The 57200-nt window shown below is 60.0% G+C and carries 53 protein-coding genes and 1 pseudogene (2 of these 54 cut by a window edge); 21 read left to right on the top strand and 33 right to left on the bottom strand.

From position 1 onward, the window contains the following. From HKK53_RS15405 to HKK53_RS15390, 4 genes are all read left to right on the top strand, one after another. Positions 1-748, top strand: the end of a protein-coding gene (locus HKK53_RS15405; protein WP_169371529.1) for an efflux transporter outer membrane subunit. Its footprint begins 752 nt before the window's first position; 748 of the gene's 1500 nt are visible here — the last part of the coding sequence; its start codon lies beyond the left edge, outside the window; the stop codon is at positions 746-748. A 121-nt stretch (positions 749-869) separates the two neighbouring features. Further along, positions 870-3050 (top strand): FUSC family protein, encoded by a 2181-nt coding sequence (locus tag HKK53_RS15400; protein WP_169371528.1) that lies wholly within the window; start codon positions 870-872, stop codon positions 3048-3050. Next, the gene (locus HKK53_RS15395; protein WP_007896379.1) at positions 3040-3240 is read left to right on the top strand and encodes a DUF1656 domain-containing protein; all 201 of its coding nucleotides are present in this window, start codon (positions 3040-3042) and stop codon (positions 3238-3240) included. Before HKK53_RS15400 ends, HKK53_RS15395 begins: the two co-directional genes overlap by 11 nt. A 10-nt stretch (positions 3241-3250) precedes the next feature. Next, on the top strand, positions 3251-4102 hold the full coding sequence (locus HKK53_RS15390) for an efflux RND transporter periplasmic adaptor subunit (RefSeq protein ID WP_169371527.1): 852 nt from the start codon (positions 3251-3253) through the stop codon (positions 4100-4102). 115 nt (positions 4103-4217) lie between these two features. Here HKK53_RS15390 and HKK53_RS15385 read toward each other — a convergent pair whose 3' ends face one another. Further along, the gene (locus tag HKK53_RS15385; RefSeq protein WP_169371526.1) at positions 4218-4616 is read right to left on the bottom strand and encodes a DUF4440 domain-containing protein; all 399 of its coding nucleotides are present in this window, start codon (positions 4614-4616) and stop codon (positions 4218-4220) included. Further along, positions 4613-5983, bottom strand: a complete 1371-nt coding sequence (locus tag HKK53_RS15380; RefSeq protein ID WP_169371525.1) for an MFS transporter — start codon at positions 5981-5983, stop codon at positions 4613-4615. Before HKK53_RS15380 ends, HKK53_RS15385 begins: the two co-directional genes overlap by 4 nt. A gap of 109 nt (positions 5984-6092) precedes the next feature. On the opposite strand from HKK53_RS15380, the gene HKK53_RS15375 reads away from it, so the two are divergent. Next, positions 6093-6998: a LysR family transcriptional regulator gene (locus tag HKK53_RS15375; RefSeq protein WP_169371524.1), complete on the top strand. Its 906-nt coding sequence runs from the start codon at positions 6093-6095 to the stop codon at positions 6996-6998. Between the two features lie 6 nt (positions 6999-7004). On the opposite strand, the gene HKK53_RS15370 is transcribed toward HKK53_RS15375, so the two are convergent. From HKK53_RS15370 to yaaA, 17 genes are all read right to left on the bottom strand, one after another. Next, on the bottom strand, positions 7005-8000 hold the full coding sequence (locus HKK53_RS15370) for a hypothetical protein (RefSeq protein ID WP_178117455.1): 996 nt from the start codon (positions 7998-8000) through the stop codon (positions 7005-7007). A 78-nt stretch (positions 8001-8078) separates the two neighbouring features. Continuing rightward, complete coding sequence (locus tag HKK53_RS15365) at positions 8079-9101, bottom strand: sel1 repeat family protein (protein ID WP_169371523.1); 1023 nt, start codon at positions 9099-9101, stop codon at positions 8079-8081. Between the two features lie 302 nt (positions 9102-9403). Next, on the bottom strand, positions 9404-10228 hold the full coding sequence (locus HKK53_RS15360; protein WP_169371522.1) for an SDR family oxidoreductase: 825 nt from the start codon (positions 10226-10228) through the stop codon (positions 9404-9406). A 32-nt stretch (positions 10229-10260) separates the two neighbouring features. Then, positions 10261-10725 carry a multidrug transporter gene (locus HKK53_RS15355; RefSeq protein ID WP_169371521.1) on the bottom strand — a complete coding sequence of 155 codons (465 nt, stop codon included), beginning with the start codon at positions 10723-10725 and terminating at the stop codon, positions 10261-10263. 263 nt (positions 10726-10988) lie between these two features. Further along, complete coding sequence (locus HKK53_RS15350) at positions 10989-12440, bottom strand: mannose-1-phosphate guanylyltransferase/mannose-6-phosphate isomerase (RefSeq protein WP_169371520.1); 1452 nt, start codon at positions 12438-12440, stop codon at positions 10989-10991. 251 nt (positions 12441-12691) lie between these two features. Beyond that, positions 12692-13345, bottom strand: coding sequence for an alginate O-acetyltransferase AlgF (locus HKK53_RS15345; protein ID WP_169371519.1), 654 nt, complete (start codon positions 13343-13345; stop codon positions 12692-12694). A 17-nt stretch (positions 13346-13362) separates the two neighbouring features. Next, positions 13363-14538 (bottom strand): alginate O-acetyltransferase, encoded by a 1176-nt coding sequence (locus tag HKK53_RS15340; RefSeq protein ID WP_169371518.1) that lies wholly within the window; start codon positions 14536-14538, stop codon positions 13363-13365. Positions 14539-14549: 11 nt separating this feature from the next. Next, positions 14550-16115: an MBOAT family O-acyltransferase gene (locus tag HKK53_RS15335; RefSeq protein ID WP_169371517.1), complete on the bottom strand. Its 1566-nt coding sequence runs from the start codon at positions 16113-16115 to the stop codon at positions 14550-14552. 194 nt (positions 16116-16309) lie between these two features. Beyond that, entirely contained in the window at positions 16310-17434 is a 1125-nt protein-coding gene (locus tag HKK53_RS15330) for a mannuronate-specific alginate lyase (RefSeq protein ID WP_169371516.1), read from the bottom strand. Positions 17435-17441: 7 nt separating this feature from the next. Next, positions 17442-18899: an alginate O-acetyltransferase gene (locus HKK53_RS15325; RefSeq protein ID WP_169371515.1), complete on the bottom strand. Its 1458-nt coding sequence runs from the start codon at positions 18897-18899 to the stop codon at positions 17442-17444. A gap of 10 nt (positions 18900-18909) precedes the next feature. Further along, a complete protein-coding gene (gene algG / locus HKK53_RS15320) occupies positions 18910-20496 on the bottom strand; it encodes a mannuronan 5-epimerase AlgG (protein WP_169371514.1) in 1587 nt (528 codons plus the stop codon). A 26-nt stretch (positions 20497-20522) separates the two neighbouring features. Further along, positions 20523-22007, bottom strand: a complete 1485-nt coding sequence (locus tag HKK53_RS15315) for an alginate export family protein (RefSeq protein ID WP_169371513.1) — start codon at positions 22005-22007, stop codon at positions 20523-20525. Continuing rightward, positions 22004-23410: an alginate biosynthesis TPR repeat lipoprotein AlgK gene (gene algK / locus HKK53_RS15310; protein WP_169371512.1), complete on the bottom strand. Its 1407-nt coding sequence runs from the start codon at positions 23408-23410 to the stop codon at positions 22004-22006. The genes HKK53_RS15315 and algK overlap by 4 nt, the downstream gene beginning before the upstream one ends. Positions 23411-23419: 9 nt before the next feature. Next, complete coding sequence (locus HKK53_RS15305; protein ID WP_169371511.1) at positions 23420-24589, bottom strand: alginate biosynthesis protein Alg44; 1170 nt, start codon at positions 24587-24589, stop codon at positions 23420-23422. Positions 24590-24625: 36 nt separating this feature from the next. After that, positions 24626-26107: a mannuronan synthase gene (alg8, locus tag HKK53_RS15300; RefSeq protein WP_429513745.1), complete on the bottom strand. Its 1482-nt coding sequence runs from the start codon at positions 26105-26107 to the stop codon at positions 24626-24628. Positions 26108-26213: 106 nt separating this feature from the next. Then, entirely contained in the window at positions 26214-27530 is a 1317-nt protein-coding gene (locus HKK53_RS15295) for a nucleotide sugar dehydrogenase (RefSeq protein WP_169371509.1), read from the bottom strand. Positions 27531-28334: 804 nt separating this feature from the next. Beyond that, positions 28335-29114, bottom strand: a complete 780-nt coding sequence (gene yaaA / locus HKK53_RS15290; RefSeq protein ID WP_169371508.1) for a peroxide stress protein YaaA — start codon at positions 29112-29114, stop codon at positions 28335-28337. Between the two features lie 259 nt (positions 29115-29373). Here yaaA and HKK53_RS15280 point away from each other — a divergent pair, with 259 nt between their 5' ends. The 6 genes from HKK53_RS15280 to HKK53_RS15255 all read left to right on the top strand — a co-directional run bounded on the left by HKK53_RS15280 (position 29374) and on the right by HKK53_RS15255 (position 34614). After that, positions 29374-30498 carry a polysaccharide deacetylase family protein gene (locus tag HKK53_RS15280; protein ID WP_169371506.1) on the top strand — a complete coding sequence of 375 codons (1125 nt, stop codon included), beginning with the start codon at positions 29374-29376 and terminating at the stop codon, positions 30496-30498. 347 nt (positions 30499-30845) lie between these two features. Then, a complete protein-coding gene (locus HKK53_RS15275) occupies positions 30846-32240 on the top strand; it encodes a PhoH family protein (RefSeq protein WP_054049712.1) in 1395 nt (464 codons plus the stop codon). 157 nt (positions 32241-32397) lie between these two features. After that, complete coding sequence (gene moaC, locus HKK53_RS15270; RefSeq protein ID WP_169371505.1) at positions 32398-32871, top strand: cyclic pyranopterin monophosphate synthase MoaC; 474 nt, start codon at positions 32398-32400, stop codon at positions 32869-32871. Next, complete coding sequence (locus tag HKK53_RS15265) at positions 32868-33110, top strand: MoaD/ThiS family protein (RefSeq protein ID WP_169371504.1); 243 nt, start codon at positions 32868-32870, stop codon at positions 33108-33110. Before moaC ends, HKK53_RS15265 begins: the two co-directional genes overlap by 4 nt. 2 nt (positions 33111-33112) lie before the next feature. Beyond that, positions 33113-33565: a molybdopterin synthase catalytic subunit MoaE gene (gene moaE, locus HKK53_RS15260; RefSeq protein ID WP_169371503.1), complete on the top strand. Its 453-nt coding sequence runs from the start codon at positions 33113-33115 to the stop codon at positions 33563-33565. Between the two features lie 272 nt (positions 33566-33837). Further along, positions 33838-34614 carry an ABC transporter substrate-binding protein gene (locus tag HKK53_RS15255; protein ID WP_169371502.1) on the top strand — a complete coding sequence of 259 codons (777 nt, stop codon included), beginning with the start codon at positions 33838-33840 and terminating at the stop codon, positions 34612-34614. Between the two features lie 123 nt (positions 34615-34737). Here HKK53_RS15255 and HKK53_RS15250 read toward each other — a convergent pair whose 3' ends face one another. From HKK53_RS15250 to HKK53_RS15230, 5 genes are all read right to left on the bottom strand, one after another. Continuing rightward, entirely contained in the window at positions 34738-35364 is a 627-nt protein-coding gene (locus tag HKK53_RS15250; RefSeq protein ID WP_169371501.1) for a helix-turn-helix transcriptional regulator, read from the bottom strand. Between the two features lie 90 nt (positions 35365-35454). Beyond that, positions 35455-36582: an NAD(P)/FAD-dependent oxidoreductase gene (locus HKK53_RS15245; protein WP_169371500.1), complete on the bottom strand. Its 1128-nt coding sequence runs from the start codon at positions 36580-36582 to the stop codon at positions 35455-35457. A gap of 45 nt (positions 36583-36627) precedes the next feature. Beyond that, on the bottom strand, positions 36628-37575 hold the full coding sequence (locus HKK53_RS15240) for an ornithine cyclodeaminase family protein (RefSeq protein WP_169371499.1): 948 nt from the start codon (positions 37573-37575) through the stop codon (positions 36628-36630). Positions 37576-37712: 137 nt separating this feature from the next. After that, complete coding sequence (rhlB, locus tag HKK53_RS15235; RefSeq protein ID WP_169371498.1) at positions 37713-39200, bottom strand: ATP-dependent RNA helicase RhlB; 1488 nt, start codon at positions 39198-39200, stop codon at positions 37713-37715. 108 nt (positions 39201-39308) lie between these two features. Further along, on the bottom strand, positions 39309-39965 hold the full coding sequence (locus HKK53_RS15230; protein WP_169371497.1) for an alpha/beta hydrolase: 657 nt from the start codon (positions 39963-39965) through the stop codon (positions 39309-39311). Between the two features lie 469 nt (positions 39966-40434). Here HKK53_RS15230 and HKK53_RS15225 point away from each other — a divergent pair, with 469 nt between their 5' ends. From HKK53_RS15225 to HKK53_RS15210, 4 genes are all read left to right on the top strand, one after another. Next, positions 40435-41466 carry an amino acid ABC transporter substrate-binding protein gene (locus HKK53_RS15225; RefSeq protein WP_133837133.1) on the top strand — a complete coding sequence of 344 codons (1032 nt, stop codon included), beginning with the start codon at positions 40435-40437 and terminating at the stop codon, positions 41464-41466. 65 nt (positions 41467-41531) lie between these two features. Next, on the top strand, positions 41532-42713 hold the full coding sequence (locus HKK53_RS15220) for an amino acid ABC transporter permease (protein WP_149657482.1): 1182 nt from the start codon (positions 41532-41534) through the stop codon (positions 42711-42713). 10 nt (positions 42714-42723) lie between these two features. Further along, entirely contained in the window at positions 42724-43821 is a 1098-nt protein-coding gene (locus HKK53_RS15215) for an amino acid ABC transporter permease (RefSeq protein ID WP_169371496.1), read from the top strand. A gap of 10 nt (positions 43822-43831) precedes the next feature. Further along, a complete protein-coding gene (locus HKK53_RS15210; protein ID WP_003178331.1) occupies positions 43832-44596 on the top strand; it encodes an amino acid ABC transporter ATP-binding protein in 765 nt (254 codons plus the stop codon). Positions 44597-44659: 63 nt separating this feature from the next. On the opposite strand, the gene HKK53_RS15205 is transcribed toward HKK53_RS15210, so the two are convergent. Together HKK53_RS15205 and HKK53_RS32655 are read right to left on the bottom strand one after the other, a co-directional pair. Continuing rightward, a complete protein-coding gene (locus HKK53_RS15205) occupies positions 44660-45148 on the bottom strand; it encodes a type II toxin-antitoxin system MqsA family antitoxin (protein WP_169371495.1) in 489 nt (162 codons plus the stop codon). Next, a pseudogene (locus HKK53_RS32655) lies at positions 45145-45252 on the bottom strand (type II toxin-antitoxin system MqsR family toxin); the annotation flags it as partial. The gene HKK53_RS15205 and the pseudogene HKK53_RS32655, both read right to left, overlap by 4 nt. A 178-nt stretch (positions 45253-45430) precedes the next feature. Between HKK53_RS32655 and HKK53_RS15200 the strand changes: the two are divergent. The 5 genes from HKK53_RS15200 (at position 45431) to HKK53_RS15180 (ending at position 49326) form a co-directional block, all read left to right on the top strand. Then, entirely contained in the window at positions 45431-46090 is a 660-nt protein-coding gene (locus tag HKK53_RS15200) for a FadR/GntR family transcriptional regulator (protein WP_169371494.1), read from the top strand. After that, positions 46080-47387: a CynX/NimT family MFS transporter gene (locus HKK53_RS15195; protein ID WP_169371493.1), complete on the top strand. Its 1308-nt coding sequence runs from the start codon at positions 46080-46082 to the stop codon at positions 47385-47387. Before HKK53_RS15200 ends, HKK53_RS15195 begins: the two co-directional genes overlap by 11 nt. 99 nt (positions 47388-47486) lie before the next feature. Next, entirely contained in the window at positions 47487-47957 is a 471-nt protein-coding gene (locus HKK53_RS15190) for a nuclear transport factor 2 family protein (protein WP_169371492.1), read from the top strand. A gap of 40 nt (positions 47958-47997) precedes the next feature. After that, positions 47998-48306 carry a GIY-YIG nuclease family protein gene (locus HKK53_RS15185; RefSeq protein WP_169371491.1) on the top strand — a complete coding sequence of 103 codons (309 nt, stop codon included), beginning with the start codon at positions 47998-48000 and terminating at the stop codon, positions 48304-48306. An 84-nt stretch (positions 48307-48390) separates the two neighbouring features. Continuing rightward, positions 48391-49326 carry a glutathione S-transferase family protein gene (locus tag HKK53_RS15180; protein WP_169371490.1) on the top strand — a complete coding sequence of 312 codons (936 nt, stop codon included), beginning with the start codon at positions 48391-48393 and terminating at the stop codon, positions 49324-49326. A 99-nt stretch (positions 49327-49425) separates the two neighbouring features. Here the strand turns inward: HKK53_RS15180 and HKK53_RS15175 are convergent, their stop codons facing one another. Further along, positions 49426-49776, bottom strand: coding sequence for a glutaredoxin family protein (locus tag HKK53_RS15175; protein WP_123507851.1), 351 nt, complete (start codon positions 49774-49776; stop codon positions 49426-49428). Continuing rightward, positions 49776-50780: a nucleoid-associated protein YejK gene (gene yejK, locus HKK53_RS15170; RefSeq protein WP_169371489.1), complete on the bottom strand. Its 1005-nt coding sequence runs from the start codon at positions 50778-50780 to the stop codon at positions 49776-49778. The genes HKK53_RS15175 and yejK overlap by 1 nt, the downstream gene beginning before the upstream one ends. A gap of 395 nt (positions 50781-51175) precedes the next feature. Between yejK and HKK53_RS15165 the strand changes: the two genes are divergently transcribed. Beyond that, positions 51176-51457: an HU family DNA-binding protein gene (locus HKK53_RS15165; RefSeq protein WP_007905514.1), complete on the top strand. Its 282-nt coding sequence runs from the start codon at positions 51176-51178 to the stop codon at positions 51455-51457. A gap of 98 nt (positions 51458-51555) precedes the next feature. On the opposite strand, the gene rlmF is transcribed toward HKK53_RS15165, so the two are convergent. From rlmF to HKK53_RS15140, 5 genes are all read right to left on the bottom strand, one after another. After that, the gene (gene rlmF / locus HKK53_RS15160; protein ID WP_133837144.1) at positions 51556-52575 is read right to left on the bottom strand and encodes a 23S rRNA (adenine(1618)-N(6))-methyltransferase RlmF; all 1020 of its coding nucleotides are present in this window, start codon (positions 52573-52575) and stop codon (positions 51556-51558) included. Positions 52576-52806: 231 nt separating this feature from the next. Then, positions 52807-55653 (bottom strand): valine--tRNA ligase, encoded by a 2847-nt coding sequence (locus HKK53_RS15155; RefSeq protein ID WP_169371488.1) that lies wholly within the window; start codon positions 55651-55653, stop codon positions 52807-52809. Between the two features lie 224 nt (positions 55654-55877). Then, positions 55878-56255: a DNA polymerase III subunit chi gene (locus tag HKK53_RS15150; RefSeq protein ID WP_169371487.1), complete on the bottom strand. Its 378-nt coding sequence runs from the start codon at positions 56253-56255 to the stop codon at positions 55878-55880. A gap of 8 nt (positions 56256-56263) precedes the next feature. Continuing rightward, positions 56264-56692 carry a DNA polymerase III subunit chi gene (locus HKK53_RS15145; RefSeq protein ID WP_169371486.1) on the bottom strand — a complete coding sequence of 143 codons (429 nt, stop codon included), beginning with the start codon at positions 56690-56692 and terminating at the stop codon, positions 56264-56266. A 60-nt stretch (positions 56693-56752) separates the two neighbouring features. Next, positions 56753-57200: the 3' end of a leucyl aminopeptidase gene (locus tag HKK53_RS15140; protein ID WP_169371485.1), read on the bottom strand. The gene runs 1043 nt beyond the window's last position; the window shows 448 of its 1491 coding nt (coding positions 1044-1491); the start codon falls outside the window, past its right edge; it ends in the stop codon at positions 56753-56755.

The following is a 57200-nucleotide window of genomic DNA, read 5'->3' as shown; positions in this document are numbered from 1 at the left end:
CGCCCTGAGCCGCAACCAACTCGCCGCTTTGGCAGGCAAAGGTCCAGGGGAGGGCGCGCAGTTGCAGCGACCGACTCTGTCGCTGGGTGCCGCACTGAAACTGCCATCGTCGCTGCCCGCGCAATTGCTCGGTCAGCGCCCGGACGTGGTCGCCGCCCGTTGGCAAGTCGCAGCCCAGGCCCGCGGCATTGATGTTGCCCATGCTGGTTTCTACCCCAACGTCGACCTGGTCGGCAGCCTCGGCTACATGGCCACGGGCGGCGGGGCGCTGGAGTTCCTGACCGGCAAGAAACTCAACTACAGCGTCGGCCCGGCGATCTCGCTGCCGATTTTCGATGGCGGCCGCTTGCGCTCGGAATTGGGTGAAGCGTCTGCCGGGTACGACATCGCCGTGGCCAAGTACAACCAGACGCTGGTGAATGCGCTGAAAAATATCTCCGATCAACTGATCCGCCGCGAGTCCATGGATAAGCAGCAAGTGTTCGCCGCCGAGTCGGTGGCCACGGCGCAGAAGACCTACGACATCGCGATGATCGCCTACCAGCGCGGGCTCACGGATTACCTCAATGTGCTGAATGCCCAGACCTTGTTGTTCAAGCAGCAGCAAGTGCAGCAGCAGGTTCAGGCGGCGCGGTTGAGTGCGCATGCGGAGTTGGTAACGGCGCTGGGTGGTGGGCTCGGTGCCGGTAGCGATGTGCCGACAGACAGCCAGACGGCCGCACCGAAAACCCCGGCGCTTCTTAAGTGAAAACCACACCTGTAGGAGCAAAGCTTGCTCGCGATGGCGCCCATGAAATCGCCGTCGCGGGCAAGCCATGCTCCTACAGGCAGGTTTCGAGCCTCGACCGAATTTCATTGAGCAGGATCTGATGACTCCCTTGCCCGCACCTCTGCGCTGGCTCTACTCCCTCGAATGGCGCCGGGGTTTCTACGACTGGGCACGCAGTGACGGCGTGACCTGGGTCTACATTTTCAAAGTGCTGCTCGCCGCGTTCCTGACCCTGTGGCTGGCCATGCGCCTGGAGCTGCCGCAACCGCGCACGGCGATGATCACCGTGTTCATCGTCATGCAGCCGCAAAGCGGTCATGTGCTGGCGAAGAGTTTCTATCGCTTCCTCGGCACGCTCGCCGGGTCGGCGGTGATGGTGTTGCTGATCGCCTTGTTCGCGCAAAACACCGAACTGTTCCTCGGCTCGCTGGCGATCTGGGTCGGCCTGTGCACCGCTGGCGCCGCGCGCTATCGCAACTTCCGCGCCTACGGTTTTGTCCTCGCCGGCTACACCGCAGCGATGGTCGGCTTGCCGGCATTGGCTCACCCCGATGGCGCGTTCATGGCGGCAGTCTGGCGGGTGCTGGAAATCTCCCTGGGAATAATCTGCTCGACCGTGATCAGCGCCGCGATCCTGCCGCAAACCGCCAGCGCCGCGATGCGCAACGCCTTGTATCAGCGCTTCGGCGTGTTCGCCTTGTTCGTCACCGACGGCTTGCGCGGTCGCAGCAAACGCGAGGCTTTTGAAGCCAGCAACGTGCGCTTCATCGCCGAAGCCGTGGGCCTGGAAGGCTTGCGCAGCGTCACGGTGTTCGAAGACCCGCACATGCGTCGGCGCAATGGTCGGCTCAGCCGCTTGAACAGCGAGTTCATGAGCATCACCACCCGCTTCAACGCCTTGCACCAATTGCTCGAACGCTTGCGCAGCAGCGAGGCGGATCACGTGGTGGCGGCAATCAAACCCGGTTTGCAGGACCTCGCCGAATTGCTCGACGGCTTCAGTGGCCGAGCGCTGACCAATGCCGATGCCGCACGCCTGGTCACGGCGTTGACCGCGTACAAGGAAGGCTTGCCGGCGCGGGTGCGCAGCCTGCGGGCGATCTTCCAGGAGAGCGAGCCGAGCGACGCCGAGCAACTGGATTTCCACACCGCGTATGAATTGCTCTATCGCTTCGTCGACGATTTGCACAGTTATGCACAGACCCACGCGTCCCTGGCCGATCACAGCCACGCCCGCGAGCAGTGGGATGAACCGTTCACCCCGCAAACCAACTGGTTGGCGTCGGCAGCGTCGGGCATTCGCGCGGCGTTTATCCTGGTGGTGCTCGGCAGCTATTGGGTCGCGACCGCGTGGCCGAGCGGGGCGACGATGACGTTGATTGCGGCCGCCACCGTGGGCCTTTCGGCGGCGACGCCGAACCCGAAACGCATGGCGTTCCAGATGGCTTGCGGCACCTTGCTCGGCGCATTGATCGGCTTCGTCGAGATGTTTTTTATCTTCCCCTGGATCGACGGTTTTCCGTTGCTGTGCGTGATGCTCGCGCCGGTGATCGTGCTCGGCTCGTTCCTCACTTCACGCCCGCAATACGCCGGGGTCGGACTCGGGTTGCTGATCTTCTTCAGCACCGGTTCGGTGCCGGACAACCTCACGGTCTACAACCCCTACACCTTCATCAACGACTACATCGCCATGGTCCTCGGCATGTTGGTGTGCGCCGCTGCCGGGGCGATCATCCTGCCGCCGAACAGCCGCTGGTTGTGGCGGCGACTGGAGCAGGATTTGCGCGAGCAAGTGGTGTATGCGATCAGCGGCAAGCTCAAGGGCTTGGGTTCGAGTTTTGAAAGCCGCACCCGGGATCTGCTGCACCAGGCTTACGGCTTGGCGGTCGGTTCACCGCAAGTGCAACGGGACTTGCTGCGCTGGATGTTCGTGGTGCTGGAAGTCGGTCACGCGATCATCGAGTTGCGCAAGGAACAGGCGATTCTGCCGGTGCATCCGGCCTATGCCGAATCCCAGCCGTGGCGCCAGGCGATCCGGGTGATGGGGCGTTCGCTGGTGCGGCTGTTCCTGCAACCGAGCCAGAGCAACCTCGAACGCGGGTTGATCGCCGTGGACCATGCGATCAGTCGTGTGCAAGCCACCGACGAACCGTTCGCCCCGCACTTCGACACCTCGGCGCTGCGTCGGGTGAAGAGCTACCTGCACTTTATCCGCACGTCATTGCTGGACCCGCAATCACCGCTCACTGCTTATGCCAAAGGACTTCAACATGCCGCGTGAAATCGCCTTCCACGGCGTGTACATGCCGACCATGACGCTGATGTTTTTCATCGCCGCGGCACTGGCCTGGGCGCTGGACCGGTTCCTGTCCGGGTTCGATTTGTACCGCTTCTTCTGGCACCCGGCGTTGCTGCGCCTGAGTTTGTTTACCTGTCTGTTCGGCGCCCTGGCGCTGACTGTCTACCGTTGAGTACGCATTGATGAAAAAGCTGTTCAGCCTGCTCGCCACCCTGTTGGTGCTGGCCCTCGCCATATGGATCGGCCGGACCCTGTGGGTGCATTACATGGACACCCCATGGACCCGCGACGGCCGGGTGCGCGCCGACATCATCAACGTCGCCGCCGACGTCACCGGCGAAGTGGTGGACGTGCCGGTGCGCGACAACCAACTGGTGAAAAAGGGCGACCTGCTGATGCAGATCGACCCCGAGCACTACCGCATCGCGGTAAAACAGGCGCAGTCATTGGTGGCGTCACGCAAGGCCACCTGGGAGATGCGCAAGGTCAACGCCCACCGCCGCGCCGACATGGACGCGCTGGTAATCTCCAAGGAAAACCGCGACGACGCGAGCAACATCGCCGACTCGGCCCTGGCCGATTACCAACACGCCCAGGCGCAACTGGAAGCCGCCGAACTGAACCTCAAGCGCACCGCCGTGCGCGCGGCAGTGGACGGCTACGTCACCAACCTCAACGTCCATCGCGGCGACTACGCGCGCATCGGCGAAGCGAAAATGGCCGTGGTCGATATGAACTCGTTCTGGGTCTACGGCTTCTTCGAAGAAACCAAATTGCCCCACGTGCGGGTGGGCGATAAGGCCGACATGCAACTGATGAGCGGCGAAGTGCTCAAGGGGCATGTGGAGAGTATTTCCCGCGGGATTTATGACCGGGATAACCCGGAGAGTCGCGAGCTGATTGCGGACGTGAACCCGACGTTCAACTGGGTGCGATTGGCGCAGCGGGTGCCGGTGCGGATTCACATTGATGAAGTGCCAGAGGGGGTGCTGTTGGCGGCGGGGATTACCTGCACGGTAGTAGTGAATCAATGAAGATCATTCCCACGCTCTGCGTGGGAATGCATCCAGTGACGCTCCGCGTCACAGATTGGGACGCAGAGCGTCCCGGGCATCGCGCTACCACGCGGAGCGTGGGAGAGATCGGGGCTCACGCGCTACAAAACGTCTCCTGCAAATGCCGCCAAACTATCCGCCCCGATGGTCCTTTTTCAAACACCACCGTAGACCGCCGATCCGAATGCAACCCCGTCGCATCGGTCTGCTGCTCGCGATAGCTCACCGTCGCGCCATGTTCGTGTAGCGCAATCCCACGCAGCTCGCTGAGCTCAATCCTGAACCCGCTCTTCTTCCCGCCCGCCATCCGAAACAGCGCACTCAACGCCTCCAGGTCCAGCACCCGACCCAACGGTGAGACCATGGAAAACTGTGGCGAAAACCGCCCCAGCAATCGGGCTAGCGCGGCGTCGTTTTCCTCCACGGCAAACCACTGTTCAATCGCCACGTGGGCCTGGATCACTTCGTCAAAATAGTCGGTGTAGTCAGTCATGCGGATTTTTCCTGAAGGGGAGGTGAGGTTAGCAGGGTCAGCACGTTCGTCGAGTCGAAGCGCAGCACGGCGGCCATCGGCACTACGGTCAGCAGTGCGGCGGCGAGGAAGCAATAGTTGAAACCTTGGGAGCCTAATGCGCCGAGCAATGAACTCAAGAGCGCCGCGCCGAGGCAGAAACCGAGTTGGCGATTGATGTTCCACAGGGCACTGGCGTGGCCCATTTTTTCCGGCGTTATGCCGACAAAGGCCAAGGTCTGCGCAGTGACGCTGCACAGGCTGCCACCCAGGCCCATCATGGCGTAGGCAACGATCAGCAGTGGGCCGGCGGGTTGTTCGATGCGCATCAGCAGCACAATGCCAAGGCATTGCAACAGCATGCCGCTGATCAGCAACGGCTTGGGGCCGATGCGATTGAAACTGCGTTTGCCCATCATGATCGCCACCCCCGAGCCTGCCGCCCACGGCAACATCAGCGCACCGATTTGCGCCGCGCCGAAACCGAGCTCGTGCAGGTACAACACGGCAATCAGGTTAGTACCGGTGAATATGCCGGGGACACACAGGTAGATCAGCATCGCCAGGCGCAGTGATGGATTTTTGATCAGTTGCAGGTCGAGGATTGCCGCGGGTTTGCGCCAGCCGTCGCGCAGGTACAACGCCGCCATAGCGGCGCTGAGGATCAGCCCGAGCAGGCCGAAAATGCGCGTGTCGGGCTCGCTCAACAGGCTCACGGCAATCAACAACAGACTCAGGGCCGCGACGGCGAGCAGCAGGCCACGAACGTCCAGTGTCGGGCGTTCGGTAGAGGCTTTTTCGGGTTTCAACCAGAGCAGGCCGAGCCCGAAGGCGAGCAACGCCACCGGCAAATTCAGGTAGAAAATCCAGCGCCAGGACAACGCCTGAACGATCAACCCACCGGCCGCCGGCGACAGTGCCGGCACCATCAACGCCACCAGCAACACCACGCCGGTGAAATGCGCACGCTGGGCCGGGGGAAACTGTCGATAGGCCAACGCCTGGCCGACCGGGAGCAACAACCCGCCACCGAGCCCTTGCAGCAATCGCCAGCCGATCAGGCTTTCAATCGACCCGGCTTGGGCCACCAACCCCGAGGCGATGCCGAACAACAGCAAGGATGCGAGGATCAGCCGCCGCTCACCGACCCGCGCCGCCAGCCACACACTCATCGGAATGATCAGCGTCAGCCCGAGCATGTAGGCGTTGCCGATCCACGCCAGTTCGGTGACGGAGGCGTGCAGTTCCCGGGCGATGTCGGGGTAGGCGATGGTGGCGACGAACATGTTCAGCAGGTCAAGGGCGAACCCCAGCAAATACACCAGCGCGACTTTCGAGCGATAGGCCATGGCAGCTTCCTTGTAATAGACGTGCAGGGTAGGGCGCTGGCGGGGTTAGGAAAACGCTGGTTTGACTGCTAGTTTGTCAAAATTATTTTGACAAAGGAGTGGCGCGCACATGGTTAGCCTGGACCGTTTCGACACCTTCAAAGCCGTGGTCGAGGCCGGGTCGTTGACGGCTGCCGCCGAGACCCTGGGCCAGACCCGCGCCGTGGTGAGCTTCAATCTCAAGCGGCTGGAAGAGGAACTGGGCGTCACGTTGCTGACCCGCAGCACCCGTCAATTGGCCCTGACCGACGCCGGCGAACGGTTTTATCGGCGCTGCCTGCGCACCCTGGACGAAGCGCGACTGGCGATCGAAGAGGCCCGTTCGGAGCACTCGCAACTCAAGGGCACCTTGCGCATCACCACCACCGTGGAGTTTGCCCTGGCCCAGGTGGTGCCAGCGCTGGAGGTGTTTCGCGAGCAACAACCGCAGTTGAACATTCACCTGTCCACGTCCTCGACCCACGCCGACCTGATCTCCGAGCGTTTCGACGTGGCGATCCGGCTGGGGCGCATGCACGACTCCAATCTGCGAGCAGTGCAGTTGTCGACGTTCGAGATTTTTGCCGTGGCGGCGCCGGGGTTGATCGAGCGTTTCGAAGCCGCCGATACGCTGGCGGCCGTGGAATCGTTGCCGACCCTGGGGCATGGGCGAGTGCCGGAATTGACGGTGACCGACCCGGCCGGGACCGAGCATCTGTACCAACCCAAACCGGGTAGAACCGCGATTGTCGCCGACAATTCGGCGACGCTGCGGGCGTTTGCGCTGACCGGGCAAGGCGTGGCGATATTGCCGCAATGGCTGATTCAGGAGGATCTGGACGCAGGGACGTTACGGCGTTTGTTGGCGGATCACCGGTTTGCGCCACAAGGGGTGTACGCGTTGTACCCGGACACCCGGCATTTGCCGCTGAAGGTGCGGGCGTTTATTGATTTTATGAAGGGCTGGGGTTTGGACCCCGGGCCTCTTCGTTGGTAAGGCGTCTTACCGTTGCGCCTGGCTGAGGATGACTTCGGCCTTCTTCACTGCATCAGCCACGTCCAGTTCTTTGTCACTGAGCAGCGCCATGACCTGCGGATTCTGCAGGACGTCGGCATTTGCGCTGTGCAACTGAGCCTGTCGTGAAATGATCACATACGCGTAAAACTGATCACGGGTGCTGAACTCGGGACGAGCACTCGCCACGGCCAGTGCGTTCCCCATAAAGGCATGGCGATCTTTCGGCGACAATCCCTTGAAGGTGTCGGGGAACTGCAGATGGATGTTCGCCGAGTACACCGCGATGTTTTCCTCTCGCGCTTGCTTGCCCACCTCGTCCTTGCTGGTCACGTTCTTGCTCAGTTGCTCGTAACCTTTTTCGCCTTCGCTGAGTTGCTGCGGGTTCATTCGTTGTTTCAGCGAGTCGATCTTTGCCGTGTCGTCGAGAACTCTGGCCCAACTGTAAGCCACGGGCAGATTGGCTTTGTTGGTATGCATACGAATCAGGGTTTGCTGGGAATCCGGATCGCCATGGCGTGCCGAGCGTTCCAGCCAACGTATACCGAGGTCGAGGTCCGGCGTCTGTCCGTACATGCCATAGGCAAAGCTCTGGAACATGCCGAACTCGGCGCACGAGTCATTTCTGACTGCGGAATACGCCATATAGCCGAAGGCTTCCCGGTCGCGCTGGGGGCTGTCCTTGCTCGTGTCCTGTTCCGCGATGCTGGCCAGATAACACAAGGCTCGCTCGTGGGTGGGCGCGGCCATGATCAGGCAACTGCGAGCTTGCTCGGGCTTTTTGTCGTTGTACAACTGGTAGCCGATGCCGTAGAGCAGATCGCTGTCCATGTCGAGGTTGCAATACTCGTTGGCGACGGCTTGCGGCAACAGCTCCTTGAGGCTGAGATTGGGCAGGGTGGCGTTCAGCGTCTCATCCGGTGAAGCTCCGCAGCCGACCAAAAGGCTGGTCATGATCCATGGCAGTACGTTTAGCAATTTCAATGAAAATTCCCTGATCGCAATGAGGTAACAGCGAGCATGGAGCGAGAGAGCAAGCTCCCTCGCCACCGCTGTGTCGGTTTACCTGTAGAACTTGTTGACCACCAGCAGGCCATGCTCGATGGTTTCAGCGACCGACAACTCGTCATCTTCCATGAGGGCGACGATCCTCTGGTCATTCGCGATATCCGTGTCAGGTTTTTTCAGCTGAGCGGCGCGATTGATCACGATATAGCTCAGCACGTGACCACGGCTTTTGGTGAACGGCAGGTCAATGGCTTTGTACATCGACTGCTTCACGTAGTCGTAGCGCTCGGCAGACGACAGGCCTTTGAAGGTGTCCGGATAGTCTTGATAGATTTCGGCGGAGTAACGGCCGACGTCTTCTTCCCGCGCTTCGGCGAACATGGCTTTTTTGCTGGTGACCTGGCCGGCGAGCTCGGTGTAACGCTTCTCACCGTCGGCGATTTGCGCGGCGGTCATCTTGGTTTTCAGGGCATCGGTAGCGGTCGTGTCATCGGCCTTGGCCATGATCTTTGTCCAGGCGTAGGCGGCGACCAGGTTGCCTTGCTCTTCGTACTGCTCGATCAGTTCCTTCTGAGCCTCGGGGTAACCATGCACCGAAGAACGCTCAAGCCAACGGCTGGCCAGCGCAGGATCTTGCTTGGCTCCGCTGCTGCCGTATTGGTAGGCCTGATACAGACCGTATTCTGCGCACCAGTCATTCTGCGTCGCCGAATAGGCCATGTAATTGAAAGCGTCGCTGTTGCGTTGATCCGGGGTTTTGCTTTCGTCCTGGCCGGCGATCATCGACAGATAGCAGAAGGCGCGAGGGTGTTTCGGCGCGGCCAGTTCCAGGCAGCTTTTGGCGGTGTCCCATTCCTGATCGCCGTACAGTTGAAAACCGAGGCCGAACAGAATGTCGCTGTCCATTTGCGCATTGCACTGTTTATTGCTGGACGGTGACGGCAGCACACTTTGCAAGGTCAACTTGGGCAGCGTGTCGTTGAGGGATGACGCTTGGCTGGTGGTGTGTTCGGAGCTGGCGCTGCAGCCGGCCAACAAGGCAACAAAGGCCAGTGGCAGCACGTTGAAAACGTTCAATGGATATTCCCTGATCTGCGATTGAATAGAGGTCGCATGGAACGGGCAGGGGAAGAGCGGGAAGGCAAAGCAATCCGTGCTTCAGTTTTATGCCAGCGATTCCATGCTGTTTGAGTCGGCGTAAATGCGTCGATTTGTCTCAAGTGCGCGCATTCTACTCAAAGCACCCGGGCATACAAACCTGTATCGAGGCAGCACCGGCGGTGTGATCGAGTTGTTGTTGCGCCATGGACAACACCATGGCGCTGCTCAGTCTGATGATGAGCGTGACGGTCTGGCGCGATCAGACTGGTTTGCCGCGCTCAGAGTTGGCGATTCAAACCGAAGCGCCTCATCAAGGTCGACTCCAGCAAGCCCTTGGGCAGCAACGTTGCCAGCAACGGCAATGCCCGGCTGCCATTGCCGATGCGGATCAGCCGTGGCGGTTTGCTCTGTTGCACTGCTTTGAGCAACTCAGCGGCAAACTCACGGGTTGGCGTGGGTTTGTCCTGCGACGCCTTGGCCCGTGCACGGATGCCTTCGCGCAGCGGCCACCAGGGCGATTGTTCGGTGATCAATTGCTCGGCTTCATGGCCGGCATTCTTGGCGAAGCTGGAGGCGATGGCGCCGGGCTGGACTTCCATCACGCGGATGCCGAACGGCGCCAGTTCCATGCGCAGCGCGTCGCTCAGGGCATGCACGGCGGCTTTCGAGGCGCAGTAGGCGCCGGCGAACGGCGTGACCAGAACACCGGACACACTGCCGATATTCACCACCAGACCCTTGGCCCGGCGCAACACCGGGAATAGCGCTCGGGTGACGCCGATCACCGCAAACACATTGGTTTCAAACTGGCGCTGCATCGCCGGCACGCCACCGTCGAGCAACGGCCCCATGGCGCCGTAACCGGCATTGTTGATCAGCACATCGAGGCCGCCATGTTGCTGGTTGATTCGCTCGCTCAACAGTTCGAGTGCCGCGCCATCGTTGACGTCCAGTTGCACCGCCGTGAAACCGGCCGCAGCCAGAACCGCGACGTCTTCAGCCTTGCGGGCGCTGGCCCAGACTTGGTAACCGGCCGCTTTAAAGGCGTCGGCCAGGGCGCGGCCGATGCCGCTGGAACAACCGGTAATCAACGCAACGGGCATGGCGCGGTCCTTGTGCAAAAGAAGTGGGGGGATCAGTCGGAGAAACTACCTTGCAATCGCTCGGCGCGAAACTCCAGGGTTTGCGGGCGGTAACCGGGGCGCAGCGGTGGCAATGGCAAACAGTCTTCCCAATTGGCGCCAGCCTGCAATTCACCGGGGCCGCGATAGCGCGGGGCGGCGTATTGATTGTCGGCCAGGTTCACCGTGTCCCCCGGAGCGTAGGCCGCAATGCGCCAGCGCAGTTCGGTCAGCGGCACGTCGTTGCCGTTGTTCATGGTCAGCTGCAACGGGCGATCCGCGGGACAGTGTTCCGGGGCGTAGGTAATGCGCAACTCAAGGCGCGCCAGTTGCTTGACCTCGCGGTTATCCATCCAGATCACCCAGGTGGCGACCAGGCCCAGGCCAACGGCCGCGGCGATGGACACCGGCAAGGCTTTGGCGGGGTAGCGCAGCAACAGGATCAGCCAGGTGATGACCAGCAGGACGCCGATGAACATGTCGCACAACCTCGGGGAAATAAAAGGTCATCCTACCTAAGCGTAGGGGAGGTTGGCGATGGGCATGATCGTTCCCACGCGCAGCAAAGGAATGCAGCCCGGGACGCTCCGCGTCCCATTGGAACGCGGAGCGTCCCTTGAGGCATTCCCACGCAGAGCGTGGGAACGATCAACCCTCCTGGCAAAAAAAAGCCCCCGACCAACCCACTGCGGATAGGGAAAACGCAGTGGGCTCGACGAGGGCTTTTTATTGGGCTGAACGCTTACTGCGCGATGGTTTTCACCGACACGCCGCGCTCGATCGGGGTGGAGCGACCGTAGATATCTTCAAACCGCTCGATATCGTCTTCACCCAGGTAGCTGCCCGATTGCACTTCGATGATCTCGAGTGGAATCTTGCCCGGGTTGCGCAGACGGTGGACCGAAGCGATTGGAATGTAGGTCGACTGGTTCTCGCAGAGCAGGAACACGTTTTCGTCGCAGGTCACTTCGGCGGTGCCGCTGACCACGATCCAGTGTTCGGCGCGGTGGTGGTGCATTTGCAACGACAGGCATGCGCCCGGCTTGACCGAGATGTGCTTGACCTGGAAGCGGCCGCCCATGTCCACCGAGTCGTAGGAACCCCACGGACGATAGACTTCGCAGTGGTTCTGGGTTTCGCTGCGGCCCTGTTCGTTGAGGGTGTTGACCATTTGTTTCACGCCTTGGACCGAGTCCTTGTGGGCGATCATCATGGCGTCCTTGGTTTCGACGACCACGATGTTTTCCAGGCCGATCACCGACACCAGTTTGCCGTTGCCGTGGATCATGCAGTTCTTGCTGTCCTGGATGACCACGTCGCCCTTGGACACGTTGCCATTGGCGTCTTTTTCATTCACTTCCCACAGCGACGCCCAGCAACCGACATCGCTCCAGCCAGCGGTCAGTGGTACGACGCAGGCGCGCTGGGTTTTTTCCATCACCGCGTAGTCGATGGAGTTGTCCGGGCAGCAGGCGAAGGTGGCTTCGTCAAAGGTGATGGTGTCGGCATCTTGCTCGCTGCGCTCAAGGGTCAGCAGGCAGGTGTCGTAGATGTCCGGGTCGTGCTTTTTCAGCTCTTCGAGGAAGCGGCTGGCGCGGAACAGGAACATGCCGCTGTTCCAGAAATAACCGCCGGATTCAACGTATTCGGTGGCGCGTTTGACGTCTGGTTTTTCGACAAAATGCGAGACGCGGCTGACGCCTTCGGGCAGCAGCGAATCATTGGTCGACTTGATGTAGCCGTAACCGGTTTCCGGTTTGGTGGCCGGGACGCCGAACAGCACCATTTCGCCGTTTTCGGCAGCGACAGTGGCCAGGGCCAGGGCGCGTTGCAGGGCTTTCTGATCTTCCAGCACGTGGTCGGCCGGCAGCACCAGCATCAACTCGTCGCGGCCTTCATTGACCAGCATCATCGCGGTCAGGGCCACGGCCGGTGCGGTGTTGCGACCGAACGGTTCCATCAGGATGCGCTGTACTTCCAGCTTACGGTTGTTCAACTGCTCGTTGACGATGAAGCGGTGGTCCTTGTTGCAGACCACGATCGGGGAGTCCATGCCTTCGAACACCAGGCGTTCCAGGGTTTGCTGGAACAGGGTGTGCTCGCCGGTCAAGGCCAGGAACTGTTTAGGGAACTGTTTACGCGAAAGCGGCCAAAGACGTGAGCCGCTACCACCTGACAAGATTACCGGAATCATGTTGTTACTCCTTAAAATCGATTGGTTAGAGCTACTGCGTTCTGTCGTTTCACTCTTGTTCTTATTCCGTAGTCAGACCGGATCCTGTAGCAGCTGCCGAGCCTGCGAGGCTGCGTTCGGCGGCGGAGCCGTCGTCAATCCAGACAACGCGGTCTCTCTGAAAGACCGCATTCATCGGTTTTGCGACGGCTTTGCCGCCGGACGCAGGCTTCGCCAGCTGCTACAAAGGGATCACCGTTCTGACAAATGTATTAGCGCGTCGAAACCGGGCGTTTTACCCAGACTGGCGACAGGCTGGAGCCTTTGCCGGTGACGTACAGCACGGCCGCTTCACCGCGTTCCAGGGCAACCGGCTTCACTTCGCCGACTTTGGTGGCGCCGTCATACAGGGCCAGGCTGACTTTCACCGGGTTGATTTCGCGCTCGCCACGGCCTTTGGCCGCGACCGACGGAACCACTTCGGTCTTGCCGTCAGCGGTTTTCAGGGTCAGGGCCTTGTCGCTCAGGTTCTGCACGCGAACCAGGGATTTCTGCTTGTTCTTGAACGGCGGCTCTTCGATCAGTTGTGGCGCGCCGCTGGCGTTGTTGACCAGGGTGTAATAGTGGTCACCGGCAAGTTTGACCGGCAGGGTCTGGCTGCCGACCTTGGCGCTGTAGTCGCCGCCCGGCATGAAGCTGAAGTCGGTGCTGGCCAGTGGCGCAACATCGCTCAGGTTGGTGGTGCCGACGGTGGCGCTGACTTCAGCATTACCGGCGTTGTAGACCCGGACGAAGGACGAGCCTTTCGGTGCGGTCGGGCCATAGAGTGCGGCGTCGCCAGCGAAGGCGGACATCGACAGGACGCTCATGCCAGCAACAAGAGCAAAAGTCTTCGCGAGACGGCGAGGAGTAGTAGTGAAAGTCATGGTAGTACCTCTCTCTTTCAGTTTTGCGCCCGGTCGGGCGTCTCGGATTTAGTGTTTGCGGCTACGTTTTGTTGGCGAGCGCCAGCTTCTTTGAGCTCTGCGACCCACTGCGGGTCGGCGTCACCGATTTCGTTGTTCACAGGCAGATAACGTTCAGGAAACTCCCAGATCAGCACCTGTGGCGGGCTGTTCTTGAAAGCATCACTTTTCAGGTAGCTGAGCATCGGCAGAATCGGGCCATGGCCGTCTTCGGCGTAATTGACCACGTCGCTCTTCAGCGCTTGCTTCAGCGCTCCGACGAAGTTCCAGTTCGGGTTGGCGCTGTAGCTGGTGCCAATCAGGGCCACCGGTACTTCGTTGTTGGCGAACAGGGCGTCGTCAGCGGCAGGCTGGTCGTCAGCCGCCACGGTGTTGCGCTTCTGCAGCGGCTCGGTGGCCGGCATCAGGTTTTCGAACAGCGGATCCAGCGGCAGGAACAGTCGCAGATCGCCCTTGTGGGTGACTTTTTCCGCCGGTGTCGTGACGAACTTTTGTGGTTCGCCGCTGAGCGGGGTTTTCGCGGCAATGGTCTTGGCCAGGGTTTCGGCGGCGACTTGCGCGCCTTCCGGGGTCCAGTGCGTGTCGGTGCGCAGGAACACCTGCTCACCCTTCAACTTGGCCTGATTGAACGGGCCGAGCAGGTCGGGAGCGAGGATCTTGTCGGCCGCCACACGAGCGTGGAAGTCCTGGTAGAGATTGGCGTGGATGCTCGCCGGTTTTACTTCACCCAGGTGTTCCGGGTACAGGCGAACCTTGGCCGGCACGATCGCCATCACCAGTTTCACGCCTTTGGCTTTCAACTGTTGGCGCACGCCTTCGACCAGCGCGTAGTTGCCTTGCAGGTTCAGCTCTTCGTTGACGATCGGGTTGAACTCTTCATCGCTGTACAACCACTGGTCGCGACCGAGCACCACGCCCGGACGACCTTCGTTGAACAGTTTGAAATCCAGCGCAGCCCAGAGGTTGGTGCCCAGGCGCTTGATCGGGAACTCGGCGTCGTAGTGCGTCTCCACGGCTTTGGTCCAGCGGCCGTTGAGCACCGTGGTTTCGGCACTGGTGCTGAAACCGAAGAAGCTGCGCGTGGACCACAGGCCCAGGACCAACAGCGTCACCAGGAACAGGGCGATGTAGAGAATGCGTAATGAGCGGGTCATGGTCAGATCCCTCAGAACTGGAAGTAAAGGAACGGCGAGAAGCTTTGCGCCGAGAGTTTGAAAATCGAGGCGATGAACAACACCAGCACCAGCGTGCGCATCACGTAACGCGACCAGTCAGCGGTCCAGTAGGCCGGTTGCACGGTGGCTTCAACGCCAACGGTGTAGCCCGGTTCATGGATGCTGCCCGGGTTATCGCCCGGTACGGCTTTGATCATTCCAGGGGTCGCGGTCGCCGGGCCATCGGCCTCGACATTCACGACTGGCTTGGTCTTTTCTGGCGGCAGGTTGGTGTAGAAATCACGGATGCCGAAGAACGCCAGGGTCATGTAAGCCACGACCAGGGTCGCGACTTGCAGGCCGGTGAGGCTGGCCTGGTTGAGTTCTGACAGCGACCATTCGCCGAAGCTGAACATCGCGTGGTACATGCGGCCGGCGACGTGCAGGTTTTCCGAGCGGAAGATCACCCAGCCCATCACCACCAGCAGGAAAGTCAGTGCCCAGCGGATCGGGTTGATACTGCGTGGCGAGGTGTTCAGGCCCAGGGCCTTCTCGATCGCCAGCCACATGCCGTGCCACGCACCCCAGACGATGTAGGTGATGTTCGCGCCGTGCCACAGACCACCGAGCAGCATGGTCAGGAACAGGTTGCGATAGGTCATCAGCGTGCCTTTACGGTTACCGCCCAGCGTGATGTACAGGTAGTCACGCAGCCAGGTGGACAGGCTGATGTGCCAGCGCCGCCAGAACTCGGTGATCGACTGGCTGATGTACGGCTGCTTGAAGTTTTCCATGAAGCGGAAACCCATCATCAAGCCCAGGCCGATGGCCATGTCGCTGTAGCCGGAGAAGTCGAAATACAGTTGCGCGGTGTAGGCCAGGGCGCCGAGCCAGGCATCGCCCGTGGTCGGGGCTTGCAGGGCGAAGCAATGGTCGGCCACCACCGCGAGGGTGTCGGCGATGAAGACCTTCTTGATGAAGCCCTGCATGAACCGCGTGGCACCTTCGGAGAACTTGTCGAGGGTGTGGGTGCGGTTGTTGAACTGGTCGGCGAGGTCGCGGAAACGCAACACCGGGCCGGCAATCAAGTGCGGGAAGATCGCGACGAATGCAGCGAAGTCGATCAGGTTGCGGGTCGCCGGGGTGTCACCACGGTAGACGTCGATGATGTAGCTGATGGACTCGAAGATGTAGAACGAGATCCCGATCGGCAACAGCACGTGGGTCAGGATGAACGGCGACAGACCGACCGACGTCATCATCGCGTTGATGCTGTCGACGCCGAAGTTGGCGTACTTGAAGTAGCCCAGAATGCACAGGTCGACAGCCACGCCCAGGAGCAACCAGCGTTGGGCCTGTTTGGTCCGAACGCCTGCCGCACCGACTTTGAGGCCGATCCAGTAGTTCCACAGCGTGACAGCGGCGAACAGCGCAAGGAAGTCCACGCGCCACCAGGCATAGAACACATAGCTGGCGAGCAGCAGCAGCAGGTTGCGATAGCGAATCCCGCTCAAGTAGTACATGCCGAGAAAGATCGGCAAGAACAAAAACAGGAACACATTGGACGAAAATACCATCCCGATCTCTCCATGTTTAACCAACAGTCAAGGGCCAACGGCCCCCCCAAACCCCCCACAAAAATCTGGAGAGCTACGATCGTTCCCACGCTCTGCGGGGGAACGCCTCACTGGACGCTCAGCGTCCGCTTCGGCATGTGACGCGGAGCGTCACGGGATGCATTCCCACGCGGAGCGTGGGAACGATCAATGACTCAACTGCCTTTGTTGCCTTTTTCATTCGCCGGGTCGTAGACCTTGGTCAAGTCACCACCGAGGCGGAAGGTCTTGAACGGCTGCATCTCGTGCTTTTTCTCAAGCACATCCGGCGAGCAGGTGTAGAGCGAGCAGAACGGTTCGAGCCAGGCGAATTTCGAATCGACCTTGAGGTCTTTCATGTCCTGTTCCTTGCCATTCTTCTTCTCGAACTCTTCCGGATCTTTCACCCCGGACAGCACGCGATCACCCAGGCGTTTCAGCGCGCCGTTGTTTTCCTGACGCAAATCCACACCGTTGACCAGGGCGAAACTGGCGATCATCGACAGCGGCGGCAGGGCGTAGTTGTGATAGGACAGGGCGCGTTGCTGGCGCTTGAGTTCATTCGGCAGGAAGCCCTCGGCGTCAATCTGGTTGGCGCCGACTTTGTATTCCTTCACCGACCAGTCGAACAGGTCGCGGCGGTTGGTGGCGATGGACGTTGCCATTACCGACCAGGCGGACCAGTACGAGTGATTGTTGGTTTTATCGAGCGGCAGGTTGTCCCAATCGCTGACCACCTGGTCGGCCATTTTGCTAAACCAGGCTTCGATCAACTGCGACTCTTGCTGGTGGTTGGCCAACGGATGCGAGTCGGAGAACTTCAGGCGAATGTACGCTGACGCCATGCTGCCCAAGGCCCATTTGCGCATCGACTTGCCGGTGTGGTTGAAGTCCTTGGACATCAACGCGTCAGCCTTGGCCCACGTGGTCAGCCAATTCAGCGTGCATTCGAGTTGTTCCGGGCGACCGTCACGCATGTACTGCATCACGCGCTTGCTGGTGCCGCGTTCCAGTTTGGTGATGTCGGCGGTGGTGTCGCGGAAAGCTTTTTCCGACTGCACGTTCAGGGTCGAACGGGCCTTGTCGGAACCTTCGTATTTGCTGCGAAATTGCAGCGGGCCGGTGTACGGCGTTGGCATCGCGTCACAGCCTTCGCTCTTGTCGCCGGTTTTGACTTTTTCAATCGGCGCGAAGTAGCCCTGGGGCGGGCGCAATGGCGCGGCGGCCTGGGTGGCGCCGGCGAACATTGCCAGCGTCAGCAGGGAGGGCGCGAGTAATCTTTTCAAAGTTCGGGTTTGCATATGGGCCTCATTGTCCGGCTTGAGCGGTGCGCTGCTCATTGCCAGGGAACACGTTGCGTTTGCAGATTTTCGCTTCGACTTTTTGTGGCGCGGCGCCTGCTTCAGGGCCCTGGACTTCGACGGCCAGCAGATTCTGCGAGGCCCAGTCTTCGTCCGTGCGCAACTCAAAGGCGAAACGCCCGTCGGTGTCGGAGGTTTCCGGTTTTTCGATCTTGATGTCCTCGTGGCGACCGTTCATGTACCAGAGGGTGGCTTGCAGGACTTTCACCGACGCATCGGCGAACTGGATGTCGACCTGGTGACTGCTGTTTTGCAGGTTCAGGTTCTTGCTGTTGACCATTAATTCGTTTTTGCCCGGTTTCAATGTGGCGCTACCGGTCATCTGTGTTTCCTTGCCTTCGCAACCGTTGTCCAACAGCGCCATCATCTGGCGGTAGATGGTTTCCTGGTCGAGGCGATAGAGCGGCGAGAATTCCCAGATGAGGATTTTCGGCGGCTTCTTCTGGAACTCTTCGCTGCCCAGGTACTGCAGCATCGAACCTTCCAGGCCACCGCCAGGGAATGCCACGTTGAGGATGTCGGCGCCGATGGCCTCTTCGAGGAAACCGGCGAAGTTGTAGTTCTTGCCACTGTGGCTGGTGCCGACCAGGGTGATCTCCGGATTGCCGGAGTCACTGAACAGATCGCCATCGTCCGCTTCGCCTTTGGGCTCCGTGGTGAACTGATCCATGTACTGGATCGCGTAGCTCGTGCCACAGAGTTGACCGGCCATGTTGTGTAATGTTCCGGTCTTGCCCATACGGCCCGACTTATGGCTCTCGAATTCGCGTTTCGGCACGTCGGCGAAGGCCGGCATCTGCTTGATTTGCTCACCGACGATTTTCGCCGTGCGCTGGGCGCCATACGGCGTCCAGTGTTGGTCACCGCGGAAGTAGAAATCGTGGGCCGGCAGGGTGTCGGGCAGCGATTCGTTGGTCAGCGGCGACAGGTCCGGCACGGTGTAGCCCATGGCGGCGAAACGGCCGAGCATGGTTTTGTAATTGCGCAGGGCCTTGTCGAAATCGTACTTGGCCTTGTCTTCCGGGTTGAGCTTGTTGCGGTTCACCAGGCCACGGGTCGGCTGGTAGACGACCACCAGTTCCACGCCTTTGCTCTTGAACGCATCGTGCAGTTCTTTCATGCGCTTGTAGCCGGCAGGGGAGGTGTCGAACTCGGTGCGCAAGTCTTCTTGCGTACGGAACAACCAGTCGCCCTGGGCCTGTACCAGCGTGGTGAAGTTCTGCTGATAACGGGTGGTGTAGTTCTTCGCGTCGTGGGCTTCCGGGCACAGGTTGCAGCACGGGTCGGCGCTGAAACTCGGTGCTTTGACGGCATCGGCATCGTCGGCACGGGCCCCGGCGCTGGCCGCGAGAATCCCGGCGGTCAGGGCCGACAGGCTGAGTAATTTGATCAAGTGTGGGTGCATAAAATTATCCTCAGTCCTGCATTTCGGTCTGGCGTTCGACAGGGTCGATCAGCACGGCTTTCTGCTGGCGTACCAGCAGGTCGAGAATTTCATCCTGGCGCTCGCCAAGAATCCCGTTGAAGCTGATGCCACTGGATTTGGTCGGCGCGAGCATGGACACGCGGTACAACTCGACGCTCAGCGGCGAGTCGATGGCCAGCGGTCCGCTGCCATTGCCGGCCAGTTCACCGCCGACCACGATCAGCGACACCTGGGCGTCGAACGGGTCGAGCTTGATGTCCCGGTCGGTGTCGCTCAGGTCCTTGATGTGGCCGAAGACACCGGTTAGGCCGTTGGCCATGGCGAGGTTTTCGTAGAGGCGAATGTTCACGCTGTTACGAATCCGGATGCCGTGGCGCTTGTTGCCCATCACCTTGTTGCCCCACAGCAGATTGTCGGCACTCTCGTAGAGGGTGATGCCGTCGGTGTGGTTCTTGTAGATCTCGTTGTAGGCGATCAGGTTGTTCACGCTGTTACGGTCGATCACCAGGCCCGACAACTTGTTGTCGTAGCTGCGGTTGTTGAAGATGAAGCTGTCGTTGACCTCACGGGAAATGATGATCCCGTGCTTCTTCTTGGTCCCGTGTACGGTGTTGTCCGCGATGATCAGGCCGTGGGAACGGTCATGCGGGTCAATGCCGTAGACGATGTTGTCTTTGTAGGTGTTGCCCTTGACCACGAAGTCGCGGGTTTCGTAGCAGTAGAAGCCGTACCACATGTCCGAGAACTCGGAGCCGACGATCCAGCCGGTCGGTTCAGGGCGCTTGAGCACCTTGGCCATGTTCGGCGTGTACTGGGAAATACTCACGCCGTAGGACTTACTGTTGGCGTAGCCGAAACTGGCGATCTTGCTGTTGGCGATGTAGGTCTCGGTGCCGCCCCAGGACAGCAGGAACGGACGGAATTCCTTCGGCGTCTTGAACAGCGCCGGGCCGTTGTTCTTCTCGCTCCACCCAGTGATTTTGGTATCACGCACGAACAACTGGCCGTCGTTGACCATGAACGCACCGGCCTCTTGGGACAGACGCAATTCCTGGGTTTGCTGGTCGATTTCGAGGATGCCCTTGCGGCCAACCACGATCGGCAACTTCGCCAGGTACACGCCTGGCGAAGGCTCGCTGATGTACTTCGGTTCTTTCTTGGCCAGGTCCTTGAGGTTCATGTAGCCGTCGTCGACGAAGATCGCCTGCGGGATGCCGTGCTGACGCACTACCCACTCGGCCATCTTGTTGTCGCCGCCGATGAAGTCCTTCAAGGCGTCTTCCTGCATCATCCGGCGCACGCTGGCCTTGCCCGGTTTGGTGCGCACCACTTTTGCCGCGATGGCTTCGGCGGTGTAGCCGGACGTGTCCGGCAGCGTCGGCTTGGCCAGGTTCAGCGGCTCGGTCGGTGCGCTGCTGACGGTGTAGGTCTTGGCTTGTTGCAGCCCCTTGGCCAGGGTGCTCGGTTGGCCTTTTTGCACAGGCACCACCGGCTCCGCACTGGCGAAGGCGACCGAGCTGGCCAGCAGCATCGCGCCGGCCAGCAACGAGATCGAACCTCTCTTCGGATAGGTCATGTCGGGCACTCCTTTGGCGGCTCGCATCAGAAGCGCCAGATCACGTCGATGAACGCGCGGTGCATGTACGAATCGACTTCTTTGCCGTAGGCATCGCCGGGCTTGAACACACCGCCACGGAAACGCACCAGGGCCGAAGGCTCATCGATCGACTGGCTCAAAGCGGCAGGCAACAGCCCTTGCTTGAAGTACTTGGTGACCACCAGGTCCATTTCCTGACCGAGGTCCTTGTTGCCATCTTGCAGCGGCAGGGAGGTGCTGGAGAGGATCGCGCCGGTGGCGTCGTCGGTGTTGTTCTCGACGGCGTTGATACCGTTGCTGCCCACCGGCTTGCTGCCGTCCACACGCCAGAACTTGTGGTACACGAGGCTGGCGTCGTATTCGTCGTTGAGCATCCACGAACCGAACAGGGTCGCGGTTTGCATGTTGTTCATTTCGCCGCGGAAGGCTTCGCCGAAACGGTGAACCCGCGAGCGAGTACCGGTGTAGTTCGAGCGGTTGCTTTCCAGGCCGTTCTGTTGGTAATCGGCGCTGGCGCGGGCATAGGCTGCACCGACTTGCCATTGCGGATCGAGGCGCAGGCGCAGGCCGACATCGGTGGCCCAGCCGTTGAGGTCTTCACCGGTCTTGGCTTCGGTCGGGCGGGTGCCATCGGCGTTGAGCGCGTTGACCGTGTCGGTGTCGCCGCTCATACCGGTGATGCTGCCCCAGTAGTTGACGGTGTTGGTGTTGCGCCAGTTGTAGGCGTCGCTGTCGGCGGTGAGGCCGAGCCAGCTGATGTCGCCATTCTGTTTCTTGTCCAGCGAGTCGCCGGCTACACCCGGTTCCGGGTAGTCGAGCTTGCCGTCATCGTGGGTGTGATGACCACGGATGCCGACCCAATTGCCCGGGGTCCACTGATACGCCGCATCGGCGTAGGCGTGCAGGCGATCCTTGTCTTTGGGCGCCAGTTCTTTCAAGTCGGTGCGGTATTCGCTGAAGCGTTCGGCAACACCGGCGTTGGCGCGCAACAGGGTGGTGTCGAAGGTCCAGTTCAGGGCTTCGATGTTGGCGTCGCGGAACTGCCCGTCTTCATTGCGCAGGCGTTGACGACCGAGCTTGAGCATCTCGCCAGGGTATGGCGTGAGGCCGCTGTAGCCGACCCAGAACTCGCGCATGGCCAGGTAGTTTTTCTTCGACTTGCGATCACCGTTATCGGTGGCCTGAGTGGTGTCGTCGGCCTGTTGCAAGGTGTCGGTTTCGATGATGTCGGTAGACGTCACCGCCTGACCCATCGCATAAGCGCTCCACGCGCCGCTTTCACCGTAGACCCACGGACGCAGGTCGAGGCCCAGGCCATTGACGTCGCCGCCCTTGGCTGTACCGAGGTCGGCGTCGTCTTCAGACTGGCCGGTGACTTTCACTTCAAGACCGTAGTTCTTGGCTTCGGTCATCGCTGCCAGGGTCGGACACGACCACAGCAGGGCGAATGTCAGGCCAATACCGGCCTTCACGAATGGATTGAGCTTCATAGTGTTTCCTCGCCGTCTTCTTCTTGCAGGGCATGCAAATCCAGCTTGTTCTGGCTCGAGGAACCACGAACGGCCTGTTCTTGTTTCAACAGGCGTTGGGCCTCGGCGAGCTGGGCAGGCGGCAGTTGGGCTTCGAGTGTTGTCGCAAGCTCATTGGCTTGCGGGGTGTCCTGAGCCTTGGCCAGCTGGCTGAAGACGTAAGCGTTGACCGGGTTGGGCTTGGTGCCCTTGCCTTGGGAAAACAGCTGGGCGATGGCGAAGTCGGCGCTGTTCTGGCCGTTGCGCGCAGCGGTCAGCAGGTGATCCAGAGCCTTCTGGGAATAGACCTTGCCCAGGTAGCCACGACGGTAAATCTGGCCGAGGTAGTAATCGGCGGCCACTTCCCGGCCCACGGCTTTCTGGAAGTGTTCTTCGGCGACCTTGGCGTCGGCCGGCACCCATTTGCCTTCGTAGTAGAGCTTGCCCAGCAACAGTTCGGCGCGGGGTTGATCCGCGGCGCGACCGTTGTCCAGGTACTTCATCATTTTGTCGACGTCACCCAGTTCCGGGAAGTCGTAGAGCAGTTGCGCCAGGCTGACCCAGGAAGCGGGGTAGCCAGGGGCGATGTCTTCGAGCAGGGACTGCGCGGTTTTCTCGTCGGTCTTGCCCAGGGTCGCATCACCCAGGACGCGAGCGACGCTGTCGACGCGTTGAGCGCTAACGGTGCCGCGAGTGTGAGCGGCTTGCATCTGCTTGATCAGCTCGGCGGTTTGCTCTGGCTTGGCTTGTTTCTGATAAACCGTGGCCAGCTCGACGTAGCAGATGTCGGTGGTGTTCAACGCGGCTTTGCAGATGGTTTCCACTTCGTCCAGGTGCTGGTCGTAAGTGCCTTGGGTGCGATAGAGCAGCACTTGGGCCAGGCCCGCTTCCGGCTTGCCTTCGGCGCGCCACTTACTGATTTGCTGCTGGGCGTTGACGTTCGGGAAACTGTGCGGGTATTGCAGGTACAGCATCGCCAGCGGAATCAGCGTGTTGCCTTCGCCATTGGCGCCGGCTTTTTTCAACAGGCCTTCGGCTTCGTGCTGTTCGGCTTCGGTGGAACCGGGCTTGGCCACCAGCAGGCGACCGAGGCGAGCCTGGGCTCGCGGCGAGACATCGACCGCGGCGCGGTAAGTCGCCTCGGCCTGTTTCATCTGCGCCGGGTCACGGCTGTCGACCTGGATATCGGCGAGGCCAACCTGTGCTTCGCTGTAGCCCAGGTCTGCCAGTTGCTGGTAGTTCTGCTGAGCCAGCGCGGTGTCGCCGCGCTTGAGCGCTTCGTTCGCCAGGCGTTGGTCGGGCAGGCCGGCGCAACCGGCCAGGGCAATTGCCATGGCCAGCGTCAGCGGGACCGGCAGGATTCTGAGTGGGCTCGTCACAGGCATGTCCTCTGCTTAAATACCGGCGGCCATGGCTTTGTCGATCAGCCAGTTCAGGTTCGGGCCACGATTGCTGTTCACTTCCACCGGGCGACCGGCGAAGGTGCTGTTCAGCGGCTCGTCAGGCTTGATCTGGACGCGGATGTCGGAAGACAGGTCGGCACTTTTCAGGCTGGTGCTGCTGACGATCTTGCCGGTGCGAGTCTTGTCTTCGCCGGCGATTTCGAAGGTCACCGGTGCGCCTGGACGCACGTCGGCGAACTGGCGATAAGTGAAGCGTGCGTCGATGTTGGCTTCGCTGTTACGCGGCACCAGGGTGAAGATCACGTCGCCCTTGCTGGCGTACTGACCGTTGGCAACCAGTTGCTGGGCCACGGTGCAATCGCACGGCGAGGTCAGGGTGCCGGTCATTTGCTTGCCGAACAGTTCTTCAACCTTGGCCGGTTGCAACTGGTCTTCGTCCAGATGGCCCTTGAGGACATCGAGCATGCTGGTGCTGAAGGTCGCCAGCGGGGCGCCTTTGGCGGCGATGCCGTCGTCTTTGATCAGGCTCTGCACGGTGCCGTCGCGGGGCATGGTGATGTTCATGCCCGGGACGCTGACGATGCCGGCCTGTGCATGGCTGACGAAGTACATGCCGTACACCGACTTGAAGATGAAACCGAACGCCGCGAGGCCAACGAGGAAAATCGCGAAGCTGAAGGTCACCGCACGCAGACGACCGAACGGGGTCATGCCGTGGCCGCCATCCTTGACCTTGCGCGCCTTGGTGAAGTTGTCGCGCTGCAGGGTCGCCAGCACTTCACCCATGCTGACGATGTCGCCGGCCAGGTGAGAGGTGATCAAGTGACGCAGGGTCGAGATGTCTTGCGATTCCAGGTTCTGGAACTGGCAACCGACGCGACCGGTCGGGCGATCGAAGGAGCGGACTTGCAATTCCACGTCCATGGCCAGGCCAAGGTTATCGATGACGAATTGCAGGCGAGCCTTGTACACCTCACCGATTTTCAGTGGCAACTGACCGGCGTTGAACGCCAGGCCGCCAGCGGACAGGTCGATGACCCGGGCATCTACCGGAGTCCGGTCAGGGCCGAAGAACCGCAGCTTGGCCGGGATTTTCACTCGGGCATGTTGGCGCTGGGCTTCGGATTCGTGCACTACGTTGGCGTTGACGGCGGTATTCATAGGGGCAATGTCCTGGTTAATTCAATAAGGGGGCGGTCAGACCATCATCAGCAACACGGCGACGAAAACGCTGCCGGCGGAGAAGGTCATGGTCCGAGACGACCAGGTGTTGAACCAACGTTGAAAGCTGGCGAGATCACGGGTCAATTTGGTGTCCTGGCGAGTCCAGGATTGTTGGTCGAGGCGGAAGAACACGTAGATCTTCACCAGCGCGCCGACGATCTGGTTGTAATAGAGAATCATCGGGTAGGCCGGGCCGATCCGGTGACCGGAGCACGACAGCAGCAAGGTCAGGATCAGGCGGGTGAGGCCGATCCACAGCAGGTACGCGAGGATGAACGCGGCGCCGTACTTGAAGCTGGCGATGATCGCCACCGTCAGGCCGAGCAAGGACGTCCACATCGACACACGCTGATCGAACAGCACTACCGAGGTGAACAGGCCTAGGCGTTTCATCCCCAGGCCCAGAGCGCGGGAGTTCTGGCGCAGGTTGTTGCCGTACCAGCGGAACATCAGTTTGCGGCTGGCCTTGATGAAGCTTTTTTCCGGCGGGTGTTCCACGGTGTGGATCGCCGCGTCGGGGACGTAGAAGGTGTCGTAGCCCAGGCGCATCAGGCTGAACCAGCTCGACTTGTCGTCACCGGTGAGGAACTTGAAGCGGCCCAGGCGCCAGTGTTGCAGCGAGTCGCTTTCCACGTCGGCGATGAAGTCCGGGTCAGTCACCACGGTGGCGCGGAATACCGACATCCGTCCGGTCATGGTCAGCACGCGCTTGGACAGGGCCATCGAGCACATGTTGATGTGGCGTTGGGCGAAGCGCAGTTTGTGCCATTCGGCCATGACGTAGCCGCCGCGCACTTCGCAGAACTCGTTGGTGGTCAGGCCGCCGACATTGCCGAACAGCTGGAACCACGGCACGGTCTTGAGCACGACGCCGGGAGCGAGCACGGTGTCGCCATCGATCACTGCAACCACTGCGCGGTCATCCGGCAGGTGGCGGGAGATGGCGCGGAAACCGTAGGCCAGGCCATCGCGCTTGCCGGTGCCGGGAATACGCACGAAGTCGAGCTTGACCCGATCCGGCGGATTCATCCGGGACCAGAGGCTCTTGACCAGCTTCTCATCGGACATTTCCACGATGGAGCAGACCATGGTGGTCGGCAGGCCGCAGTCGATCGCTTCGCGAATCACCGAGGCGTAGACCTGGGCGGTGGTCAGGGCGTCGATGCGGAAGCTGGTGACCATCAGGAACACATGGGACGGGTCTGCCGCTTTACCCAGCTTGCGCACTTTGCGCCGCAGGTGCGGGTAGACCACGTACAGGAACAGCATGCCGCGAAAAAAGTGCGTGGCACCCATCGAGTAACGCCAGATCCCGATGAAACCGATCAGGAAAATGAAGTCCTTCGACTCGGAGTCGAACGTGGACGAAGGCAACGCCATGGCGATGCCCATCAATAAACTTAGGTAAAACAGCCAACCGGCGGCCTGAAGTAGGCCGTGCTTTAGCCTGTGCATAATCTGCATCCGTCTCTATCTCGGGCGAGCCTGTTGGGTGGCCCGATGGGGTTAAGGCAGGCGAAAGTCCGGCCGGGGGTTGAAATCCCCCGGCCGGAAAATTGACTTACCAGCAGATGCCTTCGGTGCGACCGGTGACGCTGGTGGCTTTGGACATGAAGCCGACCAGGTCGATCACTTGCTTGCCGTGTGGAGCCTGTTCCGCCAGGGCGCGGAATTTCTCGTCACGGTTGCCGAGGATGATCACGTCGGAGTTGTTGATCACGTCGTCGAAGTCGGAGTTGAGCAAGGACGAGACGTGCGGGATCTTCGACTCGATGTAATCCTTGTTCGCGCCGTGGACACGGGCGTACTCGACGTTGCTGTCGTAGATGCTCAGGTCGTAGCCCTTGCCGATCAGCATTTCCGCCAGGTCTACCAGTGGGCTTTCGCGCAGGTCATCGGTGCCGGCCTTGAAGCTCAGGCCCAGCAGGGCGACTTTGCGTTTGTCGTGGCTGGAGACGATGTCGAACGCGTTCTGCACTTGCGACACGTTGCTGCGCATCAGCGAGTTGAGCAGCGGCGCATCGACGTCCAGGGAACCGGCACGGAAGGTCAGGGCACGCACGTCTTTCGGCAGGCAAGAGCCGCCGAACGCGAAGCCTGGACGCATGTAGTACTGCGACAGGTTCAGGGTTTTGTCCTGGCAGACGACTTCCATCACTTCACGACCATCGACGCCGACTGCCTTGGCGATGTTGCCGATCTCGTTGGCGAAGGTCACCTTGGTGGCGTGCCACACGTTGCAGGTGTACTTGATCATCTCGGCGACGGCGATGTCCTTGCGGATGATCGGTGCGTCGAGCTCTTCGTACAGGGCTTGCAGCACGTCGCCGCTGGCCTTGTCGAATTCGCCGATGACGGTCATCGGTGGCAGGTCGTAGTCGGCGATCGCGGTGCTTTCACGCAGGAACTCAGGGTTGACCGCCACACCGAAGTCGACGCCGGCTTTCTTGCCGGAGCAGTCTTCGAGAATCGGGATGACAACGTTTGCGACCGTGCCCGGCAATACGGTGCTGCGAACCACGATGGTGTGGCGGGTGGTCTTGTCGCGCAGGACAAAACCGATCTCGCGGCACACGGCCTCGATGTAGTTCAGTTCCAGGTCGCCGTTCTTCTTGCTCGGCGTACCGACGCAGATCATCGACAGGTCGGTGTCGCGAATCGCTTCGGCGAAGTTGGTCGTGCCGCGCAGTTTGCCCGTCTCGATACCCTTCTGCAGAAGCTCGCCCAGACCCGGTTCAACGATCGGCGATTTGCCGGCGTTGATCATATCGATCTTGTCTTTGGCCACATCGACGCCAATGACGTCATGGCCACGTGCAGACAGGCAACCGGCACATACTGCACCGACGTAACCCAAACCAAATATGCTGATGCGCATCGCATTTACCTCTGTAATTATCAAGCCATTAGATGGCCGGAGTTAATGGTGTTCAGCGGTCGTAGTGCACTCGCAAGTGCAGCCTTACAGGCGCCACAATGCAGCGTGCAGGCATACTAAGTTCCGAGTGACTAAATAAGTGCACTCAAGATGTGCGCAACTAGGCCTTATTATTGTGATGTGCCCTGTTATGCATCCTGTCCCCTGTTCAGGGGGCGTTGGTGCAAAGGTCTTGCGCGCTCAATGCCAGGCGTGAGGCCCGTAAATCAAGCGGTTGGGTGCTCGGGAGAGCACGTTTATAGGGGCGCTGCCTTGGCCGTATAGGGGATAGTAATGGTGCGTATCTCCTGTCCTATATGTCTTGCCCAAATAAGAGGCCATTAAGCAGAAGTTAGTGTGACAACTTGGCTACATGGTTCTCGTCTCTGCGTAAGTTATCTCCTACACATTCAAGAAGAATCGTTACCGGTGGTATGAGCGACGCATTTGGACATAGTTCCTGTCCGCCCATCGCGAATTCTGAAATTTCTTGAAATATTGAGAAAGATGGCACTGCTTTCAAACTGATAGCACTTGCCGTTTGGCCCTTTATATATAGGGTGATTATCGAATTGGATGGGTAAGTGCCACTATTGTTAAAAAATGTCAGTGCCACTACTGAAAAAAATCACGATTGTCGAGTGAAACAAAAGTTAGAAATCGCAGTGATGTATTTTTGGCGCCAATGAACTGGCGAAACAGGCGGGGAATTGTTGGACGATCAAACAGCGCGCACGACCGGCGGTCGTGCGCCGAAAGTGTGCATTACTCGGGAGCGTGATCGCGCAAGAACACCAGATTGTCCGGCTTGGACTGTTCGGCGCTGTAGCGGTAACCCTGGACATCGAATTGCTTGAGGTCGGCCGGGTCGTTGATGCGCTCTTCGATGACGAAACGGCTCATCATCCCGCGAGCCTTCTTCGCATAGAAGCTGATGATTTTGTACTGGCCGTTTTTCAGGTCCTTGAAATCGGTATTGATGATGCGCGCGTTCAGGGCGTTGCGTTTGACCGCCGAGAAGTACTCGTTGGAGGCCAGGTTCAGCAGCACGTCGTCACCTTGATCGGCCAGCGCTTCATTCAGCCATTCGCTGATCCGCGTGCCCCAGAAGGCGTACAGGTCCTTGCCACGGGCATTGGCCAGCTTGGTGCCCATCTCCAACCGATACGGCTGCATCAGGTCCAGCGGGCGCAGCAGGCCGTAGAGGCCGGACAGCATGCGCAAATGCTGCTGGGCGTAATCGAAATCGGCTTCGCTGAAGGTTTGCGCGTTCAGGCCGGTATAGACGTCGCCCTTGAAGGCCAACAGCGCCTGCTTGGCGTTTTCCGGGGTGAACGCAGGCGTCCAGCTGCCGAAACGCGCGGCGTTGAGTCCACCGATCTTGTCGGAGACGTGCATCAACTCGCTGATCTGCGCCGGCGTAAGGTCGCGCAGTTGCATGATCAGCTCCTGGGAATGGTCCAGGTATTGCGGCTGAGTGAAGCGCTGGGTCGCCGGCGGTGTTTCGTAATCGAGGGTCTTGGCGGGGGAAATCACCATCAGCATGAAGTCGTCTCCTTTAATCGTGGGGGCGATTCTAGGGGGTTGTCCGTGTTGACTCCAGCTATCAAGTCCATAGGTGATCGGTGGTTTACACAGATGATCGTTCCCACGCCTTGCGTGGGAATGCAGCCAGTGACGCTCCGCGTCACCGCCAAAGCGGACGCGGAGCGTCCGGGGAGGCGTTACCACGCAGAGCGTGGGAACGATCATGTCGGCGGGATCAGCTATAGTGCCGCGCGGGTTTTGTTATGGAGACATCCCATTGCGTATCGTTCTTTTATTCTCGGCCTGGCTCTTGAGCTTCGGTGCCCTGGCGGCGCCCGGTGATGTGGCAACGTTGGACCGCAGCACCTGGCCGGAACAGCTCACCAGCCCGACCCTGTTCGACGTCGCGTCCCGCGCCGAAATCCTCATGTTCGCCCGGGTGCTGCTGGCCAGCGAATCCCTGGATGAAGCGGGCCTGGCCCAGCGCCTGGGCCTGCGCACGATCAATCTGGACTCGATCAACAGCCTGCGCGCGCGCATGTGGCAGCGCTTGTTGACCAACTACAACTTCGCCCAGCAGAGCTGCGATCAGGATGCGTCGTTCTGTTTCCTGGTCGAAGACCTGCCGACCCTGCGCGAGCAAGCGGCCAAGTTCGTGGTCAGTGACGACAGCTTCTATATCAAGTGGTCCGAGCCGAGCCGCCTGTTTCACGCCCAATACCTCGACGAGCAGTTGCGCAAGGCCGCGCTGTTTCCGCAAACCAGCAGTGAAGTCGATCGTTTTGGCGACTATGAGCGCAACGGCGACGAGATGCATGACCGGCTGTTTCTGCTGACGTTCGACAGTGCCGCCAATGCCGGGCCGGACAACACCGGGTGGGTGACCGAGTACCTGCGCAAGTCGAACATGAATGGCACCTTCTTCGTGCTTGGCAAGGATATCCAGGCGCGGTTGGCCGATCGTTCGGTGGCGAGCCTGCAAGCCATGTATTCGCAGCAATGCCTCGGCGTGCAGGGCTGGGAGTTCCGCTCCCACAGCCATTGGCAGGATTGGCAGGACTCGGTGCGGCGCAGTGCCGATCTGGTCAAGAGCAAGCTGCCGGAGAACTACGTGCCGCTGTTTCGTCCGCCCGATGGTCAGCGGCGTTCCGATGCCCAGGGCTTCTTCGAGTCCCAGGGTTTGCAGGTGGCCTTGTGGGACATCGATCCCCAGGACGGCGCCGGCAAGCTCAAGGGCGCTCAAAGCGCGCAACGGGTGCTGACCCTGATGCTGTTATGGCGCCACGGCGTGATCAATTTCAATGTGAAGCAGGATGCGCTGAAAACGTCGATGCCCTGGCTCATTACGCAAACGACGCAAAGCGGGATCGGTTGGGAAGACTGTCAGGACGCGTTTCGCTGAAATCGTGAAAAGCCCGGAAACGTTGGGGCTGAGGGCAGTGTGGGGTGATTTCGGGAGGAATTTCGATGCAGGCGGACTTCCGACTTTAACGGCACAATGCCTGCACGCCAAGGGCTATTCGTCACTCTGAAAAATAAACTTCAAAAAAACGTCAAAGTGCTTTTTTCTGTCATGGGTTTTGGAGTATTACGAAGACAGACCGCCGAAACCTGCAACACAGGTGGCGTCTTCCAAGACCCAACTTGTTCGCAGTTCACTTGAATTCTCGCAGGTGAATTCGGTGGCCACTTCGAGGCGCAGCACTGCCAAGGTATTGCGTCGAATGGCTCCCACAAAGGTGACCGAGTATGGATGATCACGGACGTAGTTCTTCTTCCAACCAGCCAATCCTTTATGTACTCGATACCAACGTATTGATTCACGATCCAAACGCCCTGCTTAACTTCGAAGAACACCACGTTGCGATCCCGATGACCGTGCTTGAGGAGCTGGATAAGCTCAAGAGCGGGCATCACAGCGTTGCGGCCGAATGCCGTCAGGCGATCCGCCTGATCGACAAGACCCTGGGCGATGCCAGCCCTGAAGACGTCGAACTCGGTGTGCCGATCCAGCGCGGCAAGAGTGGGCCCAAGGGTTTGCTGTCAATTCTGATGAGCAAGCGCGCCGAGCCGAACATCATCTTGCCCGAGCACCTGAACGACAACATCATCATCAACCAGTTGATCGACCTGCACGCGCGCGAACCCAAATTGCCTGTGGTGCTGGTGACCAAAGACATCAACATGCGCCTCAAGGCCCGGGCGTGCGGGATTGCGGCCGAGGACTACAGCACCGACCAACTGGTCGACGACGTATCGTTGCTGCCTAACGGCTACCACAACATGACCGGCTCCTTCTGGGACCTCGTGAGCAAGGTCGAAACCCGTCAGGATCATGGCCGCACCTGGCACCAGGTGAAGCTGATCGACAACCTGCCAGCCGTGCATATCAATGAATTCATCATCGACGAACAAGGGTTTGTCGGCTGGATCAAGGAGATCGAGGAAGACCGCCTGCTGATTCTCGACCTGCATCAGGAACCCCTGTTGCACCAGGAAGCCTGGGGCCTGAAACCGCGTGACATCTATCAGAGCCTGGCGCTGTACGCGCTGCTTGATCCGGACATCCACCTGGTCAACCTGTCCGGCGCGGCCGGTTCCGGTAAAACCATCCTGGCCCTGGCCGCTGCCATCGAGCAGACCATGGTCAGCAAACGCTATCGCCGCATCATCGCCACCCGCAGCGTGCAGGGCCTGGACCAGGAAATCGGCTTCCTGCCCGGCACCGAAGCGGAAAAAATGGAGCCTTGGCTGGGCGCCATCACCGACAACCTCGAAGCCTTGCACATGGATGACGAAAACACCCATGGCAGCGTCGACTACATCCTCAGCAAAGTGCCGTTGCAGTTCAAATCCCTCAACTACATCCGGGGTCGCAGCTTCCAGCAGAGCCTGATCCTGATCGATGAATGCCAGAACCTCACGCCGCACCAGATGAAAACCATCATCACCCGTGCCGGCGCCGGTTCCAAAGTGGTGTGCCTGGGCAACCTGGCGCAGATCGACACCCCTTACCTGTCCGCGACCAGCTCCGGGCTGACCTACCTGACTGAACGCTTCAAGGATTTCCCTAACGGTGTGCATATCACCCTGCAAGGGGTGCCACGTTCGATCCTGGCCGAATACGCCGAAACCCATTTGTAACCGCTTCTCCCGAACCGGGCGGCCCAACAGCCGCCCGGTTTTTTATGCTCTACCCAAAACCCTTGTAGGAGCGAGCGGTGCCATTCATCAAATAATCAAACGTGCGGAAAATTGACCCGCAGGTTTACAATCGACGCTCCTGATCAGGAGTAACCCTGTGCTGACTCATCTCGATTCCCAAGGTCGCGCCAACATGGTCGACGTCACTGAAAAAGCCGTGACGTTCCGTGAAGCGACCGCCCAGGCGCTGGTGCGCATGCAGCCCGAAACCCTGCAAATGATTGTCAGCGGCGGTCATCCCAAGGGTGATGTTTTTGCCGTGGCGCGTATCGCCGGCATTCAAGCCGCGAAGAAAACCAGCGACCTGATTCCCCTGTGCCATCCGCTGATGCTCACCGGCGTCAAAGTTGAACTCAGTGCCGAAGGCGCCGATACCGTGCGCATCGTCGCCCGTTGCAAGTTGTCCGGGCAGACCGGCGTCGAGATGGAAGCCCTGACCGCCGCCAGCGTTGCCGCATTGACCATCTACGACATGTGCAAGGCCGTGGATCGTGGCATGACCATCGAAAGCGTGCGACTGCTGGAGAAGCTTGGCGGCAAGAGCGGGCATTTCCAGGCGGATCCGTCATGAAGGTCACGGTGAAGTTTTTCGCCCGTTACCGTGAAGCGTTAGGCATGGATTCGGTCCAGGTTGAAGGCGATTTCGCCACGGTGGATGACGTGCGGGCGCTGCTGGCCCGGCGCGACGGTGCCGAAGTATTGAGCGAGCAGAACCTGATGTGCGCTCGTAACGAAGACCTTTGCCAACTCGATGAGCCAGTGATCGACGGCGATGAAGTGGCGTTCTTTCCCACCGTGACCGGGGGCTGATCATGGCGATTCGCGTGCAGTCCACGGCGTTCGATCCGGGCGCTGAAGTCAATGCCATGCACGCTGCCAATGTCGGCGTCGGCGCGGTGGTGAGTTTTGTCGGCTATGTGCGCGACTTCAATGATGGACTGGATGTCGCGGGGATGTTTCTCGAGCATTATCCGGGCATGACCGAAAAGGCCCTGGGCAAGATTGCCACGGAGGCCGAGCAGCGCTGGCCGCTGCTCAAGCTGGAAGTGCTGCACCGCATCGGCGCCCTGGAACCGGGTGAGCCGATCGTCTTCGTCGGCGCCGCCAGCGCCCACCGCCAGGCCGCATTCGATGCCTGCGCCTTTGTCATGGACTACCTGAAAACCCGCGCGCCGTTCTGGAAGAAAGAAAACACCAGCGATGGACCGCGCTGGGTGGAAGGGCGGGACAGCGATCATGCGGCGGCGGATCGCTGGAAGAAATAATTCGTCAGCCTGATCGTGATCGTTCCCACGCTCTGCGTGGTAATGCCGCCCGGGATGCTCCGCGTCCCTGCTTCTGTTGTGACGCAGAGCGTGGGAACGATCAATCTCCCCTGATTCATTTCCCGACCAGAGATACGGCAGCGGCGTGCGCACGCGATTGACGATTTATACATAAAAGTCCAGTATGGAATTCAAAGTACAAAAACAGCATTCCCCGTTCCAGCTCTTTCTTCTGTCTTGCCAAACCAACAACAACCCGCGAGAGAACGAACATGAAGAAATTCCCCCTCATCACCGGTCTGGCCTTGAGCCTGTTGGCGTGCAGCACGTTGTTCGCCGCCGAGAAAACCCTGCGTATCGGCATCGAAGCGGCGTATCCGCCGTTCGCATCCAAAACCGACAAAGGCGAAATCGTCGGGTTCGACTACGACATCGGCAATGCCCTGTGCGCGCAGATGAAGGTCAAGTGCACGTGGGTTGAAGGTGAGTTCGACGGTCTGATTCCTTCCCTGAAAGTGAAGAAAATCGACATGGCGCTGTCGTCCATGACCATCAACGAAGATCGCAAGAAGTCGGTGGATTTCACCCACAAGTACTACTTCACTTCGTCGCGCCTGGTGATGAAGGATGGCGCGGTGGTGGATGACCAGTACGCCAGCCTCAAGGGCAAGAACGTCGGTGTGCAACGGGCGACCACCACCGACCGTTACGCCACCGAGGTCTTCGAGCCCAAGGGCGTCAACGTCAAGCGCTACAGCAACAACGAAGAGATCTACATGGACCTGGCCGCCGGCCGTCTCGATGCGATTTTTGCCGACACCATTCCGCTCAATGACTTCCTGTCGATGCCGCGTGGCAAAGGTTATGCGTTTGTCGGGCCAGAGCTGAAAGACCCTAAATACGTGGGCGAGGGCGCCGGGATTGCGGTGCGCAAGGGCAATACCGAGTTGGTCAGCGAACTGAACGCGGCCATCGACGGCATTCGCGCGAATGGCGAATACCAGAAGATTTCGGATAAGTATTTCAAGTCTGACATCTACGGCGATTGATCGACCGCCTTCGCGGGCAAGCCTCGCTCCTACAGGTTTTGTGTCGTCCACGAACAACATTGAACCTGTAGGAGCGAGGCTTGCCCGCGAAGAGGCCCGCTCAAACACCACACATCCAAATGCCTAACCCTTCAATTCCTTCAAATGCTTGTAAACAGTCGCCCGCCCCATGTTCAGCACATTGGCCACATAGTTGGAGGCGCTTTTGCCCTTGAACGCGCCTTCGGCGTGCAACGCCAGCACCAGCTCGCGCTTGTGATCGCGGGTCAGCACATTCAGGCTCAACTGACGCTCGCGCAGCCAGGCATGCAGGAAGGTGTTGATCCGCTCCTGCCAGTCATCGCGAAACAATGAGTCCGGTTGCGGGATCAGCTTGGTCGGCGACAGGAACAAATCCAGCGCCGCCTTGGCATTTTCAAACAGCGAGATATTCAGGTTGATGCACAGCACCGCCAGCGGATGGCCGTCGCTGTCGCGCAGCACACTGCTGAGGCTGCGAATCTTCTGACCGTCCCAATTAAGCTTTTCGTACGGCCCGATGTTTCGTTCGCTGACCTCCTCGCTGAGCATGTCCTCCAGTGACGAGTCATCACCGATTTCCCGTTTCGACAGGTTGTTAGCGATGTAATCGACTTTTTGCGTGCGCAAATCGTGCAGCACCACCTCGGCATGAGGAAAGAACAGCGTGGCGATGGCGTCGGCGATCGCCCGGAAGTTGTCCAGGGCCGGGTCTTGTTCAGGTGCATTCATACAGGGAGCTCCAGGCAACGTCAGCGCCCCATCAAACAGGGCGCTGGAAGTTTGCCGCAATCGGGTCGACGCGTCACTCAAGTCCGCAGCTCAACCCAGGCGAGCCGGGGAGAGCATCGCGGCATCCAGGCCAAATTGGCGCAGTTGCTCCGGCAAGGCTTCACCGCGCACCAGCGCCGCACTGGCCTGGCCCATGGCCGGTGAAGTCTGGATGCCGTAGCCACCTTGCGCGGCGACCCAGAACAGCCCCGGCACCTGCGTGTCGAAGCCGGACAGCAAATCACCGTCGGCCACAAAGCTGCGCAGGCCGGCCCAGGTGCGGGTCGGGCGGCGGATGGACAAGGTGGTGGCTTCTTCGATCTGGTAAATACCCATGGCGATGTCCAGTTCTTCGGGCTGTACGTCGTGGGGTTCCACCGGGTCGGCGTTGGCGGGCGAACCAAGGAACATGCCGGCGTCCGGCTTCATGTAGAAGGATTCGTCGAGCGCCACCAGCATCGGCCAATGGTGGATGTCCACGCCCTCGGGCCCGGCGAAAATGAAGGCCGCCCGACGCTTTGGTTGCAGGCCCAGTGATGCGGCGCCGGCCAGTGCACCGACTTTGTCGGCCCAGGCGCCAGCGGCGTTGATGATGACTGGCGCGGTGAACGTTTGCCCGCTGGTTTGCACGTGCCACTGGCCGTCAGCGTCACGGGCCAGGCCCAGCGCTTCGCTGTCGGTATGGACTTCACCTTTATTGCGCTTGATCCCACGCAGATACCCCTGGTGCAAGGCATCGGTGTCGATGTCACTGGCGGTCGGGTCGTAGATCGCGCCATGGACTTTTTCCCGGCGCAGGATCGGCAGGCGCGCGCAGGCTTCATCGGCGCTGAGCAGTTGCATCTGCGGCACCGTGGCTTTGGCGCTCAGGTATTGATTGTTCAGCTCGGCCGGGTCGCCGGTGAAATCCACGGTCATTTCACCGCGTGGGGTCAGCAACGGGTGATCGCAGAAACCGGCGGGCGGGGCGTCGAAGAAGTCGCGGCTGGCCTGGGTCAACGCACGCACTTGCGGCGTGCCATACGCGGCGGTGTACAGCGCCGCCGAACGTCCGGTGGAGTGATAGGCCGGATGGGTTTCACGCTCCAGCACGATGACGCGTGCGTGCTGCGACAGCCAGTAACCGGTGGAAGCGCCGGCAATCCCGCCGCCGATGATGATGAAGTCTGCCTGGCTCATGAACGTCTCCTGAAAAGGCGCAAATAATGTGTGTGCGGGGCGTGGTCAGTGCTGGAGTTGGTAGAGAGCATTGGCCAGGGCAATGTCTTCCAGGCCCAGGCCGATGGAGCGGAAGAACACATGGCGCTCGTAACTGGGGCGCTGGACTTTTTCGCTGAGCAGATCGGGCAGGTCACCGACGATCACGCGCTTGTCCCAACCATGCTGCTCACCGGCAATCAGCATTTCACCCGCCGAGCCCGGGGTGGTCTGACGATAGTCGCAGAACACCTGCATGTCGTTGAGGCTTTGGGGCGGCACTTCGTGGGCGCGGGGTGCGTTGGTGCTGATCGAGGTGATCAGCGCCGGTTTGCTGAGGCTGGACGGATCGATCACCGGCCCTGCTGACGAGGTGCAGAGCATGATCACGTCGGCGTCGTGAATCGCCGCTTCGCGACTGTCGACGAGGGTCAGTCGCGGGTCGAGGTTTTGCAGATTCGCCCGTGCCTCGGCATTCAGTTCGCTCAAACCTGGCGAGAACAGGTTGATGCTCTGCCAATCCCGCAGGTTCTTGACGTAATGCAGGTGCGCTTGGGCGATTTTGCCACTGCCGATAATCGCCAGGCGCCGGGCTTGCAGCGGAGCGAGGGCGTCGACCGCCACGGCCGTAGTCGCGGCGGTGCGAGCGGTGGTCAGTTCACCAGCATCGCAGAGCAACAGCGGCTGTCCGGTTTGCATCGACATTAACAGCGTCCACGCCGTGACCAGCGGACCCTGTTCGCGCACGATATAGGGCGACGTCTTGACCCCGTAGACCCCATCTTCCGCCAGCACGCCCAGGTAGTTGATGAAGTCGCCAGCGCCTTGGGGGAATTCCACCAGTTGCTGCGCCGGTTGCACGGCTTGTCCGACAGCCAGGTCGCGGAACAGCTTGCGCAGAATTTTCGGCACGTCGATCTGAGCCAGCAGCTCGCGAGCCTGAAGTTGGTTGATCACGTAGGGCGTACTGGACATGCTCGGCTCCGGGTGCTGAAATTAAACTAATTTGTCTATTATGGACTTTTAGTTGTTTCGAGCAAGCGGCTGTTGAAAGCCGGGCGAAAAAAAAGCGCAGTCCGTTGCCGGCTGCGCCTCTTTTAGTGCGTCCCGGGTTACGGGCGCTTGCGCTCAACAGCTCGCAACAGATGCGTCGGTGGCGTTTCACAGCTGATTTTCTTGCCCAGCAGCGCCTCGATGGACGGTAGCTGGTAGGAGTCATCTTCCCCAGCGAAGCTGATGGACACACCATCGGCGCCCGCACGGCCGGTGCGACCGATGCGATGCACGTAGTCGTCCGGGACTTCCGGCAGGGTGAAGTTGATCACATGGCTGATGCCGTCGATGTGGATGCCGCGACCGGCAACATCGGTGGCCACCAGCACGCGGATCTTGCCTTCGCGGAAACCTTCCAGGGTCTTGATCCGCTTGTGCTGCGGCACATCGCCGGACAGCTGCGCGGCGTTGACGCCATCGCGCACCAGGCGTTCTTCGATGCGCCGCACTTCATCTTTGCGGTTGGCGAAGACCATCACCCGCTCCCAACCGTTATCAGTCACCAGGTTGTAGAGCAGCTTGTACTTATCGGCGCCGGCCACGGCGTAGATGTGTTGCTCGACGTTTTCGCTGGCCACGTTCTGCGCTTCGATCTCGACGATCGATGGCTCGGTGGTCCATTGCTTGGCCAGGTTCATCACGTCTTCGGTGAAGGTCGCGGAGAACAGCAGCGTCTGGCGTTCGTTCTTCGGCGGGGTCTGGCGAATGATCTGGCGCACTTGCGGGATAAAACCCATGTCGAGCATGCGGTCGGCTTCGTCCAGGACCATGACTTCGACCATGTCCAGGTGCACGTCGCCGCGCTGGTTGAAGTCCAGCAGACGGCCCGGGGTGGCCACGAGGATGTCGCAGTGACGGGCTTCGAGGTGCTTGAGCTGCTTATCGAAGTCCATGCCGCCGACGAACGTCATGACGTTGAGGCCGGTGTACTTGGTCAGGTCGGCCGCGTCCTTGGCAATCTGCACCACCAATTCTCGGGTCGGCGCGATGATCAGCGCCCGCGGTTCACCCATGTAGCGTTCCTTGGGCGGCGGGGTTTCCAGCAACTGGGTGATGATCGAAATCAGGAACGCGGCGGTTTTGCCGGTGCCGGTCTGGGCGCGACCGATGGCATCTTTGCCCGCCAGGGTGAAGCCCAGGACTTGCGCCTGGATCGGCGTGCAATACGGGAAGCCGAGGTCCTGGATGGCGTGCATCAGTTCAGGGGCGAGCTTGAAATCGTGGAAACGGGTTTTGCCTTCCATGGGCTCGACGGCGAAGTCTTCGAGTTTCCAGGGAATGACCGGGGCTTTTGGCTTGGGTTCGCGACGCGGTTTTGCAGGTTTCGGGGCTTCGGCGAGCGGTTGCTCGGCAACGATTGCCTCGACAGGTGGGGCGGCCGGTGTGGTCACAGGCTCTTGTTTCGGTGCCGCTGCGGCTGCGGTCCGGCCAGGCTGACGACCGTCGGTGCGGTGGCTGGGGGTGTGAGACGGAGCGCTGGCGACTGGCGCGAGCTGCTCAGTCTCGCTTTTACCGAACATTTTTTTGAGTGCTTTGAGCACGGTCATCTCATCAATTGGTTAAGGAATGTACGCCGGCCAGTGTAATGCAAGAATCGGGCGCGGCGTAGCGGGATGATCAAAGGAAGCTAAAGGACGTTCTGTTCATATAAAGAGTTAACCCAAGCGCTCGGCGAGCCAGGTACCAATGTCGCGAATTTCTTCGGGTAACACTTCGTGGCCCATTGGGTATTCCTGCCATGTCACGGTGACACCACGCTGCTTTAAATGCTCATAAGCGCTACGGCCCATGGCGTTTTGCACAACGTCATCGTACTGGCCGTGCAGGCATAGCACAGGAATGCGTTGCTGGCTGGCGGACAGTTCCAGTTCATCGCCGAAGGTCGGCGCATAAGTCGACAGGGCAAGTACGCCACCGAGCGGTCCCTGCCATTTCAGGAAAGCGCTGTGCAACACCACCGCGCCGCCCTGGGAAAAACCGGCGAGGAAAATCCGCGACGCGTCTATTCCGCTGGCCTTCTGCTCTTCGATCAAATCAATGACCCTTTGTGCCGACTCATCCAACTGCTCGCGGCTGATCGCGCGTGCCGGGTTCATGGCCAATATGTCGTACCAGCTCGGCATCTCGTAGCCACCATTAATGGTGACAGCGCGTGTCGGCGCCTGGGGCAGGACGAAGCGGGTGGTCAGCAGGCTTTCCTGCAGGGCTTCGGCCACCGGGAGAAAGTCGTAGCGATCGGCGCCCAGGCCGTGCAGCCAGATAACGCAGGCGTCTACTGGCTTGCCGGGCTGAAGAATCAAGGGCTGGGTCATGTCTGCTCCAAATTTGTGCGTGCGCTCTCATTGAGTGCGAGATGTGAGTGCGCGTCTGGTTGATCAGTTAAGAAGATGTCGCAAGGCTACAAGTTTTGCTATTGACCTGTCGCTGAATCGCTTGAGCGAGCGGTGTGGTACGGGCTTTGCTATGGGGAAACCTGTGCAACCAATCTCGCGCCTGGCGGTAACACTATCAGTGTACTGCCGAGGACGGGATAGCAAAGAATCCGGTGATGGATGTTCGCCTGCGGCCGTTACGGGCTTAGCGAACGTGAAAGGGCTACAGCCCGTTCGGCCGATTGGTGAGAAGTGAGTGATCCATGATGTGGATTTTCTCCTAATAGACTCATAGCTGAAGTTCGTACGTCGGTTGACCCCAAAAAAAGCCAACACGGGTCAACAACGCCTCAAAAGGGTGCGACTGGACTCACGCTCCGACACAACAAGAGCAAAACTGGAGGTTTGAATGAAAATGTTGAAATCCACCCTGGCTATCGTGACTGCAGCCGCAGTGCTCGGTGTCAGCGGGTTCGCTCAGGCGGGTGCAACCCTGGATGCAGTGCAGAAGAAAGGTTTCGTACAGTGCGGCGTGAGTGACGGCCTGCCGGGTTTCTCGGTTCCGGACTCCACCGGCAAGATCCTCGGGATCGACGCTGACGTTTGCCGTGCTGTGGCCGCTGCCGTATTCGGCGACGCCAACAAGGTCAAGTTCAGCCAGTTGAACGCCAAGGAGCGCTTCACCGCGTTGCAGTCCGGCGAAATCGACATTCTCTCCCGTAACACCACCATGACCAGTTCCCGTGACGCGGGCATGGGCCTGAAATTCCCAGGCTTCATCACTTATTACGACGGCGTAGGCTTCCTGGCCAACAGCAAGCTGGGCGTGAAAAGTGCCAAGGAGCTGGACGGTGCAACCATCTGCATCCAGGCCGGTACCACCACCGAGCTGAACGTTTCCGACTACTTCCGTGCCAACAACCTGAAGTACACCCCGATCACTTTCGACACCTCCGATGAAAGCGCCAAGTCGCTGGAATCCGGTCGTTGCGACGTGCTGACTTCCGACAAGTCGCAGCTGTACGCACAGCGCAGCAAACTGGCTTCGCCAAAAGACTACGTGGTACTGCCGGAAACCATCTCCAAAGAACCACTGGGTCCAGTCGTACGTAACGGCGACGACGAGTGGCTGGCGATCGTTCGCTGGGTTGGCTACGCGCTGTTGAACACCGAAGAAGCCGGTGTCACGTCGAAAAACGTACTGGAACAAGCCAAGTCCACCAAGAACCCGGACGTTGCCCGTATGTTGGGTGCTGACGGCGAATACGGCAAAGACCTGAAGCTGCCGAAGGACTGGGTCGTCAAGATCGTTTCCCAAGTCGGTAACTACGGCGAAATCTTCGAGAAAAACCTCGGCAAGACCACCCCGCTGGAAATCGACCGTGGCCTGAACGCCCTGTGGACCAACGGCGGCATTCAATACGCACCACCAGTGCGCTGATGGTTCTGTCACCCGGTGGGCCAACCACCGGGTGATGTTCTGTTCCATTATTTCCGGGGCACTCCATGCAAAAATCAATCGGCGCACCAAAGCAGAGGCTCAGCCTCAGCGATCCAAAAGTGCGTGCGTGGCTATTTCAGATCATCACCATCGTCGCGGTCGTCGCGATGGGCTGGTATCTGTTCGACAATACGCAAACCAACCTGCAACACCGGGGCATCACTTCCGGCTTCAGTTTTCTGGATCGCAGTGCCGGGTTCGGCATCGCTCAACACCTGATCGACTACACCGAATCGGACACGTATGCCCGGGTGTTTGTCATCGGTCTGCTCAACACCTTGCTGGTGACGGTCATCGGCGTGGTCCTGGCGACCCTGCTCGGTTTCATCGTCGGCGTGGCGCGGCTGTCGCCGAACTGGATCATCAGCAAGCTGGCGACGGTTTACGTGGAAGTCTTCCGTAACATTCCGCCGCTGCTGCAAATCCTGTTCTGGTACTTCGCGGTGTTCCTGACCATGCCGGGGCCGCGCGCCAGCCATAACTTCGGCGACACCTTCTTCGTCAGCAGCCGTGGCCTGAACATGCCGGCCGCGCAAATGGCGGACGGGTTCTGGGCGTTCTTCGTCAGCGTCGTTATTGCCATCGTCGCCATCGTGCTGATGTGCCGCTGGGCCAACAAGCGCTTTGAAGCCACCGGCGTACCGTTCCACAAGTTCTGGGTCGGCCTGGCTTTGTTCCTGGTGATCCCGGCATTGTGCGCGCTGATCTTCGGCGCCCCGCTGCACTGGGAACTGCCGAAGCTGCAAGGCTTCAACTTCGTCGGTGGCTGGGTATTGATCCCGGAACTGCTGGCCCTGACCCTGGCCCTGACCGTGTACACCGCGGCGTTTATCGCCGAGATCGTGCGTTCGGGCATCAAGTCGGTCAGCCACGGCCAGACCGAAGCGGCGCGTTCGCTCGGGCTGCGCAACGGTCCGACCCTGCGCAAGGTGATCATCCCGCAAGCCCTGCGCGTGATCATCCCGCCGCTGACCAGCCAATACCTGAACCTGGCGAAGAACTCCTCGCTGGCGGCCGGTATCGGTTATCCGGAGATGGTGTCGTTGTTTGCCGGTACGGTGCTGAACCAGACCGGACAGGCGATCGAGGTGATTGCCATCACCATGAGCGTGTACCTGGCGATCAGTATCAGCATTTCCCTGCTGATGAACTGGTACAACAAGCGCATTGCGCTGATCGAGCGGTAAGGAAAAGCGCATGAGTACTCATACTTTCAAGCCTGACATGCCTCCACCGAGCAGCAGCATCGGTGTGGTGGCGTGGATGCGCGCCAACATGTTCTCCAGCTGGATCAACACCCTGCTGACCCTGTTCGCGTTCTACCTGATCTACCTGATCGTCCCGCCGATCCTGCACTGGGCCATCCTCGATGCCAACTGGGTCGGCACCACCCGTGCCGACTGCACCAAGGAAGGCGCCTGCTGGGTGTTCATCCAGCAGCGTTTCGGCCAGTTCATGTACGGCTACTACCCGGTGGACCTGCGCTGGCGCGTGGACCTGACCGTGTGGCTGGCGGTCATCGGCGTGGCACCGTTGTTCATCTCGCGCTTTCACCGTAAAGCGGTGTACGGGCTGAGCTTCCTGGTGGCGTACCCGATCATTGCCTACTTCCTGTTGCATGGCGGCCTGTTCGGCATGACCAACGTGGCGACCAGCCAATGGGGCGGCCTGATGCTGACCCTGGTGATTGCTACCGTCGGTATCGCCGGTGCGTTGCCGCTGGGGATCATCCTGGCGCTGGGGCGTCGCTCGAACATGCCGGCGATTCGGGTGGTCTGCGTGACCTTCATCGAGTTCTGGCGCGGCGTACCGTTGATCACGGTGCTGTTCATGTCCTCGGTGATGCTGCCGCTGTTCCTGCCTGAAGGCATGAACTTCGACAAACTGCTGCGGGCGCTGATCGGCGTGATCCTGTTCCAGTCAGCCTATGTGGCGGAAGTGGTGCGCGGCGGTCTGCAAGCGATCCCCAAAGGTCAATACGAAGCGGCTGCGGCGATGGGGCTCGGTTATTGGCGCAGCATGGGCCTGGTGATTCTGCCGCAAGCCCTGAAGCTGGTAATCCCTGGCATCGTCAACACCTTCATTGCGCTGTTCAAGGACACAAGCCTGGTGATCATCATCGGCCTGTTCGACTTGCTCAACAGCGTCAAGCAAGCCGCCGCCGACCCGAAATGGTTGGGTATGGCGACTGAAGGCTACGTGTTCGCGGCCCTGGTGTTCTGGATTTTCTGTTTTGGTATGTCCCGCTACTCCATGCATTTGGAACGTAAGCTGGACACTGGCCACAAGCGTTAGGAGTTAAGTGATGAGCGAAGCGATCAAACAGCCTGTGAGCCCTGAAGGCATTATTCAGATGCAGGGCGTGAACAAGTGGTATGGCCAGTTCCACGTGTTGAAAGACATCAACCTCAACGTCAAGCAGGGCGAGCGTATCGTCCTGTGCGGCCCGTCGGGTTCCGGCAAATCCACCACCATCCGTTGCCTCAACCGCCTGGAAGAACACCAGCAGGGCCGCATCGTGGTCGATGGCGTGGAACTGACCAACGACCTCAAGCAGATCGAAGCGATCCGCCGCGAAGTCGGCATGGTGTTCCAGCACTTCAACCTGTTCCCGCACCTGACCATTCTGCAGAACTGCACCCTGGCCCCGATGTGGGTGCGCAAGATGCCGAAACGCAAGGCCGAAGAAATCGCCATGCACTACCTGGAACGCGTACGCATTCCGGAGCAGGCGCATAAATACCCGGGGCAACTGTCCGGCGGTCAGCAACAGCGTGTGGCGATTGCCCGTGCCCTGTGCATGAAACCGAAAATCATGCTGTTCGACGAACCGACTTCGGCACTCGACCCCGAGATGGTGAAAGAGGTTCTGGACACCATGATCGGCCTCGCCGAAGACGGCATGACCATGCTCTGCGTGACCCACGAAATGGGCTTCGCCCGCACCGTGGCCAACCGCGTGATCTTCATGGACAAGGGCGAGATCGTTGAACAGGCGGCGCCGAATGACTTCTTCGATAATCCGCAGAATGATCGGACCAAGTTGTTCTTGAGCCAGATTTTGCATTGATCAACGTCAGGCAGTGAAATAAACCCGGACGTGTTCCGGGTTTGTTTTGTCTGATGTTCGGGATCAGGACGCCAGCACCGTTTCCTGTTCCGGAAAGCGTGCAGCCAATAGCCGTTTCAAGTCAGCACCTCCGTTCATTGCTTGTATTTCAGCCAGCAAGTGAGGATGACGATCCAGCAAGCGCATCAGCGTAAACAACGCTTGAGGCGGTTGCAGTTCGCCGCGCTCATATCGTGAAAACGCGTTGTGGCCAGCGCCGGAAAGCAGTTTCACCGCTTCCTTCTGCGTGAGGTGCAGTTTGCGGCGGATGCGTTTCATCTCGGTGCCCATGATCTGAAAGCAATCTTCGAGCAATTTGTCGCCAGCGTCGGAGTAGCGCTTGGCGCTGTCGGTATCATTGTCAAAAATGATTTCACCGCAAACTTTGCACTCCCAGCCGGCAATATCGTGCACCCATCGTGAAACGTTCTTGTAGTCGACACTGAGACAGCGACCTTCGAAATGTTGCATTGAGTCTTGAGCGCCACAACTCATGCATTGCCGCGTGTTCATACGTTCTTCTCCTTGAAAGAGATCACAGGGGGCCCACCGTTGTGGCAGTAGGTCACTTTGATGTAGAGCTCCATGTCTTGAAATGTTGTGTGGTAGACGTCCTGTTCTTCTCCATAAGAAACCGTAAGCCCTATCCCTGAAATTACCCTTAAAGGGTAATTTTGACTAATCGAAAATCCCGCTCCATTTCCCTCCCTCTGACCGTAGGCGGTTGCCGTCCTACATGAAGCTGACTAACATGTCGGAAAATTCATCCTATGATTGGATGAAAGGGCGAATCCTATGTCAGACATTTCTCCACTCATTAAGCGATCTCTGGTTGATCAGGCTCTGGACCAGTTGCGTCTGCGCATCACCCAAGGCGTCTGGGCCGTCGGCCAGCGCCTCCCCACCGAGCCCGAGCTGTCCGCCGAATTGGGCATCAGCCGTAACACCGTGCGCGAAGCGATGCGCGTGTTGGCGTTTTCCGGGTTGATCGAGATCCGCCAGGGCGACGGCAGTTACCTGCGGGCGGTGATCGATCCGATGGACACCATGAAGGCGCTGTCGCAATGCACCCACGAACAGGCGCGGGAAACCCGGCACATCCTGGAAGTCGAGGCCATCGGCCTGGCGGCATTGCGTCGTACCGATGAAGATCTGGTGGCACTGCGCGAAGCCCTTGGGGTCAGCGGCAGTCACTATCACGGCGATCTCGACAGCTACATCGCTTGCGACCTGGTGTTCCACCGCCGTCTGGTGGACGCCGCGCACAACCCGACCCTCAGCGAGTTGTATCGCTACTTTTCCAGCATCGTCGGCGCTCAGTTGCGCAAAACCCTGAACATTTCCCCGCGACGCCAAGAGGTGTTCGATCTGCATATCGAACTGCTGGAGGCCGTCGAGCAGCGCGACCCGGAACGGGCCAAGGCCCTGTCGAGGCAGTTGATCAATGAACCTTGAAACCGAGAACCCCATGTCTGCCAATCCCAGCAACATCCCGCAACCCAAGCGCACGGCGGAGCTCGAAGAGCTGTTGATCGACGCCGAGGCCGATGACGAGCAGGTCCAGCGCAGTCATCCGATCCTGCGACGACCGTGGCTGTTGTTGCTGGGGCTGATCCTGGTGGCGCTGAACCTGCGTCCGGCGCTGTCGAGCATGGCGCCGATGCTCAGCGAGGTGTCGAAGACCCTCGGCTTGTCCGCGGCCGAGGCCGGCCTGCTTACCACGTTGCCGGTGCTCTGCCTCGGCCTGTTCGCACCGCTGGCGCCGATCCTGGCCCGGCGTTTCGGTGCCGAGCGGGTGGTGCTGGGGATTTTGTTGGTGCTGGCCGGCGGGATCATTCTGCGCAGTTCCTTCGGTGAAATCGGTCTGTTCGCCGGCAGCGTGTTGGCCGGCGCCAGTATCGGCGTGATCGGCGTATTGCTGCCGGGGATCGTCAAGCGTGATTTCCCGAAGCAGGCCGGCACCATGACCGGTGTCTATACCATGGCGCTATGCCTGGGCGCGGCCATGGCGGCGGGGGCGACCGTGCCGTTGAGCGAGCATTTCGACAAGCGCTGGGCGTTGGGTCTGGGCTTCTGGGTGGTTCCGGCCGTGGTGGCTGCGATTTTCTGGTTGCCGCAAGTGGGGCAGAAGCACGGCTCGCATAACGTGGCTTACCGGGTTCGCGGTCTGCTGCGCGATCCATTGGCCTGGCAAGTGACGCTGTACATGGGATTGCAATCGTCCCTGGCTTACATCGTGTTCGGTTGGTTGCCGTCGATCCTGATCGGCCGTGGACTGACGCCGACCCAGGCCGGGCTCGTACTGTCGGGTTCGGTGATTGTCCAGTTGGCCAGTTCCCTGGCCGCACCCTGGTTGGCGACGCGCGGTAAGGACCAGCGCCTGGCGATCGTCATCGTCATGCTACTGACCCTCGGCGGCTTGTTCGGCTGTCTCTATGCGCCGATAGAAGGCCTGTGGGGCTGGGCGATTCTGCTGGGGCTGGGGCAGGGCGGTACGTTCAGCCTGGCGCTGACCTTGATCGTCCTTCGCTCGCGTGATTCCCACGTGGCCGCCAACCTGTCGAGCATGGCCCAGGGCATCGGTTACACCCTGGCGTCCATGGGGCCGTTTGCGGTCGGCATCGTCCACGACTGGACTGGCGGCTGGAACGCGCTGGGCTGGATCTTCGGCATCATCGGTCTCGGCGCGATCATCGCCGGCCTCGGTGCCGGGCGTTCGCTGTACGTGCAGGTGCAAAGCGAAAAAATCTGAATCCTCGTACTGCTGGCATTCGGCCCACGAATGCCAGTGGTCTTGCGTGTATTTGCAGACTATCGTGCAGGCAATCTTTCGACTGTTCGGAGCTTGCCCATGAGTGACGCCCATAACGCCTTGATCACCCGGTTCTACGAGGCCTTCCAACGCCTGGATGCCGAGGCCATGAGCGCCTGCTACACCGACGACGTGGTGTTCAGTGATCCGGCGTTCGGCGAGTTGCGCGGCCGTGATGCCGGCGACATGTGGCGCATGCTCACGACCCGGGCCAAGGACTTCTCCCTGACCTTCGACAACGTGCGCAGCGACGACCGCACCGGCGGTGCTCATTGGGTCGCGACCTACCTGTTCAGCCAGACCGGCAACATTGTGATCAACGACATCCAGGCGCGTTTCGTGTTTCGCGACGGCAAGATCTGTGAGCATCACGACAGCTTCGATCTGTGGCGCTGGTCCCGTCAGGCACTGGGCACCAAGGGCCTGTTGCTGGGCTGGACACCGTTGGTGCGCAACGCCGTTCGCGCCCAGGCGTTGAAGGGGCTGAAGGCATTCCAGGCCAGTCGCTGATAAGATCGCGGCTTGTTTCCTTTCAAGCCCTGATCGTCACGTGAACACCCTCAGCGAATCCTCCGTCATTGCCGTCGAACCGGTGCCTGCCAGCAAGCCCTGGTTCGTCTACCTCGTTCGCGCGGCCAATGGTTCGTTGTACTGCGGGATCAGCGACGATCCGGTGCGCCGCTTTGCCAAGCACCAGAGTGGCAAGGGCGCACGGTTTTTCCTGTCCAGCCCAGCCATGGCGCTGGTCTACACCGAAGTCTGCCGCAACAAAAGCGAAGCTTTGCGTCAGGAACGGTTGATCAAAAAGCTCAAGAAAAGCGCCAAGGAATGCCTGGTGTTGAATTATCAAACTGACTGATAAGTGCCCATCAGGCAGATCTGTGGGTTGTTACCCGATTGCGCGCTAAGCTGCCAGCTCCTTATCCGAGCGGCGGAGCCGAGCATGTCAGAGTTGATTCTCCACAATTACCCGACGTCCCCCTTCGCCGAAAAGGCCCGGCTGCTGCTGGGTTTCAAGGGGCTGTCGTGGCGCTCGGTAAAGATCTCGCCGGTGATGCCAAAACCTGAATTGACTGCACTCACCGGCGGCTACCGCAAGACCCCGGTGTTGCAGATCGGCGCCGATATTTATTGCGACACCGCGCTGATCGCCCGTCGCCTGGAGCAGGAAAAAACCCTGCCGGCGTTTTTCCCCGAAGGTCAGGAAATGATCGTCGCGTCCTTCGCGGCCTGGGTGGATTCGGTGGTGTTCCAGCACGCAGTGAGCCTGGTGTTCCAGCCGGAATCGGTGGCAGTGCGCTTTGGCAAATTGCCGCCGGAAGCGATCAAGGCATTCCTGGCTGATCGCGCCGGGTTATTCAGCGGCGGCAGCGCGACGAAGTTATCGGCGGAGCAGGCGCGGCATCAGTGGCCGACCATTATGGGGCGTCTCGAATTGCAGCTGCAGCGCGAGGAGGGCGACTTTCTGTTTGGTGAGCCTTCGATTGCCGATTTCGCCCTGGCCCATTGCTTGTGGTTTCTCAAGGCGACGCCGGTCACTTCACCGTTGGTGGAGGCTTATCCGGCGGTGTCGGCGTGGTTTGGTCGGGTGATGGGTTTTGGTCATGGCGCGTTTAGTGAGATGACGGCCGAGGAGGCGCTGGAGGTGTCGCGCAATGCCACGCCCGCTGCGTTGCCGGATGAGCAGTTTGAGGAGCCTAACGGCTTTGAGGCGGGCCAGCAGGTCGTGATTGCGGCCACCGACTACGGCGTTGATCCGGTGGCCGGTGAGTTGGTGTTTGCGGGGCGTGAGGAATTGATTGTGCGTCGGGAAGACGAGCGGGCCGGGGTGGTGCATGTGCACTTTCCGCGGTTTGGGTTTCGTATCGAAAAACGCTGAACCCTGTAGGAGCGAGGCTTGCCCGCGAAGGCGTCATCACGGGCGCTAAAAGCTTCGCGGGCAAGCCTCGCTCCTACAGGTTTGATGTGAGGCAATCGGTTACTTCAGGGCGGCGAGGATTTCATCCGGGTCATACCCGCGAATCAACGTCCCGTTCACATCAATCAACGGTATCCCGCGCCCGCCCAACGCTTCATAAGCCTTGCGCGCCTCAGCGTCCTTCTCGATATCGAATTCCTTGTACGGAATGCCCTTCTGATCGAGAAAGCGCCGGGTCAGCTTGCAGTAGCCGCACCAGTCAGTGGCGTAGAGCACGACGTTGGCCTTGGCCTGGGTCTGTTCTGAAACCACCTGTGAAGGGTTGAACACCCGCTCGATCTTGCCCCAATTCTGGTAAACCACGACCACCAGCAGGATCAGCAGGAATTTCTTCAGGATGCCGTTGAGCATCAGTTGCGTCGCTTCAGCTGATCAGTCAGCTGGGTCGGCAAGCCCTTGATGATCAGCGTGCCGGCTTCTTCGTCGTATTCAATCTTCGAGCCCAGCAGGTGCGCTTCGAAGCTGATGGACAGCCCCTCAGCACGGCCGGTGAAGCGACGGAACTGGTTCAGGGTGCGCTTATCCGCCGGAATCTCCGGGGACAGGCCGTAATCCTTGTTGCGGATGTGATCGTAGAACGCCTTCGGGCGTTCTTCGTCGATCAGCTCCGAGAGTTCTTCCAGGCCCATCGGCTCGCCGAGCTTGGCCTGGCTGCTGGCGTAATCCACCAACGTCTTGGTCTTCTCCCGGGCGGATTCTTCCGGCAGGTCTTCGCTTTCGACGAAGTCACTGAAGGCTTTGAGCAAGGTGCGGGTTTCGCCCGGGCCGTCGACGCCTTCCTGGCAGCCGATGAAGTCGCGGAAATACTCCGAAACCTTTTTCCCGTTCTTGCCTTTGATGAACGAAATGTACTGCTTGGATTGCTTGTTGTTCTGCCACTCGGAGATGTTGATCCGCGCTGCCAGGTGCAGCTGGCCGAGGTCCAGGTGACGGGAGGCCGTCACGTCCAGTTCTTCGGTCACCGCCACGCCTTCGCTGTGGTGCAACAGGGCGATGGCCAGGTAATCGGTCATGCCTTGCTGGTAATGCGCGAACAGCACGTGGCCGCCCACCGACAGGTTCGACTCTTCCATCAGCTTTTGCAGATGTTCCACCGCCACCCGGCTGAACGCCGTGAAATCCTTGCCGCCATCGAGGTATTCCTTCAGCCAGCCGCTGAACGGATGCGCCCCGGACTCGGCATGAAAGAAACCCCAGGCCTTGCCTTGTTTGGCGTTGTAACTCTCGTTGAGGTCGGCGAGCATGTTCTCGATGGCGCTGGACTCTGCCAGTTCGGAGTCACGAGCGTGAAGAACTGCGGGTGTGCCGTCGGGTTTTTTGTCGATCAGGTGGACGATGCAATGGCGGATCGGCATGGGCTTCTCGGCTGATTGAAGAGAGGAGGGCGTGCTCCCCCAAAAAGTGCCAAGTGTACCGCAACCACTGGTTTTGGCGCGTCTCGAAGGGCAATTCGCCGGTGCGCGGCGGCCCTTATGCAGTTTTTTCCCGTTTTAGAGCAATAAAGCTGACCAAATGGGTAGCAAGAGGCGGATATTTCCCCGTCTCTGTGCTAGTTTTGCCCGGTCTTACGCGAAGTCACTGCGTTAAGCGTGCATTCAGCATTTGTCAGGTCGAACCAAACCCTGATTTCGGTATCTATAACCCCGACTCGTCGTGGTTATGGCCGAGGGTGCCAGATCCAGAAGATCGGGCTCGATGGCTGACACTGCACTCTGCAATCCATATGAATTTGATAGGGAAGGAACACTACATGGCTCTTACTAAAGACCAACTGATCGCCGACATCGCTGAAGCTATCGACGCGCCAAAAACCACCGCGCGTAACGCTCTGGACCAACTGGGCCAAATCGTTGCCGATCAGCTGGAAAACGGCGGCGAAATCACTCTGCCAGGTATCGGCAAACTGAAAGTGACCGAGCGTCCTGCCCGTACTGGCCGTAACCCTTCGACTGGCGCTGCCATCGAAATCGCTGCCAAGAAAGTTATCAAGCTGGTTGTGGCCAAAGGCCTGACCGACGCTGTTAACAAGTAAGACGCAGTAAAAAAAGCCGTGCTCCGGAGTGATCCGGGCACGGCTTTTTTGTGCCTGCGATTCAGCGATTGGCCCAAGACCAATCGCTGTTCCAGGTGTTACTTGCGGGCCCAGCGCTCGCGCCAGACCTGCTGCTCGGACTTGGTCTGGAAGGTCCAGGCCACAAAGCGGCTCTGCTTCTGGCCCTGGGACATTTCCACCACCTGGCTTTCCAACACGCCGGCTTTTTTCAGCGCGGTCTGGATCGCCGGCAGGTTCGACGCTTTCGACACCAGAGTGCTGAACCACAGCACTTTGTGCTGGAAGCTGGCGCTCTCGGCGATCAGTTGCGTCACAAAACGTGCTTCGCCGCCTTCACACCACAGTTCGGCCGATTGCCCGCCAAAGTTCAGCACCGGCAGTTTGCGTTTCGGGTCGGCACGACCCAGGGCGCGCCATTTACGCTCGCTGCCCTTGGTCGCTTCGTCCATCGAGGCGTGGAACGGCGGGTTGCACATGGTCAGGTCAAAGCGTTCGCCCGGCTCCAGCAAGCCAAGCAGGATGTGCTTGGGATTGCTTTGCAGACGCAGCTGAATGGCTTTGTTCAGGCCGTTGGACTGCACGATGGCTTTGGCGGCGGCCACGGCTGTCGGGTCGATTTCCGAACCGAGGAAGTGCCAGCGGTAGTCGCTGTAACCGATCAGCGGATAGACGCAGTTGGCGCCCATGCCGATATCGAGCACTTTGACCGGTGCACCACGGGGGATTTCACCGTCGTTGACGCTAGCGAGCAGGTCGGCCAGGAAGTGCACATAGTCGGCACGTCCCGGAACTGGCGGGCACAGGTAGTCGGCCGGGATGTCCCAGTGGGCCACGCCGTAGAACGACTTGAGCAACGCCCGGTTGAACACCCGCACCGCGTCAGGGCTGGCGAAGTCGATGCTTTCCTTGCCGTACGGGTTGAGGATCACGAACTTCGCCAGTTCCGGCGTGCTCTTGATCAGCTCCGGGAAGTCGTAACGACCCTGGTGGCGATTGCGCGGATGCAGGCTGGCCTTCGGCCGTGGTTCCACGGCGTTGGCCGGGGTGGCGGAGTCAGGCTTCTTGCGCGCAGGGCGGGGTGTGCGGGGGGCGTTCATGGGTGTGGTCGATTCGGGTATGGCTGAAAGTGGGGGGCATTGTCCCACAGACGATGCTCGCGCGGGGATCCTGTAGGAGCAAGGCTTGCCCGCGAAGGCCGCGACACGGTTAATCAGGTACACCGCGTTATCGTTCTTCGCGAGCAAGCCTCGCTCCTACGGAGAGCAAAAAGTGGCGGGCAAGAAAAAGGGAGGCCGTTACGGGCCTCCCTTTTTCATTGCGAGTTGCCGTTACAAACTGGCAATCCGCGCATGCTGCTCAGCCAACTTGCCCAAAGCCTGTTCGGCTTCGGCCAGTTTGGCGCGTTCCTTGTCGATGACTTCGGCCGGGGCCTTGTCGACGAAACCGGCGTTGGACAGCTTGCCGCCCACGCGCTGGACTTCGCCCTGCAAACGCAGGATTTCTTTATCCAGGCGCGCCAGCTCGGCGTCCTTGTCGATCAGGCCAGCCATCGGCACCAGCACTTCCATCTCGCCCACCAGCGCGGTGGCAGACAGCGGTGCTTCTTCGCCGGCAGCCAACACAGTGATCGATTCGAGGCGGGCCAGCTTCTTCAGCAAGGCTTCGTTCTCGGTGAGACGACGCTGGTCTTCGGCGCTGACGTTTTTCAGGTACAGGTTCAGCGGCTTGCCCGGACCAATGTTCATCTCGGCGCGAATGTTGCGCGTGCCGAGCATCAGCGTCTTCAACCATTCGATATCGTCTTCGGCGCCCTGATCGATGCGTGCTTCGTTGGCCACTGGCCAAGGTTGCAGCATGATCGTCTTGCCTTCGATACCGGCCAGCGGCGCGATGCGCTGCCAGATTTCTTCGGTGATGAACGGCATGAACGGGTGCGCCAGACGCAACGCGACTTCCAGTACCCGAACCAGAGTACGGCGGGTGCCGCGCTGGCGTTCAACCGGAGCGTTTTCGTCCCACAGCACAGGCTTGGACAGTTCCAGGTACCAGTCGCAATACTGGTTCCAGATGAACTCGTACAAGGCTTGCGCCGCCAGGTCGAAGCGGAACTGGTCGAGTTGACGGGTCACTTCGGCTTCGGTGCGTTGCAGCTGCGAGATGATCCAGCGATCCGCCAGGGACAGCTCGTAGGCTTCGCCGTTCTGGCCGCAGTCTTCGCCCTTGTCCAGAACATAACGCGCGGCGTTCCAGATCTTGTTGCAGAAGTTGCGATAGCCTTCGACGCGGCCCATGTCGAACTTGATGTCGCGACCGGTAGACGCCAGCGAGCAGAAGGTGAAGCGCAGGGCATCGGTGCCGTAACTGGCGATGCCGTCGGCGAACTCGTCGCGGGTCTGCTTCTCGATCTTCTTCGCCAGTTTCGGCTGCATCATGCCGGAGGTGCGTTTCTGCACCAGCTCTTCCAGCTCGATACCGTCGATGATGTCCAGCGGGTCCAGGACGTTGCCCTTGGACTTGGACATCTTCTGGCCCTGGCCATCACGCACCAGGCCGTGAACATAAACAGTCTTGAACGGTACCTGCGGCGTGCCGTCTTCGTTCTTCACCAAATGCATGGTGAGCATGATCATCCGGGCAACCCAGAAGAAAATGATGTCGAAGCCAGTCACCAGCACGTCGGTGGAGTGGAATTTCTTCAGGAATTCGGTCTGCTCAGGCCAGCCCAGGGTGGAGAAGGTCCACAAGCCCGAACTGAACCAGGTATCCAGAACATCGTTGTCCTGTTGCAGCGCAACGTCCGGGCCGAGGTTGTGCTTGGCACGCACTTCGGCTTCGTCGCGACCGACGTAGACCTTGCCCGACTCGTCGTACCAGGCCGGAATCCGGTGGCCCCACCACAGCTGACGGCTGATGCACCAATCCTGGATGTCGCGCATCCACGAGAAGTACATGTTTTCGTATTGCTTAGGTACGAACTGGATACGGCCGTCTTCCACGGCAGCAATCGCGGGCTCGGCCAGTGGCTTGGTCGACACGTACCACTGGTCGGTCAGCCACGGCTCGATGATGGTGCCGGAGCGGTCGCCTTTCGGCACTTTCAGGCCGTGATCGTCAACGCTGACCAGCAGGCCGGCGGCGTCGAATGCAGCGACGATCTGCTTGCGTGCTTCGAAACGGTCGAGGCCGGCGTATTCGGTCGGGATCTTGCCGTCGATGCTTTCGTTCAGCGTGCCGTCGAGGTTGAACACCTGACAGGCCGGCAGGACGGCGGCGTTCTTGTCGAAGATGTTCAGCAGCGGCAGGTTGTGGCGCTTGCCGACTTCGTAGTCGTTGAAATCGTGGGCGGGGGTGATTTTCACGCAGCCGGTGCCGAATTCAGGATCGCAGTAATCGTCGGCAATGATCGGAATGCGGCGGCCGACCAGCGGCAGCTCGACAAACTTGCCGATCAGGGCTTTGTAGCGTTCATCGTTCGGGTTAACCGCGACGGCGGCGTCGCCGAGCATGGTTTCCGGGCGAGTGGTCGCGACGATCAGGTAATCGTTGCCTTCAGCGGTCTTGGCGCCGTCAGCCAGTGGGTACTTCAGGTTCCACAGGAAACCCTTCTCGTCGTGGTTTTCCACTTCGAGGTCGGAGATCGCCGTGTGCAACTTGGTGTCCCAGTTGACCAGGCGCTTGCCGCGGTAGATCAGGCCGTCTTCATGCAGGCGCACGAAGGCTTCTTTCACCGATTCCGACAGGCCGTCGTCCATGGTGAAGCGCTCGCGGCTCCAGTCCACGGACGAGCCGAGGCGGCGAATCTGACGGCTGATGTTGCCGCCGGACTGATCCTTCCATTCCCAGATTTTCTCGAGGAATTTCTCGCGACCGAGGTCGTGACGGCTCTGGCCCTGGGCTTCGAGTTGGCGTTCCACCAGCATTTGCGTGGCGATACCGGCGTGGTCGGTGCCCGGTTGCCACAGGGTGTTGCGACCCTGCATGCGGCGGAAACGGATCAGGGCGTCCATGATCGCGTTGTTGAAGCCGTGACCCATGTGCAGGCTGCCGGTGACGTTCGGCGGCGGGATCATGATGGTGTAGGACTCGCCCGCGCCTTGCGGGGCGAAGTAATTCTCGGACTCCCAGGTGTTGTACCAGGAAGTTTCAATGGCGTGCGGCTGGTAGGTCTTATCCATGCGCGGCGGGACCCTATTGGCATCAATTCAGGAAAAGCCGACGAGTATAGCGGGGCGTGGGTCGTAGGGCGAGCGGGGGCGGATAGCTTGCATCGGTAAATGGCGCGATCCCTGTAGGGGCGAGGCTTGCCCGCGAAGGCGTCGTGTCTACCAGCATGGACATGCCTGACACACCGCTTTCGCGGGCAAGCCTCGCTCCTACAGGGAAGGCTGCGGCGGGTTTATTACTCGTACTGGCTCAGCAACCGTTCCATACGCGCATCCAGCCGACGCTTGATCTCGGTTTCGATATGCGGGGCGAAGTCGTCGATCACGTCTTGCATGATCAATTGCGCGGCGGCGCGCAGTTCGCTGTCCAGGTGCAGCAGGGCGTCGGGGCCTTTGCTGGCGGCCGCTGCCGGTTGGGCGGCGGGGGGCGGTTCGACGGCTTCAGGCATAGCACCTACCGAGTCGAACAGCATTGGGATCTGTTCCTGCTCGTCGTCATTGACCGTGTCGGTCAGCAAGGGCGGTTGCAGGTTGTCATCGCCGAGCAGTTGGCGGATCGACTCAAGGTCATCCAACAGGTGCGCGGACTTTTGCTGCGGTTTTGGAGTGTCCATCGGAATGCTCAGAGTCGCTGTAAACGGTGATCTTGCAGAGGATAGCCCTGTTCGCGGTAGAAACGGAAACTCTCCCGCGCAGCCGCGCGAATCGTCGGATCTTCCACCACCACTTCCGCCACCCGGGCGAACTTGTTGGCGAAGGCCGGGACTTTCAGGTCGAGGTTGACCAGCAAATCCTGATGCGCACCGCAGTCATCGCCAAGACCCAGGACAATCAAGCTATCCGGTTCGTTTTCGGCGGGGCCGTGGGGCACGAACGCTTCACCTTTGAACGCCCACAGACGCGCATCGAGGTCTTCACGCTGGGCGGCATCGCTGCAATGCAGGTAGATGCGATGACCCATGCGCCAGGCTTTTTCGGTGAGCTTGCAGGCAAAGTCCAGCCGCGCCGACGGATCGGCGCTGGGCAGGATATAGAAGTCGACTTTGGTCATTGCGGTTCCTGAGCCATTAGCGGCGTCACTCAACAGTGACGCCGCCCAGGGTCATTGGTTTCAGGCTTTGGCGCGGTCCAGCAGGTATTGGGTCAGCAACGGAACCGGACGGCCAGTGGCGCCCTTGTCCTTGCCGCCGCTGGTCCATGCGGTGCCCGCGATGTCCAGGTGCGCCCAGTTCAGGTTCTTGGTGAAGCGCGACAGGAAGCAGGCGGCGGTGATGGTGCCGGCTTTCGGGCCACCAATGTTGGCGATGTCGGCGAACGGGCTGTCCAGCTGCTCTTGATACTCATCGAACAACGGCAGTTGCCAGGCGCGATCGTCAGCAGTCTTGCCGGCGCTCAGCAATTGGCCGATCAACTCGTCGTTGTTGCCCAGCAGGCCCGAGGTGTGGGCGCCCAGTGCAACCACGCACGCGCCGGTCAGGGTCGCGATGTCGATCACGGCCTGTGGCTTGAAGCGTTCGGAGTAGGTCAGGGCATCGCACAGCACCAGACGGCCTTCGGCG

Origin of the sequence: Pseudomonas sp. ADAK7 (assembly GCF_012935675.1) — a bacterium.
Classification (GTDB): Bacteria; Pseudomonadota; Gammaproteobacteria; order Pseudomonadales; family Pseudomonadaceae; genus Aquipseudomonas.
The sequence above is the reverse complement of the archived record's forward strand: the minus strand, read 5'-3'. Positions and strand labels throughout refer to the sequence as shown.

Coding starts and splice junctions, on each gene's coding strand:
- HKK53_RS15250 (WP_169371501.1), bottom strand. CDS start 35,364: ATGAATGCACCTGAACAAGACCCGGCCCTGGACAACTTCCGGGCGATC.
- rlmF (WP_133837144.1), bottom strand. CDS start 52,575: ATGAACGCCCCCCGCACACCCCGCCCTGCGCGCAAGAAGCCTGACTCC.
- HKK53_RS15340 (WP_169371518.1), bottom strand. CDS start 14,538: ATGACCCGCTCATTACGCATTCTCTACATCGCCCTGTTCCTGGTGACG.
- HKK53_RS15325 (WP_169371515.1), bottom strand. CDS start 18,899: ATGCACCCACACTTGATCAAATTACTCAGCCTGTCGGCCCTGACCGCC.
- HKK53_RS15180 (WP_169371490.1), top strand. CDS start 48,391: ATGTCAGAGTTGATTCTCCACAATTACCCGACGTCCCCCTTCGCCGAA.
- HKK53_RS15350 (WP_169371520.1), bottom strand. CDS start 12,440: ATGATTCCGGTAATCTTGTCAGGTGGTAGCGGCTCACGTCTTTGGCCG.
- HKK53_RS15155 (WP_169371488.1), bottom strand. CDS start 55,653: ATGGATAAGACCTACCAGCCGCACGCCATTGAAACTTCCTGGTACAAC.
- HKK53_RS15225 (WP_133837133.1), top strand. CDS start 40,435: ATGAAAATGTTGAAATCCACCCTGGCTATCGTGACTGCAGCCGCAGTG.
- HKK53_RS15240 (WP_169371499.1), bottom strand. CDS start 37,575: ATGTCCAGTACGCCCTACGTGATCAACCAACTTCAGGCTCGCGAGCTG.
- rhlB (WP_169371498.1), bottom strand. CDS start 39,200: ATGACCGTGCTCAAAGCACTCAAAAAAATGTTCGGTAAAAGCGAGACT.
- HKK53_RS15220 (WP_149657482.1), top strand. CDS start 41,532: ATGCAAAAATCAATCGGCGCACCAAAGCAGAGGCTCAGCCTCAGCGAT.
- algG (WP_169371514.1), bottom strand. CDS start 20,496: ATGACCTATCCGAAGAGAGGTTCGATCTCGTTGCTGGCCGGCGCGATG.
- HKK53_RS15210 (WP_003178331.1), top strand. CDS start 43,832: ATGAGCGAAGCGATCAAACAGCCTGTGAGCCCTGAAGGCATTATTCAG.
- HKK53_RS15360 (WP_169371522.1), bottom strand. CDS start 10,228: ATGCCCGTTGCGTTGATTACCGGTTGTTCCAGCGGCATCGGCCGCGCC.
- HKK53_RS15265 (WP_169371504.1), top strand. CDS start 32,868: ATGAAGGTCACGGTGAAGTTTTTCGCCCGTTACCGTGAAGCGTTAGGC.
- algK (WP_169371512.1), bottom strand. CDS start 23,410: ATGCCTGTGACGAGCCCACTCAGAATCCTGCCGGTCCCGCTGACGCTG.
- HKK53_RS15275 (WP_054049712.1), top strand. CDS start 30,846: ATGGATGATCACGGACGTAGTTCTTCTTCCAACCAGCCAATCCTTTAT.
- alg8 (WP_429513745.1), bottom strand. CDS start 26,107: ATGCACAGGCTAAAGCACGGCCTACTTCAGGCCGCCGGTTGGCTGTTT.
- HKK53_RS15390 (WP_169371527.1), top strand. CDS start 3,251: ATGAAAAAGCTGTTCAGCCTGCTCGCCACCCTGTTGGTGCTGGCCCTC.
- HKK53_RS15245 (WP_169371500.1), bottom strand. CDS start 36,582: ATGAGCCAGGCAGACTTCATCATCATCGGCGGCGGGATTGCCGGCGCT.
- moaE (WP_169371503.1), top strand. CDS start 33,113: ATGGCGATTCGCGTGCAGTCCACGGCGTTCGATCCGGGCGCTGAAGTC.
- HKK53_RS15200 (WP_169371494.1), top strand. CDS start 45,431: ATGTCAGACATTTCTCCACTCATTAAGCGATCTCTGGTTGATCAGGCT.
- HKK53_RS15150 (WP_169371487.1), bottom strand. CDS start 56,255: ATGGACACTCCAAAACCGCAGCAAAAGTCCGCGCACCTGTTGGATGAC.
- HKK53_RS15400 (WP_169371528.1), top strand. CDS start 870: ATGACTCCCTTGCCCGCACCTCTGCGCTGGCTCTACTCCCTCGAATGG.
- yaaA (WP_169371508.1), bottom strand. CDS start 29,114: ATGCTGATGGTGATTTCCCCCGCCAAGACCCTCGATTACGAAACACCG.
- HKK53_RS15345 (WP_169371519.1), bottom strand. CDS start 13,345: ATGACTTTCACTACTACTCCTCGCCGTCTCGCGAAGACTTTTGCTCTT.
- yejK (WP_169371489.1), bottom strand. CDS start 50,780: ATGCCGATCCGCCATTGCATCGTCCACCTGATCGACAAAAAACCCGAC.
- HKK53_RS15165 (WP_007905514.1), top strand. CDS start 51,176: ATGGCTCTTACTAAAGACCAACTGATCGCCGACATCGCTGAAGCTATC.
- HKK53_RS15145 (WP_169371486.1), bottom strand. CDS start 56,692: ATGACCAAAGTCGACTTCTATATCCTGCCCAGCGCCGATCCGTCGGCG.
- HKK53_RS15315 (WP_169371513.1), bottom strand. CDS start 22,007: ATGAAGCTCAATCCATTCGTGAAGGCCGGTATTGGCCTGACATTCGCC.
- HKK53_RS15190 (WP_169371492.1), top strand. CDS start 47,487: ATGAGTGACGCCCATAACGCCTTGATCACCCGGTTCTACGAGGCCTTC.
- HKK53_RS15375 (WP_169371524.1), top strand. CDS start 6,093: ATGGTTAGCCTGGACCGTTTCGACACCTTCAAAGCCGTGGTCGAGGCC.
- HKK53_RS15175 (WP_123507851.1), bottom strand. CDS start 49,776: ATGCTCAACGGCATCCTGAAGAAATTCCTGCTGATCCTGCTGGTGGTC.
- HKK53_RS15295 (WP_169371509.1), bottom strand. CDS start 27,530: ATGCGCATCAGCATATTTGGTTTGGGTTACGTCGGTGCAGTATGTGCC.
- HKK53_RS15385 (WP_169371526.1), bottom strand. CDS start 4,616: ATGACTGACTACACCGACTATTTTGACGAAGTGATCCAGGCCCACGTG.
- HKK53_RS15195 (WP_169371493.1), top strand. CDS start 46,080: ATGAACCTTGAAACCGAGAACCCCATGTCTGCCAATCCCAGCAACATC.
- HKK53_RS15355 (WP_169371521.1), bottom strand. CDS start 10,725: ATGTTCATCGGCGTCCTGCTGGTCATCACCTGGCTGATCCTGTTGCTG.
- HKK53_RS15335 (WP_169371517.1), bottom strand. CDS start 16,115: ATGGTATTTTCGTCCAATGTGTTCCTGTTTTTGTTCTTGCCGATCTTT.
- HKK53_RS15305 (WP_169371511.1), bottom strand. CDS start 24,589: ATGAATACCGCCGTCAACGCCAACGTAGTGCACGAATCCGAAGCCCAG.
- HKK53_RS15230 (WP_169371497.1), bottom strand. CDS start 39,965: ATGACCCAGCCCTTGATTCTTCAGCCCGGCAAGCCAGTAGACGCCTGC.
- HKK53_RS15205 (WP_169371495.1), bottom strand. CDS start 45,148: ATGAACACGCGGCAATGCATGAGTTGTGGCGCTCAAGACTCAATGCAA.
- HKK53_RS15255 (WP_169371502.1), top strand. CDS start 33,838: ATGAAGAAATTCCCCCTCATCACCGGTCTGGCCTTGAGCCTGTTGGCG.
- HKK53_RS15380 (WP_169371525.1), bottom strand. CDS start 5,983: ATGGCCTATCGCTCGAAAGTCGCGCTGGTGTATTTGCTGGGGTTCGCC.
- HKK53_RS15330 (WP_169371516.1), bottom strand. CDS start 17,434: ATGCAAACCCGAACTTTGAAAAGATTACTCGCGCCCTCCCTGCTGACG.
- HKK53_RS15215 (WP_169371496.1), top strand. CDS start 42,724: ATGAGTACTCATACTTTCAAGCCTGACATGCCTCCACCGAGCAGCAGC.
- HKK53_RS15395 (WP_007896379.1), top strand. CDS start 3,040: ATGCCGCGTGAAATCGCCTTCCACGGCGTGTACATGCCGACCATGACG.